Genomic DNA, 56,425 nt, shown 5'->3' with positions numbered 1-56,425 from the left:
CTTGTCCGAGGCGCGGTTCAGTGCCTCCAGGCGCTGGCGCGGCGTGACCTGCGTGGCCAGGTAGTCCAGCACCAGCATGTCCTGCGCCTTTGCGGCCGGGCCGTGCGTCTTCACCATGTCCTGCAGCCAGAAGATGGCCAGCGAGGTCGGAATGGAGGTCAGCGTATAGCGCATGTCCCAGTCGCGCAGCAGCGTAATCTGCTCGGTGAGGCTGGCCTTCACCAGGTCGCTCGCAGGCGCCTCGTCGTAGGCGCGCACCAGCAGCGGCAGCAAGGGTTCGAAGGCCGTCATCTGGCTGTCGTAGGCGGCGGCGATCAGGGACTCGATGGTGAAGTCCTTCCTGTTCTGCAGCACCCGCACCGCATGGATGCCGCGCGCGTTCTCGGGATTCATCGACATATAGGCCGGATAGTCCTGCGGGCGCGGGCTGTAGGCGCCGGCGGCGGAGAACGGCCAGTTGTTGGTATTCTGGATCCAGCCGTTCTTCGGGTTGAACAGCTGGATGGTGTCCTTCACCGCGTGAAGGCCTTTCCAGTCGGTGGCCGGGTTGCTGCCGTCAACCGGCTTGGTGAAATTGAAGGACGGATCGCGCACCGGAATGAAGTTCCCGTGGAAGTAAGCGATATTCCCGTCCGCATCCGCATACACCGTATTGTTCGAGGAATTGGTACGCAGCTCCATCGCCTTGTAGAACTGCGCGTAATTGCGCGCCTTGGTGCGGATGAAGGACTGGGTGAGCGCCTTCAGCGGCTCATTCATCAGCGCCACCGACACCCACTTGCCATCCTGCTCGCGCACCACGGGGCCGCGATGGGTGAAGTAAGCCGTCACGCGCTTCTCTGCCATGCCGCCGGCGGTCTTGTACGGCAAGCGGATTTCGCGCACCGTCAGCGGACGCTCCCCGGCGCCGTATTTATAGAAGAACTTGCCGTCCTTCTCGCTCACGGTTTCCAGGTATTCGTCGATCACATCGCCGCCGCCGGAAGTGTGCATCCAGCCCAGGCGGTCGTTGAAGCCCTGGTACACGAAGAACTGGCCCCAGGTCACGGCGCCATAGGCATTCAGGCCCTCATTGCTGCTGACGTGGATCTCTGGCCGGAAATAGAAGGAGGTATGCGGATTGATCATCAGCAGCGCATGGCCGGACTTCGTCAGCGCCGGCGCAATGGCAAAGCCGTTCGACCCTGCGGGCTCCAGATCGAGGTCGCTGCCTTTGAATGCCAGCGTGGGTTTCGGCTGCTTGCCGTAGAAGGCCTCCAGCTGGCGCACATCGATCGTTTCGATATCGCCGCCGATGCTGCCCTCGCTGAAGCTGAGCGCCATCCAGGGCTCGAAACGGGTGAGCAGGCGCGGTTTCACCTCCGGATGCTTGTGCAGGTAGAAGTTCAGGCCATCGGCCCAGGCCACCATCAGCTTCTTCAGCCAAGGCGGGCTCTCCTTGTACTGCGCCTGCAGCTGTTCCGGCGTGATGAAAAGCTTCATGCGCAGGTCCTGGTACAGCGCTTTCTCGCCCTCCACTTCGGCCAGGCGGCCCATCGCATTGATGAAATTCAGCTCGATGCGCTTGAAATCATCTTCCGCCTGGGCATACAGCATGCCGAACACGGCATCCGCATCCGTTTTGCCGTAGACGTGTGCAATCCCCCATTTATCGCGCATGATGGTCACGCGCTTCGCGGTGCGCTCCAGCCGCATGGACTCCAGCGGCGACAGGTGGCTGGAAGGCGCAGGCGCCGCCATCACGGCAAGCGGCAGGGCGTACAGCGCCGCCGCCAGGGGATTCAGTCTTGGCATAAACTTACTCCGTCAGGAAATCAGGATGCATCCACCAGCGCCGCGATCCGTTCACGCAATTCGGCATTTTCAGCGCGCAGCGCGGCATTCTTTTCTTTAAGCTGGGCCACTTCCAGGCGCAGCCGCTCCACTTCGCTCAGCGGCTCGCCGGATTCGCTCACGGCCTGCTTGGGCAAGCGCGGCGGGCGCGAAGCGGCGCGCTGTTCGCGGATCTCCTTGGCCGCCTTGCGCAGCAGTTCCTTGCCGCCCGCCACCGCCGCCACCTGTTCGGATTCCGGCAGCGAAGCCACGGTAGCTGCGGCATTGATCGAAATGGTGCCCTGGCGGATAGCCTCCACCAGCTCCGGCGTTGCCGTTTTCTGGATCTTTTCGATCTGGCTGATGGTATTGCTGCTCAGGCGCGCGGCGCGGGCAATATCCTCGCGCGAGGTGCGCGCCTTGGGCGGCGGCGCAAGCTCCTTCTCCGGATCGGGCGGCGCAATGGCCGCATCTTCGGCCCTGGCGCGCTCTGCCTCCTGCAAGGCGCGCTTGGCCAGGATGTCCTTCTGGCGCAGCGCCAGCACGCCGCGCTGGAAGTCGGACACGCTGCGGCGGCCCAGGTGGTTATCAATCATCCACAGCATCACGTCTTCCATCGACTGGAAGCTGGTGTTTTGGGTGACTTTGAAGGGAATGCCGTGCTTCTGGCAGATGTCGTAGCGGTTATGGCCGTCCACCAGCACATCGTCCCACAGCACGAGGGCATCGCGGCAGCCTTCGGCCAGCAGGCTGCGCTCCAGCGTCGCCCGCTCCGCCTCGGTCAGCGGATCGATATATTTGCGCAGTTCGTCGTTAATTCTGATTTGCATGCTTGGTTCATTTCCCGGATGAGGCGCAGGCCCAGCCCAGCGCCGTCCAGCATGCTACACCATCCGCGCCACCCGCCCAAGCCGCCGGGCAAGACTGGAAGTTATCGAACAGGCATGTCATAATAGCGGGCTAGGCCCTGATGGTGAAATTGGTAGACACACCGGACTTAAAATCCGTTGGCCGCAAGGCCGTGCCGGTTCGATTCCGGCTCGGGGCACCAGGATACGAAGCGCCCGGCAGCGGCGCGGCTCAAGGGGACGGCGGCAGTTCCTGCTGAATGGCGGCAAGCGCCGCCTGCAAATCATACGGTTTCGCCAGCAGCGTCACTCCCTGCAGGGCAATCGGCATCTTGCGGTAGCCGCTGGCTACGATGATGCGGACCTGCGGAAACTCGCGCTGCACAATCTGGGCAAGCGACACGCCATCGATGCTGCCCGGCATCACAATATCGGTAAATAATACCTCCACCTGCCCGTTCTGGCGCAGGAAGGCCAGCGCTTCGTCGCCGTTCTCCGCCGTGCTTACCGCCAGGCCGGCACCGCGCAGGCCGGCGACCACGGTTTCGCGCACCAGTTCATCGTCTTCTACAAAGAGCACGCTGTTCGGCTCCCGCGCCAGCGCGGTGAAGGCCTGGCCGGCGGGCCCCACATTACCGGCCTCCTCCACGCGCGGCAGATAAAGCGACACGCTGGTTCCGCGCCCAAGGGTACTGTCCAGCACCAGGTGGCCGCCGGCCTGGGTAGCGAAGCCGAATGCCTGCGACAGGCCCAGCCCGCCGCCCCGGTCCGGCGGCTTGGTGCTGAAAAATGGCTCAACGGCTCTTGCGAGCGTGGCGGCGTCCATGCCCCGTCCGTTATCGCGCACTTCGAGCTGAACCCAGTCACGGCGCTCGGCGCCCTCCACCGGCACCGCCTGCGCCAGGTCGCCCGCCGACAAGTGGATGATCCCCGCGGCTCCAATTGCGTCGCGCGCATTGATCACCAGATTGAGAATCGCCATGTCGAGCTGCGTGGTATCGACCCGTACCTGCCATGCGGAACTGTCCAGGTCGGCCTGCAACGCGATTTCGCGCGGCAGGGAGCTGTAGAGCAATGGCAGCAGCGCCGCCAAGGTATCCCGGGCCACCACCAGCTGCGCATTCACTTCCTGCGCCCGGCCGAAGGACCGCATTTGTCCGATCAGCGCGGCGGCGCGCTCGATTGCCTGCTGACAAGTCACCAGCAACTGGGCCCGGCGTGCATCGTCCCTGGTCAGTTGCGCAAGCTGAACGCCGGAAGACAGCGTCTGCAGCACATTATTGAAGTCGTGCGCAATGCCCGCCGTAAGCCGGCCCAGCGCTTCCAGCTTCTGGCTATGCATAAGCGTTACCATGGCGCGCTCCGAGGCCGCAACGGCTTCGCTGACCTGGCGCTGCAAGTCCTCCTGGTGGCGGGCGATCTGGCCGCTTGCCCCGGCCAGGGCACGGCTGACGAGGTCGGCTTCTACAAAACCGCTGTCCATCGGCGTAACAGCGGTGCCCGCTCCCAGCGCATCGGCCTGTTGGCGCAAACGGGAGATGGGCCCGGTAATCGACAGCGAATATTTACGGGCAAGCAGCATGCCCACACCCAGCACCGCCAGCATGACGGCAACCGCCATCGCGGTGGCCCGGTAAGCCGGCAGGCGCAGTTCGCTGCGCGGCACACTGAGCAGCACCGTCCAGCCGGAGCGGCAGCGGCTGTAAAACGTCACCACGCGCTGGCCGTCCAGCGTTACGCCGTAATACAGGCCGGCCGGCGGCGCATTCGCGATGTGGCTGCGCAGTCCCTGGCGTATCGGTTTTCCCGTATAGAGAGCGCTATCGGCGGAGCGCGCGATGATAATGCCATTGCGATCGGCCACCGTGCCCCGCCAGCTTTTGCGCAGATGGGTTTTCTGCACGAGCCGCGACAGGCTGGCCGCGGGCAGGCCCATGGCCAGGTAATAGACGGCTTTGCCTCCGCGCATCACCGGAACTTGTACCGCAAAGTCAAAACTGCGCCCAACCGGCGCGTAAAACAGGTCGGTCACAACCGGCCCTTCAGGCCCCGCCGCCGTGCGGTAGCGGTGTACGGCGGACACCGCCTTCGGCAGTGGCGCACCAAAGGGAACGCGGGTGTTCAGCAGGCGGTAGCCTTCCAGATCGCTCAATACGATGGTGGCATTGTCTTCTACCGGCACCTGGCTGGCCTGGGCATGGAAGGCAGCCAGGTCAGCTCGGTCGAGGGCGGGCGAAGTGGCCAGCGCGGCCAGGCTGGCCTCCACGTTTTCCAGTTCGTTATCGACCAGCACCGACAGCATTTGCGCCGCCTCGCTCAGTTGCCGTTCCTGCGCGTTGCGCGCTGTGGTGTAAATCTGCCAGGCGACCAGAGCCATACCGAGCAGCGCGGGCAGGAGTACCGCAAGGATAAGGAAAGACAGCTTCCGGCGGATGGTCATAAGATGGACAACGTGAGGTAGGCCGCAATCCGGCGCGTGATGTTACGGAACAGTGCCCCGAACTTGCAAGGCAAATTGTAACATCACGCAACAAGAACGACACATACGCACAACCATGGCCCTACCGGACATGCCGCCGCTCCGGTATCATCCCGGTATGAAACAAAATTCCTCACTTCCGTTTGTCATTGGCGTAGCGGGCGGGAGCGGCAGCGGCAAATCCACTGTAACGCAGCAGGTGCTCGCCTCGTTCGGCACCGAGATGGTGTCGGTCGTCATGCAGGACGACTACTATCTCGACCAGTCCCACCTCAGTCCCGAAGTACGGCGCAAGACCAATTACGATCATCCCAACGCTTTCGACTGGCCGCTGCTGGTGCAGCATGTGCGGGCCTTGCGCAGCGGCGAGACGATCCAGATGCCAGAATACGACTTCACGATCGACAACCGCTCCACCCGGACCATCCCCGTCAAACCCGCGCCGGTGATCCTGATCGAAGGCCTGTTTGCTCTGTACGACGAGGATTTGCGCAAGATGATGTCGCTGAAGATCTTCGTGGACACGGCGCCGGACGTGCGCTTCATCCGCCGCCTGCAGCGGGATATCGCGGAACGCGGCCGCACCGTGGACAGCGTGACAAACCAGTACCTGGAAACCGTGCGCCCCATGCACAAGCAGTTCATCGAGCCGACCAAGCGCCACGCCGACGTGATCCTGCCGCATGGGGCCAATGGGCCTGCGGTCGACGTGATCACGGCCAAGGTGGCCAGCGTTATCGCCCGACAACTGTAACGCTAGCGGCTCACCTCACCAATGAGCACCATCAGCTTGGAGTTTTGCTGAGCAACGCTTTCCGAGCAGTGCTTTGCTAGCTCCATGGGTGGAAAAAGTACAACAGGGAAAAATCGACGGTGTCGCTAAAGGGCGTGCCGACGGTGAGCGCGTTGTAGTGCCAAACCCAATTGTCGAGAATCACCTCGCCATGGTCTCCATAGTGACCCCAAGCCTCACGGTGTGCTTGCCCATGTGTCGAGTCTCCGTCATTAAACAAGGATTCCGAATGCCACGCCCCTCCCGGCATGGCGATGCCCTCAAACGTGATGTCCTGGTTCGTTTCTTCATAGCTGAAAATGGCATGGATATCGAAGACATAGTCGACATCGACATAGCCGCTCGACCAGCTCTCCGTCATAAACTGACCTGGCGCATAGCGCATGATGTCAACCCACTGTCCGGTCCCGTTCGGTGATTCGGTCGTAACGAGATCGCGATTCGGTTCATGGTATTCAGTGTGGTATGTGCCGTCCAGGGCCCTTGCGATATGGTAGGTTGACAGGCCGTCGAAGCTGGTTTGATCATAAATCGATCGGCCGTCGGAATACGTCAGGTCATGGCTATCATAGCCATACCACACATTGTGCTGAGTTGTTTCCGTCAAGCGCACACCGTCAACATCGGGCGCGTAATTGGTTTCGTAATACGTCCCGCCATTGGCGCCATCCCAAGTTGTGCCGTGGTCGCCATTCGCGTGCTGCCACGCCGATGTCACCGAACCGTCCGGGTCGCTCCAGATTTTCTTATAGTTTCCGGCGCTGTCGCTTTCGATCTCCGTAAAAGTACCATCGCCCGGCTGAAGGTAACTATGGAAGTAACCGTTCGTGCTACTTGTTGTGCTTAGGTGATAAGCGCCATTACTAACATCGGTGAGGACCGTACCATGACCATCGTTATCGCTTATTGTTACCGTCCCGTCAGCACTATGCTCCTCTTCATGACTGCTGCCATCCTGGTAACGGTCTGCGTGCCGCGTGTAGCCCCCGCCGCCCACCTGGTCCTCGATCCGATGGCCTGATGCATCTTCGCTCCACTTATCGTAGGTGCCATCGGCATTGAAGCTATAGTTGAAGCCCGAACCGTCAGCGTTCAATGCACTGCTACCATAAGACCCATCTGGATTGCGATACTCACGGACAAAAGTACCATCTGCAAAATTCGTATAAATCGAAAAGGATCCGTCGGCCTGATGAGAATCCACGTGTAGCGTGCCGTGATCGTAGAATCCACTGTCGTAAGCGCCATTCGTGTGCGTGTTCGTCCAGAATTGCGTACCGTCTGCATCCTTCCAGCCAGCGCTATAGTTGCCGTCCTTGTCAGTTTTACTGCTGCCGCTCCCGCCGTCAGCATCGGTCCAACGGTACTCTAGCGAGTCAAAACTTCCGTCTTCAGAGTAGTTGTGAATCTCAGTTTTCTCACCTTCTGGGTACGGTATGGGTTTCGACTGACTACGCGTGACCCCGGTATCCGTACCCTTGAAATCATAGGTCGTCAGTGAAATCGGATCGTAAATGGTTCGCACAACACCGGACGTCAAACCCATACTGTTAAAACTCTGCAGCTTAGCCGGATCCAGATGCAGCGTATCAAAGTCTAATGCGACCTTCCCCTCAGGGGCTTGACTGAGAATGAATTTAAGATCGGACTTCGAGTAATACTCCGGATAGGTCAGCCCAAATTGGAATCGCGTACTGGGGTTAAAGAAAAAGGTCGCACCAACCGCTGCGATATTCTCGGCGTTCAACGAGATGGTGTAACCAGCATTGATAGTGAGGCCGGTGACAGGAGCGCCGTTGCTGTCAACAAAATATGAGCGGTACCCGCCAGCTTGATCTAGCAGATCACGGAATGCAAACTGGGGATTGGTCCCCCGCATGTATGAGACCAGGTCGTTCCAACCGGTGATGTGCGCGACGGCTTCATCGTAGGCGCTGACGGATTGACTGGTAAGCAGCAGCTGGGTGTACTCCTGCATACCAGTCTTTTGCGCCAGCTCGGTGACTCCATTGGTGAACGACTGTCTTGCTTCGGCTACCGTTTCGCGGTGATTGGCATGTTTCACCTCATGGCCCAACAGGATCACAAAGGTGCCAATCGTCTGGTTATTCAAGAGATTGCCAGATGCATCTACAGCGAGCCGGATCTCAGGCAGCTTCTGGGTATCTCCGGGAAAATACGCTGCGGCCGCTCCACTTGAACCATCCATTGGCACAATTTTGGTGAAGCGATTGAGCGCCGCAAGTTCTGTCTCCTCCTGCAACCATTCAGAGTTATTCAATGCGTCCAGTAAGCTCGTGTAAGCATTCGAAGCAGTGCCGTTCGGGAGCAACAAGGCGAATTTATCAATATACGAGGTCAAGAGTGTCGACAACGGCATGCGAGCCCTCAAAGTGGTTGGTCGTCATTGCGGGAATAGCTGGTGAATTCAACTACACAGCCATCCGCATCGGTTGCAAGGGAGATGGCGACCCGAGGACGAACATGCCGTTCGTAGCGAAGTCCACGCAGCTCCATGGTGCTCCTTGCAGTCCACCCCGTGAAGGCGCCATTGATCAGGGGGCGCTGCAAGCATGACGCCGTGCTCCGATCCCCCGAAAGTCGATGAATACTAAGATACCGGCTTTGCTCTCCGCTGGACCAATACGCCATGAAAAGAGTGCCTGGGATCTGCATTTCGAAATCGAGCGCTGGCTGGCCGGACTTTTTAATGATCGGTTGAAACCGAGCGCCAAAGAGCTTCTCAATGCTATCCCTATCGAACTCTGCCCCCGCAGCGATCACTCCAAGCGTCATCCGCTGAATTGCAATCACTTCCGGCTCCAATACGCCCCTCGCCCAGCTACATACAGGCAGCAGAGCAAACGACGCGCAGAACGCGGTGCATAAAATTCTTTTGATAGGAATTAAACTCATGCGGGAAGCTTAGCGCGTCAGGATCCGGCCAAATCTATCCAAATGTATAAATTGCCGAAAAACAACAAGCGTATACGATAATCCAGCAAGAAAAATCGCGAGCTGCACTTTGAACACATGTATTGATACATTACTGTCGCCAAGGTGTAATACTGGTTCAGATCCAGGCATCGGCAACCCGGGTACGCTCGCCTCCTTCGCTGCCGGTATTCACCACGCCACGCGGCTCGATCAGCAGCAGCCTGGTCTCGGCTTGCGCGAAGGGCTTGTGTTCCACGCCCTTCGGCACCACGAACATTTCGCCCTGCCGGAGAATGACATGGCCATCGCGGAAATCGATGCGCAACTCCCCTTCCATGACGATGAACGCCTCATCGGTATCCGCATGGGTGTGCCAGATGAAATCGCCTTCTACCTTGGAGAGCTTGAACTGGTAGTCGTTCAGCTCGGCGATCACCTTGGGAGACCATTGTTCGGCGACCAGGTCGAATTTTGCAGAAAAGTTAATACTCCGGTGTATGGTCGCAGCCATGTGTAGCCTTTCCTCAGGAATGAATGTGGCACAAGGCTAAGCAAATTGCGCCCGGCAATCTTGTACGATTGTGCGTGCGCTTCTGCAGTAGAATTTCCACACGATGAACAAAACCACGACCGACTGGATTCAGCGCGCACCGGGCTCGGACGGCGTGGAGCGCATAGAGGCCTTCTTCGCCGGCGCCGCCTATGGCTTGCACCGCCACGATACCTATGCGGTCGGCCGCACGCTGTCCGGGGTCCAGAGTTTCGTCTATCGCGGCGGCGAGCGCCACAGCCTGCCGGGCGGCACCATGGTGCTGCATCCGGATGAGGCGCATGACGGGCAGGCGGGAACGGAGGACGGCTTTCGTTACCGGATGGTCTATATCGAACCTGCGCTGATCCAGAATATCCTTGGCGGCAAGCCCCTGCCCTTCATCAAGGACGGCATATCGCGCGACCCGCGGCTGTACGCGGCCTCCGAAGCGCTGTTGCAAAGCATGGACCTGGCGATCGATGCGCTGGAGCAGGACGACGCCCTGTTCGACCTGGCCCATGCGCTGGATGCCGCTGCCGGGGCTGCCCGGCGCCGGCAGAACTTCGACTACCGGGCGGCGGAACGGGCGCGCGAATATATCCACGGCGCCCTGCACCGCACGGTGACGCTGGAGGAGCTGGCCGCACAGAGCGGCCGGGACCGCTGGAGCCTGTCGCGCGATTTCCGCCTGCTGTTCGGCACCAGTCCCTACCGCTACCTGGTCATGCGCAGGCTGGACCTGGTCAGGACCCTGCTTGCGCAAGGCGAGTCCCTGGTCAACGCCGCCCTGCTCGCCGGATTCGCCGACCAGAGCCATATGACGCGCCACTTTATCAAGACCTTCGGCTTATCGCCCGCGCGCTGGCTGAAGATGCGCAGCATGCATGCGCTAGCGGTTGGTTAGCGTAACGCCTGCAATCACCAGCAGGCCGCCGGTAATCATCGATGGCAGGATGGGTTCTCCCAGCATGAGCGCTCCGAAAGTCACGCCGAATACGGGCACCAGGTTGTTGAATACGGCCGTACGCGCCGCGCCCAGCGTCTGCACGCCTTCGTAATACCAGACGAAACCCACCGCCGTGCCGAAGGCGCCGAGATAGACGATGGATGCCCATACCTGCCAGTTGAGCACACTCCAGTCCATGTCCGCAATTTCCGTGCTGGCGCCGATCAGGAGCAGCAGCAGGCCCCACAGCGTTGCATAGGTGGTCGCGGCGATCGGCGTCAGCCCTTTCAGCGCATGCCGCCCGATGATGGTGTAAGCCGCCCAGGCACATACCGCGCAGAACATGATGAGTTCCCCTGTGCCGAGCGACTGAGAGATATCGTGCAGCGCACCTTGCAGGTCGCCGCGGCTGATGATGACGGCGGCGCCGGCGAACGCAATGAGAATACCGAGCCACTTGCGCGGCGCCAGGCGCTCGCGGAAGAACAGCGCCTGGGCCAGCGCGGTGACAATAGGGTTGAGCGCGATCAGCAAGGCCGTGCGGCTGGCGGGCATCAGCGACAGCGCCTTGAAAAAGCAGATGTTGTACAGGAAGATGCCGGTCGCGCCCAGCGCGAAGGTCGCCATCGCCTGCTTCAGGGTGAGCCGGGGCAGCCCGCCCTCCAGCTTCCACGCCAGCGGCACCAGCAAGGCGCAGGCCACCAGAAAGCGGCCGCCCGCCGCCATCATGTGCGGCATGAGGTTGGCTATCAGGCGCCCGGCGATGAAGGTTCCGCCCCAGAACATGGTGACGGCGACGAGTTTCAGGTATATCCCGGCTGATGTTGGTTTCATGTTTTAGCTTATTCGGTTCGCCCGTTTCCGCTGGCCGGCGCGAGCAGGTTAATGGGACATGATACTTGTTTCGGCTGAAAAATTTTGGACCGGTCCGATACCTGCGTATTGAACGATCGTGCAGCGGCCTCCCACTGCGCAGGATTTGAGCCGCTTCAGCTTCTGTCCTCGTTTGCATTGCCATCAACGGACCGGTTTTCTACACTGCGCTGTCGCCATCCGCTCGACCACCCCATGCTCAACAATCCCTATCTCGTAGCGCTCGGCATTCCGCTACTCTTGCTGCTGTGCGGCGCAGTTGCAAAGAAGCTTGCACGCCGCGACGACTGGAGGAGGTCCGATTTCTTCCTGGGGCTCGAACTTGCCTTGGCGGATATAGGCGCGGGCCTGGTTTACCTCTACGACCTGCAGAGAATGAATATGAATCATGCCCTCGACACCGCCACACTCGGTATTAAAATCGGGACAACGGCGACATTCCTCGTTATCGCGTTTGGTGGCCTGCTCTGGGTGCTGTCTATTCACCAGGACTGGGAACAGCATGCAGCTAGTGCAAAGGGCCTGATTTGGCTTGGTGTTGTCAGCAATGCCGTGGGCATAATCTTGTTTGCGGTCTTCGTACTGTTTGTGAAGGGTGTTTAAATGAGCCAGGAATCCAGAATCCGAATCATTAGCCTCCTCTTCCTCATCACATCCTTTGTGGCAATGGCGATGTCGACCAGGATCTCCGGTTTTTTGGGGGCGCATACTCTCTTTAGCTACTTCGCTATTGCAACTGCGCTTGTTGGTGCAGGGCTATCAATTTACGTATCACGCCGCTCGCAGCAACTTCGGCAAGGCCGGGTCTACATTATGTACAGCCATGCCGACCGGGCTGCCGCCAGCAACCTCGTTCAAAAACTCAAAGCGGAAGGCTACAATCCCTGGTTCGACGAAGACGAGATTGCTCCCGGCCAGAAAATTCACGAGAGCATACAGAACGGGCTGAGCCAAAGTGCCGTAGCGCTGCTCCTTGTATCGCAGCAGCTTAATCTGGACAATGCGCTGATCGACAAGGAACTGAGCTATGCCTTGCAGAGCGTGAAACCCGCAGACACATCGTTTAGTCCGGTCATACCGGTCCGGCTGGATGATGCCGACATTCCTGCTGCATTAGCGGGGATAAGCTGGATCGACCTGCGTGAGCCCAATGCGTTCGAACGCCTTAATCAAAGTCTCCGGCGGATTCTGGCGCATCCAAGGCTTGCATGACCGAAATCGATTGTCCGATGAGGTTCAATTATTCTCAGCGGCATACTTGCGATAGCGCAGGAAGGCATTCACGGTCAGCCTGCCCTTGGCCGGGTCGGGGTTGAGCAGTTCGGGCGCGTCGATCTGGCCGCTGTGGAAGATGGTGGCGTCGTAGAAGATGGCGCGGTTCCAGGCGGCGGGGATGGTGGCGGTACGCTCGAAGTAGCGGTTGGCGCTGTTGAAGTATTCGGGCGGCACGCCGAGCACCTTCGTGAAGGCGGCGCCGTCCAGCAGCTTCACCTGGTGCAGCAGGAAGTCGATTTCGTCGGGCGATACGAGCGGCCGGTAGAAACTGGTTCCGCCCAGGCGCGCGTCGCCGAACAGGTACAGCACCGCCGCGCAGGCGCCCTCGCCTTCCGGGCAATTGTGCGCGTCGCGATGGCAGATGCGCTGCTGCGGGTTGAGTTCTTCGGGGCGCAGCGTCACGATGGACATGCGCGTGTTCACGCCCGCAGTACTGCGCGCATCGAAGGGCTGCTTCAGGTGCCGGGCAAAATACTCTTCGAAGCACTGGTCGAATTCCGGCGTCATTTTTTTCTCGATGCCGGGATAAGCGTAGGCGGGGTTCGCACTGAACGCGGCACGCCCGGCCACTGCTTCGGCGACCATCTGCTGCGGATCGCTCAGGAAGTTGTCGATGACGAGGCATTCGGCGCCGCCGCCAATCGGCACGCGCTGGATAAGCGGATTCGGATTGAACATCATCAGACCATGACAAAGCCGCGGAAACCGCGCGCCGCGTAATAGGACTCGGCGCCGTTGTGGTAGACGAAAACCTGGCCGTAGCGGCGGTCGCAGAACAGCGCGCCGCCCAGCTTTCGCACGCTGGCGGGCGTCTGCACCCAGCTCGATGTTTTGCGGTCGAATTCACCGAGCGCCTGCAGCGCGCGGTACTGTTCTTCGGACAGCATGGTGATGCCGATGGCGACCGCCATGGCCACCGCGCTGCCGCCCGGCTTGTTCTCCTTGCGCGCCGCCAGCGCTTCACCGTCGAAGCAGAGGCTGCGCCGCCCGGCGGGAGTCTCGGCCGAACAGTCGCAGAAGGTCAGCTCACCATTGGCCTGGTCGTGGCCGATGACATCGGGCTCGCCGCCCGTATTCTCCATTTCCTGCAGTACCTTGAGCTTGTCCTTGCGGGCCTCCAGCCTGGCCTGCACCACGCTCCAGTCCAGGTCCGGGTGGCGGTTCATATGCTTTTCGAAGCGTCCCCTCAGCACGGCGATCAGTTCATCCACCTTCCAATGCTCCTATGTCTCTTGCTGTTCTTCCTGGTGAATCGGCAGCAGCACGCGGAAGGTGGTGCCGCGGCCGACTTCACTGTCTACCTCGATAACGCCGCCATGATTCTGCACGATGCCGTAGGAGACGGATAGTCCCAGGCCGGTGCCCTTCCCCACCGGCTTGGTGGTGAAGAAGGGATCAAAGATGCGCGCCAGGTTTTCCGGCGCAATGCCGCAGCCGGTGTCGGTCACGGAGAACCAGGCCCGGTCACCTTCGGTGCCGGTGCGGATGGTGATTGTGCCACGTCCCTGGCCTATTGCGTGCGCCGCATTGATAATGAGGTTCATGGCTACCTGGTTGATCTGCGAAGACAGGCACTGGATATCCGGCACATCCCCATACTCTCGCACTACATCGGCGCAGTATTTTATTTCGTTGGACACGATGTTCAGCGTGGAATCCAGGCCCGTGTGCATGTTGAACCAATGCCAGGTCTGCTGCGCGTCCACGTGCGAGAAGTCCTTCAGGTTCTGCACGATGGTGCGCACGCGTTCCAGGCCGTCCTTGGACTGCGTCATCAGCAGCGGTATGTCTTCCTGCAGGAACTCAATCTCCGTCTCGCGGCGCAGCTTGGCCAGGGAGCCCGCAACGGCGGGATCAGTGATGCTTTCCTCCGCGTTCTTGTAGGCGTGCAGCATCCGGAACAAGGCCTCCACATAGCTTTGCAGCGTACTGAAATTGGAATAGATATAGCCGATCGGATTGTTGATCTCATGCGCCACGCCCGCCGCCAGCTGGCCGATGGAGGCCATCTTGTCGGCCTGCAGCAGCTGGCTCTTGGTGAGGTCGAGCTGGCGGTTCAGCTCCAGCAGCTCGGAATGGCTGGCCACCATCTTGTCCATGATCTGCTGCTTGCCGGCCAGCTGGTCGGCAAGCTGGCTGTTGCGCCGCCCCAGTTCGCGCGACATCACTTCCAGCGAATTCTCGATCAGCAGCCGGTCATTTTCGAAAGCCGCATAGGCATCGTCGATGGCCCGCACAAAACCGTCCAGATCGACGACCTGATTGTCCTTGCAAAATTTACGCACCTGGCGTGCGAGCAGTGAATGCATGCTAGGCCTCGCTGAACGTAGTCACCGTCATGGTCTGGTTGTGCAGCTCGCAGCGCGCCAGCGCGCTGTGCGGGGCAATTTCGCCGTAGGAATAGAAACCGGCCAGGCGCGCGCCGGCCCCCAGCACTTCGGCTACGCCCTCGGTCTCTTCTTCAATGCGTTGCTGCAGCACCAGCTTGCGGCCGATGCAGCTGATCAGGATGGCCAGCTCGGGAGGCCTGCCATGCAGCTGCAGCAGATTGTCTTCGGCCGCTGCAATGGCGCCGTCCACCAGGCGGTTGAAATTAGCCTTCATCAGCTGCACCCTGGCGCCCTGCGGCAGGTCGCCTGCAAACGTCATGCTCTGGTCTTCCTCGCTGACGCCGAGAATCGTGCGCACCACATAGGTATCGGCGCCGGGCAGGTGCAGGGCCAGCGGGAACAGCAGCGCGGACGATGGCAGCTTCTCGGCCTGCGGGCCGAGGTAGGTCTTGTACAGGCCGAGCGCCGATTCGCCGTCGAGGTCGAACAGCACATTGCCTGCCGAACGGGTAATCACGCGTTCCGGCCCGAAGGCATCCCAGCCTCCGATGGAGCCGAAGCCCACGCGCAGCTGTTCGCTGTAGAAACCGATGGCGGCGATCACGCCTTCGGCCGCGGGCGCATTGGCGATAACCACGGTGCTGCCGAAATCGGCGCCGTCGCCCGCCAGGCCGCCGGTAACGTTCACACCGCGCGGCAGCGCTTCGCGCAGCCCCTGCACCAGTTCACTGCCATTGACCTGGATGCCGTCGGACAGCACCAGCACGTGCCGCAGCTGGGCATCGTGCAGCTGCGCCAGCAAGGCGCTGCCCACGGTGCGGCTGTCGGCCGCGGAATCGCTCTGCGCCATCACCATGCGCACCCGCGTCTGGCTGAAGCGCACGGCGGTCAGCACGAGTTGGCCGTCCAGCACTTCGGTGCCGTAGATCTCGCCCGCCGTACTGCAGCCGGTGATCAGGGCCTGCGGACATGCTTGCCTCAGCGCGGGGAACAGCGCGGGCTCCTGCAGCAACTTCCTGTTACCAAACACGAGCAACCAGTGCACATCTTGCGGCAGTGCCAGCTGCGCAATATCGGAAACGCGTTCAGCCTGAAATTGAAAGGTTTGCATGGTTTCCTTTCGCATTATCAACGATTCCATTGTATTGAAAACGCTGCGGCATGTCGCAACAGTGGTGACGCACGCCAACAACACCGGAGCAGGCCCGAAAATAAAAGAGCCCGGCATTGCCGGGCTCCTTGCTGGAGGCATTTATTTTGAAAGCCGGTAGCGCTGCTCGCGGTATAGCAGCGATGGCAGGATCACGTGCGCCATGGCCTGGTCCACCTGCGCCTGGCTCGGCTGGCGCTCCGTCAGTTGCAGCTCGCCTTTTGCAGCATCGTAGTTGCCGATGATGGGCGGCTGGCTCGGCCGCAGGATGGTGGCCGTGCTGCCTTCCAGCCAGGTGAAGTAGTTATCGAACTGCAGCAGCGCGCGGCCCGGGGTGGTGCTGTCCTTCGCCAGGTCGCGGCCTATCATCGGATGGGTGCTCGAAATACCGATCAGCGACAGCAGCGTTGGTCCCAGGTCGATCTGGCTGGCCAGCGTGCTCACGCGTTTCGGCTCAATATCGGCGCCCAGTATCAGGCCCGGAATATGGAACTTCTTGATCGGCACCAGGCTGTTGCCATAGACGCGGTTGTCGTGGTCGGCCACGATCAGGAACACCGTGTCCTTCCAGTAGTCCTGCTTCTTCGCTTCGGCGATAAAGCGGCCCAGCGCGTAGTCCGCGTACTTCACCGCGTTGTTGACGGTCTGCTTGTTCGGGTCGTGCAGCGTGATTTTCCCGTCCGGGAATTCGAAAGGCTCGTGGTTCGAAGAACTGAAGATCAGGCTGAAGAAAGGCTTCTTCTGCGCGTGCAGCAGCTTCAGGCGCTCCAGCGACTTGTCGAACAGGTCTTCATCGGATGCACCCCAGCTGCCTTCGAACTTCGGCTTCATGTCGCTGCGGTCCACCACGTTCTGGAAGCCGTTGCCGGTAAAGAAGCCGCGCATATTGTCGAAGTGGGCTTCACCGCCGTACACGAACTCCGTGTGGTAGCCCTGCTTGCCCAGGCCCAGGGCCAGCGTGTAGAAGTTGTGCTGGGCCAGCGAGAGCTTGACCACGCTGCGCGCCGGCGTTGGCGCATAGCCCGCCACCACGGCCTCGATGCCGCGCACGGAACGGGTGCCGGTGGCATACAGGTTCTCGAACCACCAGCCTTCGCCTTTCAGCTTCTCCAGCTCCGGCGTTACCGGCAGGCCGCCCAGCGATTCCACGAAGGTGGCGCCCAGGCTTTCTTCCAGGATGATGACGAGGTTCAGCGGCCGCTCGCGCTGCACGGCCGCCTGCTGCGCGTGCAGGGTGGGCAGCTCGGCGTTGGGGAACTGGTAGCCGCGCAGCCATGGCGCCGCCTGCACGGTGCTCAGCACTTTCTCGCGCGGGAATTTGCCGTAGATCTCGGAGGAATTGGCCTCCTTGCTCATCGAGTTGATGGCGTCGAGCACCGACCAGGGCGAATTGATGATGAGCGAATTGACCATGGCATCGCCGCTCAGCGCGAAGGTGGCCGGGTTGGCCGGGCGGTGGTCGGTGGTGGAACGGATCTGCACCGCCACCAGCAGCACCAGCACCGGCCAGCTGATAAGCACCACCTTCGACGGCCACATCACGGTGTGGGCCGAGGCCGAGTTCAGCACGCGGAATACCGTTACGCCGAGCAGGATGGTGCCCAGCACGCCCAGGATCAGCGCAAGGCGGAAGCCGTTCCACAGCGTGGCGGCCACCTCCTTGGGATAGGACAGGTATTCGATGAACAGGCGGTTCGGCCGCAGGTCGAACTGCATGAGGAACTGCGGCGTGGACAATTCCAGGAAGATGATGAACAGCAGGCCGAGCCCGGCCCAGGCGACGGTGAGCAGTTTCCAGGGGCGCATGGCAAAGCGGTGCGCCAGGAAAGGCGCCAGCAGCAGCGGCGGCACCAGCAGATAGCCGAGCAGGATCAGGTCGGCGCGCACGCCCTGCACCAGCATTTCGCCCAGCAGGCCGGTGGCCTGCACCCGCTGCCATTGCCATGCAATGAGGCAGATGCGCGAAAGCGACAGTACGGCAAGGCCTGCAAACAGCATCTGGACCAGCGTAGCGTAGGGTCCAGCCCAGCGGGTGAGTCCGGCCACCCGTGCCGCGAAGCGCTTCAGCATCTTAGTCAGCTCCGCCTGGTGCGCCCATCATTGCGCCGGCGCCGGCACTCAGCAGCCAGGCGCACAGCAGCAGGAATACCATCAGCACGGCGAACAGCTTCGATACACGGCGTGCTTCGGCGCCATTTTCGAATAGGGCAGGCTGGCCGTAGCCCAGGCCCACGAAGTAGGCGGCAAAAATGGTGGCCATGTAGTGCACCGCGCCGAACATTTCACCCAGCTCCCCCTTGCGCTCGTGGGAGATCAGCAGGTGCGACAGGATCACCAGCACCAGGTAGACCACCGCTGCCGGCAGCGGCGGCAGGTAGACGCCCATCTTCTCCACCCAGTTGCGCACGGCGGGACGCCAGCGCGCCACCAGCGGCAGGATCAGGTTGTGCGTGAGGCCAACCAGCACGATCAGCTTGAGCAGGATGGTCTTGTGGATGCTGCCCTTGCTGCCGATGGCAATATTGTGCAGGTTGGTTTCGGCCTGGCGGTTATTCTGCTGGAAGAATTCCGGCGTCTGCACGTGCAGGATGCGCTGGAACCAGCTGATCTCTTCCAGTGCCGCCAGCGCCACCACGGCGCTCATGCCCAGCAGCGCGAATACCACGAAATCGAACTTCGAACGCTGCCAGCGCTCGATGGCGGCGAAGGCCAGCAGGCCCGCGGTCATGGCGAAGCAGAGGAACTGCATCCATTCCACGATGCCGTCTTCCACCAGCAGGCGCTGCAGCTGCGCCGCGTCGTTCGGGCCGGACCACGCCACCGCCAGCAGGAGGATGAAGAGATTGATGGCGATGCCGGTAACAATGACCGGATGAGAGAACCATTTGCGGATTACCACTGACCTGCTCCTTTATTAACAATATTCGCTGCCACAGCGCCCTGCGGGGCCGCTACGGCAGGTTCAGCTTCCAGGATACGGCGCGAGCGGCGCCAGGCCAGCGCCGCCAGCGAGACCACGGCCCAGCCCCACAGCAAGGGGTCCAGCAGCGCGTCCCACAGGTTCCCGCTCGGCAGGCGCAAAGCCGAAAACAGCACCACGGCAGCCAGCACGGCGCCGGCTTGCGCGCGCGGCTGGCCGCGCACGATGGCCAGCACGCACAGCGCGGCAAGCATCAGCGCAGCGAGCGGCGCCCCCAGCGGACCGAAGCCCACATAATAAAGCCCCAGCGAGGTCAGGCCCATGGTGTCCACATACAGCAGCAGGCCGGCCGCCGCGATCACGGCTGCCAGGCGCGGCTGCATCACTTTCTGCGGCTGCCCTGCCTGCACCAGGCGCAGCAGGCAACAGGCCAGCAGCAGGCCGCTGGGCCAATGGAAGGCCAGGGCCAGCCAGTAGGCGGGCGACAGGGAGCCCGGCAGCAGCGTCAGCGCGCACAGGCCGGCCAGCAGCCCCCACACCAGGCGCGGCGAGCGCCGCAGGCCCAGGGGCAGCAGGCTCACCAGCAGCGCCGCCAGCACAGCGGCCCAGGCCAGCCGGCCGTAAATGATTTGCAGGGCCAGGTCAGGAAGGGTCATCGGGCTGCGTCTCCAAATTCCAGGTCATACACATGGTGTGCGATCGCCTGCCGGCGCGAAGTATAAGTGATGTGCAGCTCCTTGCCGACCTGGTGCAGGTCGGGATAGGAAAATTCTTCGCCCGCCTTGCCCTGTTCGATATCGGTCACGCGCTTCCAGCTGCGGCCGTCCTCGGAGATGGAAAGGCGCAGCGTGCTGCGGTCCGAACCGCCGGGCACCACGTGGTTATGCAGCAGCACCACGCTGCCATTGCTCAGGCGCAGGGCGCTGAGCGAGGTGCCCTGGTTCGGCAGGTCCAGCGCCGGCAGGTCGTCCCAGTTTTCCCCGGCATCGGTGCTGCGCGCGTGCTGGATGCGCTGCTCGTCGCTGGCATCGCGCATCCATGCATGCACTTCCGACGGCGACACCGGCACGATGGTCGGCTGCAGCGTGGTGATGCGGGCGCCGATGCGCGACATCCAGCGCGGGTCGCCACGCTGGTCGAAGGCCATCATCATCGGGTACTTGATGCCGATTTCAAAATACATGGGCAGCAGCCAGCCGCCATCGGCCAGGCTGACTGCGGAATTGCGCACCAGCACGCTGGTGTTGAACAGCGGCGACATCGGCAGCAGGCGCTTGACCTTGAAGGTCTTGCCCAGGTCCTGCGACGCCAGCTGCACCAGGCGCGAGGTAGCCCAGCCGCCCATGCCGGTGGTGACGACGAAGAGATCGACGCGGCCATCGGCCGAGGTCCAGGCCACCGGGTTGCCGATGCGGCGCACGCCGTAGCCCAGGCCGGCGCCCAGCGATTCGCGGCTGGCCACCACCCAGGGAGTGCTCCACTTGCCGTCCTTCCAGTGCGCGGCATAGACCTTCACGTCCGGCCCGCCTTCGCGGCTGCCGGCCCACCAGAATGCGGCAATGCGCCCGTCGGGCAGCGGCGTGAGCGCGCTGGCATGGGCCGAAGGCGCATTCGGCGGCGCGGGCAGCAGGGAGTGCAAGCGGGGGGTGAAACTGACCTTGCCGGGCTGGGCCGGGGCAAGCGTCATCCGGGCCGGCGCTTCATGCGCCAGGCGCGACCAGCGCAGGTATTCGGAGCCAAAAATCGCCAGGACGGCGGCAACACACAAGAGTTTCCCGAGTACTGACAGGCTGCCGGCTCTGGCGCTGCTGCGCTCCGGGCTGGCAGGGGCGCTTGCGCGCAACCAGAATTCCATTATTGTGTCCTATGGCGGAAGATCGGTTTGCCTGTGGCAAGCCCAACAAGCAAAGGGGCTATCCTACAGTAAACACCGGTCCGGAGGAAAGATTCTCATCGGCTTTAATTTCATAATGACAACGCTGCATCGCTTGATCTGCGTCATGGAAGCGACACATTGACCGGGTAGCATGACGTTCATGCATCGCTCCCCGGAGTTCCCATGTCCCGACTCGTTCCCAGCCTTGCCCTGATTGCAGTTCTGGCGCTGGCTAGCTTCGGCGCCCGTGCCCTGATGCCCGCAAGCGACGCCGGCGCGCGGCAGCTGACGGATGCCGAGGCGTTCGCCCGGCGCCACTACAGCCGCTGCCTGCAGTCGGGCGCCCTGCCCGCCCCGGAAAGCTGCGCCCTGCGCACCATCCAGCTGGCCTCCCAGCTGCACGGCTTGCGCTACGGCGACGAGGTGGCGGCCGCACTGCGCTGACCCCAGGCGTTAAAAATACGTTAATGTCCCTCCGGTACGGTACGCTTACCGATATCCTGGAGAGCCCGAATAATGCATGTGCTGTTAGTGGAAGACGATGAAATGCTGGCGGAGGCGATCTGCGCCCGCGCCCGGCAACAGGGCTGGGACATCGCCCACGCCTCCAGCGCCGAGCAGGCGCGGCTGGCACTGGTGGACGCCGTCTATTCGGTGGTGCTGCTGGACCTGGGCCTGCCGGGCGAATCCGGCATTGCCATGCTGCGCCATATGCGCGCCAGCTACAACGCCACCCCGGTCGTCATCGCCACCGCGCGCGGCCAGATGACGGAACGCATTGCCGGCCTTGATGCGGGCGCCGACGACTATCTGGTCAAACCCTTTGAATTCGACGAGCTGTGGGCGCGGCTGCGCGCCGTGGTGCGGCGCAGCGAAGGCAAGACCGTGCCGCTGCTGCGCTGCCGCGACATCGAACTCGATGCCGCACGCCAGACCGTGAGCCGGGCCGGCCAGAACGTCACGTTGAGCGCCTACGAATACCGCACCTTGCTGGCTTTGATGGAACGCCTCGGCCATGTGGTCAGCCGCAGCCACCTCGAAGCCCTCGTGTATGGCAATGCCGGCGATATCGAGAGCAATACCATTGCCGTGTTTATCCACCAGCTGCGGCGCAAGCTGGGCGATGACCTGATCCGCACCTCGCACGGCCAGGGCTACATCATGGGCGGCTGGGCGGAATGAAGTCGCTGCGCGGACGCCTGCGCGCCGTGCTCGCGCTGGCTTTGCTGAGCTGCTGGGTAGGTGGTGTCGGCCTGCTGGTGACCTACACCGCCAACAGTGAACGCAGCCTGTGGGATTCCAAGCTGCAGGCCTTTGGTACCAAGATACTGCTTGTCATCCCCGCCAAAAAGATCGAAAGCAAAACGATCGGGCCGCGCCGTCAACTGCCGGATGGCATCGACGCGCAGGCCGACAACTTCACCTTCCAGGTGTGGTATGGCCGCGAATCCATGCTGATACGCACGCCCGGCGCCCCCGACCAGCCCTTCGTTCCCCAGTTCACCGACGGCTTCCACAGCAATAGCATCAATGGCGTGAAGTGGCGTATCTACGCCCTGTCCGACCGCACGGGACAGATTTCGGTTCAGGTCGCAAACCTGCAATCGGCGCTGGATGCGGAGATGCAGCGCGAAGCGCTGCTCGCACTGCTGATGCTGAGCGCCGTGCTGCTCCTGCTCGGCGTGCTGCTCGACCGCGCACTGATTCTCTCCCTGCGGCCGATTGCCAGCCTGGAGTCGGCCATGGCGCAGCGCCAGCGCTTCGACCTCGCTCCCCTGCCCGCCTCGCAGCTGCCGCAGGAACTGCAGCCGCTGGTGCTGGGCTTTAACCGTTTGCTGAAAGAGCTGGATGGCGCCATCGATGCCGAACGGCGCTTTATCGACGATGCGGCCCATGAGCTGCGCACGCCGCTGTCCGCGCTGCAGGTGCAGGCGGAGGTGGCGCTGCACGCCACCAATTCGCAGGACAAGGACGCGGCCCTGCGCCAGCTGCTCGAAGTGGCGCGGCGCAGCAGCCGCCTGGCGGACCAGATGCTTGACCTCGCACGGGTGGACGCAGGCACGAAGCGCGACCGCAGCGGCATCGTGCGGCTGGACCGGCTGGTGGCGCATGTCGCCAGCGAATATGCGGTGCACGCGGACCTCCAGCAGCGGCTGCTGGTAACGGATTGCCGGCCCTGCAGCATTGCCGGGGATATCGATGAAATCGCGATCCTGCTGCGCAACCTGGCTGACAATGCGCTGCGCTTTGCACCACAAGGCGGCGAAGTGCGCATCTCCTGCACTCCCGGCCCGGTGGTTGAACTGCGGGTCGCCGACAACGGCCCGGGCGTTCCGGAAAGCGAACACCTGGCCATCTTCCAGCGCTTCCACCGCGCCCCAGGCAACCGGGGGCGGGGAAGCGGCATCGGCCTGTCGATGGTGGCCGCAATAGCACGGCTCCACAACGCGGCCATCGCCACCGGGGCCGGGCTGGATGGCCGCGGCTTCGGCGTCAGCATCCGCTTCCCCGCCGCAGACTCAGAAACGATAGAGGTAGCCGAGGCGGACGGCGCTGCCGGTCGCGCCATCCACGAGCGGGCTGTCTTTGATGGCGCTGCTGTAGCGGGTGGCGCTGAGGTCAAGGAAAACGTCGTGGTGGGCGCCTAGCGCGTAGGCCGCGCGCAGGCCCAGTTCTACGCTGCTGCCGGAACCCGGCGTGTACAGGGCGCGGCCCGCACGCACTTCCGAAGCGCGCACGCCATAGTAGTAGTTCACATAATCGCCGTCATACCAGTTCGCGGCGATGCGCGGCGTGAAGCGCAGCTTGCCGCTGCTGAAGCTATGGCTGCCCTCCATGCGGAAGCGCCTGCCCTCCGCATCGCCGGTTGCCGATGTACCTTCCGCCGACACATTCCACGCGCCGCGCTGCCACACGGCGGCGCCGCCGAGCCACATGCCTTCCTTGCGTTCGGCCATGCCGGCCAGCCACGGCGAATCGCCGGCTTCGTAGCCATCATTGGAATAGCGTGCACGCAGGCGGAAGGAAAGCGAGCTGCCGGCCGGGATCTTCAGGTCGATGCGGCCACCCGCCACGCTGACCCACTGGCCCTCGTAAAACAGCACCGGCAACGCCCTGTTTTCGTTCTCTATATCGCGGTACACCTTGCGTTCAACACTGGCGCCGATGCCAAGCCCCCATTGCGGTCCAGCCTGCACGTCCTGCGCAAAGGCCCGGCCGGTGAATGAGGCAGCTGCAAGCAGCACCGCATAAAGCGAAATTCTTTTCATGGATTTTTTTCCTCTGATGTAAACGACGAAGCGCCCGCATGGCAGAGGAATGCCATTCAACCGCCATGCATGACAGCGGTATCCTGACCGGTACGGATTAATATGGTTTTAGCTGGGTTCAGGTCCAGCCGGCGTCCACGACGAACTCCTGCGCTGTCACCATGCGGCTTTCCGCCGATGCGAGGAAGAGCGCCATATTGGCGATGTCGGAACCCAGGATGCGGCCCGGCAGGCACTGGCTGCGGTCCATTTCCGCTTCGCCTTCGGCATCCACCCATTGCGCCAGCTGTTTGGGCGTCATCACCCAGCCCGGAGTCAGCGTGTTGACGCGCACATTGTGCTTGCCGTATTCGCGCGCCAGGCTGCGCGTGAGGCCGTTGACGGCGGACTTGCAGGCCGCGTAGACCGGGTAGCCCGCGACCTTGTTCTTCCAGCCGGTGGAACCGAGGTTGATGATGGCTCCGCCGCCACGGCGCAGCATGCCCGGCATCACCGCCTGCGCGGCGAAGAATGCCGTCTTCATATTGATGGCCATCAGCTCGTCGAAACGCTCGCTGCTGATGTCGAGGAAACTGTGGCGGGCGTCGTTGGCGGTGTTGTTGACCAGGATGTCGATGTCGCCAATGCGTTCGGCCGCCGCCTGCACGGCGCCGCGCAGCGCTTCCATATCGGCCAGGTCGGCTTCGATGAACAGGGCCTGGCTATCATCGCCCATGCCCGCAAGCAGGGCCTGCGACGCCGCCGCATCGCGGTCGGCAAATGCCACGTAGGCGCCCTGCTGCGCGAAGGCCCGCACAATGTCGGCGCCGATGCCGGAACCGCCGCCGGTAACAAACACGCGCTTGCAGCGCAGGCTCGGATAGCGCGCCGGCTCAAGCGCCGCGGCGCCCGACATCAGCTGCTGGCTATGTTCTCCCATCTGAACTTCTCCTTGTTCTTATTCGATGACCACGCGGATTGGCGAGGCGAGCCGCGCCTTGAAGGCGGCCACATAGGCCTGCCATGCTTCCGCATTCGGGAATTCGCCGCTCCAGCTGGCGGCGGCACCCAGATAGTAACGCAGCGGCCTGCCGCTTTCGGCGGGCGCGAGTATCAGTTCGTTGTCCGCGTCGGCCGCATAGCCGTTCGCACCGGGCAGGATGATGGCGGTGCCGAAGTCGCCCGCGCTGCGCTGGCGCACCCATTGCATCAGCACATCCGGCGCCGCGCGGTAAGGCCTTACGGCCGGCGTTTGCTCGGGATAGGCCGGCGTCCGGTTCAGGCCCAGCGCCACCGTCAGGGGCCGGCCGCCCGTGAAGGTAAAGGTGCTTTCCACCGTATCGAAGTAATGGCCGGCGTCCACCGTGAAGCGTTTCACCTCGCTGACCTGCACCCCGCCCGCATCCCATTTGTCGTAACTGAGCTCGAAGATGGCGCGCAGCGGACCGTTGGCGATGACACGCCAGCCTGAGTAGTTACGGCTGGTGAACAGCTCGCGGCCGTTCCAGATGCCGGTGCCGCCCGCACCGCGCGTGCGACCCACGCCGTACATATCGAGGCCGTCGCCTTCATCCTTGTGATAGTGGTCGTGTCCCTTGTTGTACCAGCGGTCGATGATGGGATAGCCGGCGCGCTTGAACCATATATCCACGCCGCTGGTGACAAGCACCTCCTTGCCGCTGCCCGGCGGTGCGTGCGCGGCCAGGGCCTGGCCGTAGGTGCGATGCGCAACCTTGTCGTTCTCCCAGGCGAAGTCGTCGAGGCGCTCCGGCACGTAGCGCGCGCCAACCTTCGCGGGGAACGGCGGCGACACTGTGCCGGTTTTCTCGACGGTGAAGCGGGCGGACTGCTCGCCTGGGGCGAAATCGTGCTGGAAGATCAGCTCACCGTAGGCAATACCCTCGCCTTTGGGGTCCCTGGCCTGCGGCGCCACATTCGTTACCTGGTAAGGCAGCAAACGCCCACCGGCATCGCGCACGGCGATCTGCTGCAGCAAGGCGCCGGGAAGGCGGCGGTTGACCTCAAGCCATGGAACAGTGATGGTCTCGGCCGGACGCGCTGCGTTCAGCTCATGCTGCACGGTGATCACCATGCGTTCCGCCGCCGCTGCGCCAAGCGCCATGGCAGCGAAACCGGCGGCGGCAAGGCAGCGCTTCATCAATAGTTCACCGGATAGTCTTTGGGGAACTTGCGGCTGGAGAAGGCCTTCTTCTGGGTCCAGTCCTGCGCTGGCGAAGTCCAGTAGGAATCGCCGGCCGGCAGCCCGAGCGCCAGCAGGCCTGCGGCAGCGATGTACATGCTGCCGTTGTTCGAATACCAGTCGCCCAGCTCCGGCTGATGGCCGCGGAAGCCGATGGTGAGGAAGCCGTCTTTGGTGAAGTTTCCCGGAGCGTCCCAGATGGCGCGGTGGGCCGCATGCAGGGCCGCACGCACCTGGCCTTCAGGCAGCGATTGCGGCAGCTGCTTGCGCCAGGCGAGCAGCGCGAGCGGCTGGAACACGGCGGTGCGGTAGGTCAGCGAACGGCCGATCGGCGGGTAGCTGCCTTCGGGGCCGACGAAGCGTTCCAGGTGCTCGCAGTAGCGCTGGGCGCGTTTGGTGGCCTGCGCCAGCAGCTCTTCGGGTTTGGCGTTCCAGAACGGCCCTTTCTTCTCCACCAGCACTTCCAGGATCTCCAGCAGCATCGGATACATCACGTAGGAGCTGTAGTAGTCGAAGTGGAAGTCGGCGCCGTCCTTGATCCAGCCGTCCCCGATATACCATTCATTGATCTTGCGGATTGCGCCGTTCATGCGCATCGGGTCCGATTCCTCGCCGATGGAGAGCAGCCAGGCTTCATTCATGGCCGCGAACAGCAGCCAGTTGATGTAAGGGACTTCGATGCGGCGCAGGCCCTTGATCTCGCTGATGATGCGCGCCTTGGTGACGGCATCCAGCGGCTCCCACAGCACCTTTGGCGCGCGCATCAGCGCGTTGGTGAAATAGGCCGAATCGACCAGGGCCTGGCCGTGGCCGCGCCAGGCCAGGTAGTCCGGGCTTCTGGGATCGACCGAACTGGTATAGCTTTGCAGCGCGAGCTGCTGCATGCGCTGGCGCAGCCTGCCCTCTTCCGTGCCGTCCACAGGCAGGGCAAGCCACGGCGAAATGCCCGAAACCAGGCGGCCGAAACATTCGAGGTAGGCGACGGCAGGGTCGCGGCCGTCCCAGGTGGGGCTCAGTTCAAGGCTGAACTTCTTTTTCAGTTCGCCCTTTGCCATCAGCGTGAGCACCGGCTCGGACATCTGCTGCAGCAGGCGCAGCATGTAGGCGCGCTCGCCGCCTGCGGCGGCGGCAGCGGCGGTTGTGGCCCCTACGGCCTGGGTTGCAGCCAGCATGCCGGTGGCTGCGGGGCCGGCGGCAAGGGCCCGCATGAAGTTGCGACGTTCCATATTGTCTCCTGATGTCTTTCTAGTGATCGAGCAGGCGCACCATCTCCGCTGCCGCCAGCAGGAAAGCGCCTACGCCGAAGTGCGCCGTCGAACTCTTGTCCACTACCTGGCCCGGAATCGCACGGTCGCCGATAGGCTGGATGTAGCCGATCTTGCCGTCCGGCTGAACCGCGAAGGTGGACAGGTAGTGCCAGCCGCGCTGTGCGGCCGGCAGGTAGTCGGCGCGCGACAGCAGGCCGTTATTGATCCCCCACAGCAGGCCATAGGTGAAGAAGGCCGTGCCGCTGGTTTCCGGGCCGGGCGCATGCGCCGGGTCGAGCAGGCTGCGGGTCCAGTAGCCTTCCGGCTGCTGGCTGTTCTTCAGCGCCGCCGCCATGGCCTGGAAGCGGGCCACGTATTCGGCGCGGTAAGGATCATCCTTCGGCAGTTCGGCCAGCACCTTGGCCAGTCCGGCGAACACCCAGCCGTCGCCACGCGCCCAGAAGTCCTTCTTGCCGTTCACGCTCTTGTGCTTTGGATACGTGTAGCGTGCATCCCGGTAGTACAGCTTCGCGTCCGCATCGTACATGATGCTGTTGGCGTACTCATAGTATTCGTGCAGCTTCTCAAGGTACTGGCGGTTGCCCGTGATGTTGTACATCTTCGTCATCACCGGCATCACCATGTAGAGGCCATCGGCCCACCACCAGTAATCCTTGTTGGGAGTGCTCATCTGGTATTCCATGACCTCGCGCGCGCGGGCGATCTTGCGCGGATCCTTTTCCAGCTGGTACAGGTCGGCGTAGGTCTGGAAGCAGATCTGCCAGTCGCCGAACATCACGTGTTCGTCGGTTTCGCCGTACTGGTACTGCCACTTCGCCTTGTCCTTCGACTTGGCTCCCATCCACTCGTTATGCTCGGCCCATTCCTCCGAATAGCGGCGATAGCGCTCGTTGCCGGTGATGCGGTAAGCCTCCATATTCCCGGTGTGGTAGGCCGCCACGTTCCAGAACGACCATTCCTTTGCCGGCGTATGCATTTGCCAGTAGGTGTTGACCTTGTCGATCACGGCCACGACATCATCGCGCTTGGTGCGGACATCGGGCGTCGTGCCTGCGCAGCCGGCCAGCGCGAAGCTGAGCGTCAGCAGGAGGCCGGTCAGGTATTTGTTTGGATTCATCTTGTGCATATTGGTGTCCATTCGAGTACGCCTACCCTTGTGGGGCCGGCGCTGGTGATGCCTTCGGCATCGGCCTGGCGTACAGGTTGAAGGTAAAGATTGAGTTGGCCCTGCTGCTGCCACAATCCGCTGTCAAAGCTGGGCTCCCACGCTCCAAGGCCGCCTTCCGCCAGGTCGCGCAGCTGCCATGGGCCTTGCCGCAGGTCCGTGGTGCAGGCCACGGAAGGCTTGCTGCCGCGTTCCGCATCGCGGAACAGCAGCCATACCGAGGCTCCGCGCACGAGGATTTGCGGGCGCGATACCGGAATCGCCTTGGTGCCCTGCCCCGACAGCGAGAAGGGCGTCTTGCGGAAAGCGAGATCATGGCTGCTCCAGGCCTTGCCGTCGTGCGCCACCACGCGGTATTGCGGCACCAGCGAACCCGCGTCGCGCCAGTAGCTCGCGATGACGGGATTGCCTCTGCCATCGGCGGACATGGAAGTCTGGTTAATCAGTTCGCTCCGCTGCGGGATGCGCGCCGCGTATTCGGCGCTGGCGGCGGTGATGGGCAGGGCATAGCGCTCGCCGCTGCTGCGCTCCCAGGTCTTGCCGCCGTCCCGCGAACGGGCATAGGCAAGATCGTGGTTGCTGGCTACGTCGGGCGATGCGCGCCACACCCAGGAAACGTGCAGGGTGCCGGATGCATCGAGGAAGGCCTGCCAGTAGGCGTTGCGCTGCCCTTCCCCGCTGATCAGATTATCCTGCAGCCTTTGCCAGGTTCCCGCGGCGGGATCGTAGCGGTTGACAACGAGATTGCCGCGCCCCGAACCGCCGTCGCGGTACAGGAACAGCAGGCTGCCGTCCGGCCTGCGGTAGAACTCGGGGTAGGACACGGAAGCTTCATCGCGCCCGGTCATCGCTTCTTCCGCGCCCAGCGTGAGCGCACCGGGCGCGGTGCCACGGGCATAGTGCAGGCGGTTGTTGTGGTGGTCCCACGCCATATGCAGGATGCCTGCGCCGTCCACGATGATGCTGATGCTGTTGTGTGCATCGCGCGCATTGCCCCGGTACTGCGTGGGATGCAGCTGCCACGCCCCAGCCCCCTGCATCCGCTTGCCCAGCACTACCCGCGCATCACCGTCATAGAAGGCGATGTACTGCATGCCGTCGTGGCTGGCCAGCGAGTTCCGTCGGAAGACCACGGCGTTTACCGAATTGTCCGCCCAGCCGTCGGCCACATCGATGATGCGGACGGCGTCATGCTGCCGCATCGCGCCCGAACAGGCGCACAGTGCGGCGGCAAGGGCCAGGCAGGAAATCCGGCGCGGCGCCATGCTTACAGCTTGCCCCGGATGCCGATCTTGATGGTACGGCCGTCATACTTCGCGTAGTCCATACGGGTTTTCTTGCCGCTGCCGTATTTGCCGGTGGCGTCTTCGAAGTAGTCGTAGGCCAGCGTGTTGGACAGGTTCAGCGCGTCGATACGCAGTTCCAGGCTGTCGTTGATGCGGTAGCTGATATTGCCATCGAGGTAGCCGCGCGCCGCACGCCAGCGGATCAGGTCATCGCCGTTGTTTCTTGGAGTGTCGCCATGCAGCGAGCGGCCCTTGTAGTTCCATGAGAAGCGCACTGCCAGCGGACCATTCTCGTAATACGCAGTAGTGCTGTACGCGTATTTCGGCACCGAGTTAACCTTGATCTCCTTGCCCGCATTGGTGATCCATTTCTGGCTGTTGAACGGATCGATATGGGTGAAACTGGCCAGCGCGCCGAATCCTTTGAACGGGTCGGGCAGGAAGTTGAAGGACTGCTGGTAGGCCAGCTCATAGCCTTTCAGCGTCTGCTCGCCTGCGTTGGTGTAGCTGCGCAGCGTCATCGGCAGGCTTGGATCCACACGGCCGTTGGCATCCTGGAAGATCGGACCCAGGGCGGTATCCGGCAGGCCCAGGGCGCCGAAGGTGGTCTGCGTGGTGTTGGCCACGGTGGCATCGGTCAGCACCTTGCGGAAGGCGGCGACGGACAGCAGGCCGCCCTGCTGGAAGTACCATTCCAGGCTGGTGTCCAGGTTCTTCGACTGCTGCGGCTTAAGGTTCGGGTTGCCGGCGGTTGCCGTGTTGTCGAACTGGTTGGGAATGACCGTCTGCGCGGCGATGATGCCCAGCGATGCGCGGCTGATGGTTTTACCCCAGGAAGCGCGCCACATCAGGGTATCCGTTACGTCGAAGGCAGCGCTCATCGCAGGCAGCAGGTTGCTGTAGGAGCCCTTCTCCGTGTTCGGGCCATAGGCCAGGCTGGCGCCCTGCTGCTTGTAGTTGTCGATGTCGGTTTCGGTGCGGGAATAGCGCACGCCGGCGTTGAAGCGCAATTCCTTCTCGAATACCTGGCCCTTGAAGTCGGACTGCACGAAGGCCGTGGTGATGGTTTCCTTGGCCTTGAAGCTCTGCGCCGGCGTGAAGGCGGACAGCGGGTTGTATGCCACAGGATCGAAGGTGGAGTAGGTGAAGTCGCGCGTGAAGGTGCCCCAGGCGTGCGGCCAGCCATCGCCCATGTCCAGGTTATCGATCGGCAGTTGCGAGGTCATGCCGGCGCGCAGGCCTGCATTGCCCAGGGCGTTGAGGCGGGCCGTGGCCAGCGAGGTGCCGTTGCGCTTGTGGATGTCCTTGCTGGTTTCAACCCAGACGGCGCCTGCCTTCAGGTGGCCGGTCCAGTCGCCCGCCAGCGCGTAATCCCAGTCCGCCACCACGCGCGCCTGCTTGCCGCGGTCGATTTCGCGGGTGAAATCGGTGCCGATGCCGAAGCCCTGGAAGTTGTTCGGGTCCGTGTAGCTGACCGGCGAGGACATCGATGGATAAACGTGGTCCGTACCGTAATCGATGGTGGAATCGATGCCGAATATCTGGCCGGACAGCGTGTCCTGGTAGCGCTCCGCCTTGCTGCGGTTGGTGCTGACCTGGCTGGTGATCCTGAAGTCTTTCGATACCTTCCAGTTGGCGTTCAGGGCTGCGTAACCGAATTCGGTCTCGTCGTCGCTGTAGGTCACGCCGCTGCTGTAGGAGGTATTGCCGAAGGTACCGGTCAGCAGGTTGGACGAAGGGTCGATGTGCACATTCAGCGGAATGAAACCGCTGTTGCCTGCCTGGCCGGCCGGCGCATTGCGGTTGGTGGTGCGGCTGTTGCGCACCAGGATGCCGAAATACGCTTCGTCGCGCTGGTTCTTCAGCTTCGAATACATGGTATCGAGGCTGATATCCAGGTCGCCCTTCTTGTACTGCAGCGAAGACACGAGGCCGTCGCGGGTGCGGTCGTTGGCCGAGCCGTAATAACGGTAGATACGCGGCAGGAAGGCGTTGTCGATCTGGGCCCGTGTGTAGCCGCCCAGGTTTGCGCGCGGCGAGTCATAGTCCAGCGCCACGGCGAAGTTGCCCTTCACCGGCGACTGGCTGCCATTGGCGGAGCTGTTATAGCCGCCGGTCGCTTCGAAGCCGGAACGGGTATTCACGCTGGAGGAATGCGAACCGCCGATCAGGAAGCCCACAGGCCCCCAGGTGTTCGAGTACAGCGCAAAGCCGGTCGGGTCGGTGTGCTCCGATGCGGTGTTGTAGGACGCCGATACGGAATAGCGCACCGTGCGCTTCGGATTGTCGAAGGGGCGCGGCGACTGCAGGTCCACCACGCCACCCAGGCCGCCTTCGGTCAGTTCCGCCAGCGGCGATTTATAGAAGTCCACCCGGCCGAACAGTTCGGAGGCAAACACGTCGTAGTTGAAACCACGGGCCGCGCTGCCGATGGTCGCGGTGGAGGTGGTGTTGACCGGTGCGCCGTTCAGCGTCGTCACCGAATACTCGGTCGGCAGGCCGCGGATCGAGATACGCTGGCCTTCGCCGGAGCTTTCATCACGGTTCAGGATCACGCCGGGCACGCGCTGCAGCGATTCCGCCACGTTCGCTTCCGGGAATTTGCCGATGTCTTCCGCCACGATGGAGTCCCGCACGCCAATGGCCTGCTGTTTCAGGTTCAGCGCCTTCTGCAGGCTGGAACGGAAGCCTGTCACCACCACGGTCTGGGAGGCGTCGGCTGGCGCCGCATCATTCTGGGCGGGCGCGATTTCTTGTGCGAGGGCTGGGTTCGAATACGCCGCCGACAGGGCTATCGGCAGCAGGGTTGCTAAAAGTTTCTTTTTCATTATGTCTCCACGTTAAGCGCAGGCTCTGTTCTCCGGTGGCTTGGCCTCTTCCGAAATCGCCGCCGGCTTTTTTTGTATTCGCGAATGTGGTCACGTTACCATACGAGTCATCGTACAACCAAGCACGCAGCTATAACATTTGACAAGGTTTCTATGTGACTGATTTATATCGGGGATTTTCACTGGGCAGCGGCCGGGACGATGTGGTATCGTAACCACATTGCAGCCGCCGCAAACCCGACTTTTTTACAACAACATCACATGCGCAAAGCCAGCAAGCTCAGTGAAGTGGCAGAAATTGCCGGTGTTTCCCCCATCACCGCCTCCCGCGCGATCCGCGGCGTCGGCTACGTTTCCGAGGCGGCCCGCGCCCGGATCATGGCGGCCGCGGCCCAGCTGAACTACACGCCGGACATGCTGGCGCGCCGCATGCGGGGCGACAAGAGCAAGCTGATTGGCCTGTTCGTCAATAACTACGGCTCGCTGGTGCTGCACGAAATTACAAAGCTGATCAGCGCCGAGGCGCGGGCGCGCGGCTACGATATCCTGCTGTTCAATGCCGAGCGCTTCGACGGCCCCGGCCGCGCCGCGACCTGCGATATGCTCAGCAAGCTGTGCGACGGCCTGATGCTGCTGATGCCGAATGGTGAGGACGGCTATCTGGACGTCGTGGAGAAGCAGCACCTGCCCTGCGTCTTCATCAACTTCGACGCGCGCACGATGAAGCTGCCCATCGTGGCAGTGGAAAACCGTATCGGCGCGCGCACCGCCGTGGAGCACCTGCTGTCGCTGGGCCATCGCCGCATAGCCTTCATCGCGGGCACCAATGGCACGGGGCAGAGCGCGGAACGGCAGGCCGGCTACCTCGAAGCGCTGCACGCCGCGGGCATAGCGCCCGACCCGGCGCTGATTGTGGTGGGCAGCTTTATCCAGACCGGCGGCTATGCGGCGGCGGAGCGGCTGCTTGCGCTGCCGGAACCGCCCACCGCCATCTTTGCTGCCAATGACGATATGGCCTTCGGCGCCATCGATGCCATTCACAGCAAGGGCATGCATGTGCCGGAACACCTGTCGGTCATTGGCTTCGACGACATCCCGACATCGAGCTACGTCTTCCCTCCCCTGAGCACCATGCGGCAGCCGCTCGCTGAAATGAGCGCCTGCGCGGTCGCCGAACTGGTGTCCCTGATCGGCGGCGGTGAAATCCAGGCGAAGAAGATCGCCTTCCCGATGGAACTGGTGCTGCGCGGCTCGACCGGTCCGGCCCCGCAACGCGGCTGAGCGATGGCCGCCGTCCACACAGCAGCCGCCCGTGCCGTGGTCCTGCCGCTGTCGATGGCGGGGTTGGGTGCGGTGCTGTTCTGGCTCCTGCTCGGCGACCTTGGCATCCAGATGCGCGACCGCGCCGCACTGCCCAGTGCCCTGGAACTGCTGCGCCACCATGCAGCATCGGACACTGTAACCTCCCTGCTGCTGTCGACGGTGCCCGCGGCCCTCAGCATGCTGCTGGTGCCGCTGGTGGGCTATCACTCGGACCGCTGCCGCAGCCCCATGGGCCGCCGCAAGCCTTTCCTGCTGGTGGCGGCGCCGGTGGGCTGCCTTGCCCTGGCCGGCCTGGCGCTGTCGCCGGCGCTGGCGGCGGGCGCCGATGCCCTGCTCGGCGCCTGGTCGCCCGGCCTTCGCGGCTGCCGCCTGGCCTTCTTCTGCCTGTTCTGGACTGTATTCGAATGCGCTGCCATCAGTGCCCTCTCGCTGTTTACGGGACTGGTGAACGACATCGTGCCGCAAGGGCTGCTGGGACGCTTCTTCGCAGGTTTCCGCATCGTCGGCCTCACGGTGGGGATCGCCTTCAATACCTGGATCTTTGCGCTTACCGACCACTACCTGACGGAGATCCTGCTCGGCGTGAGCCTCGTGTTCTGCCTGCCGATGCTGGCCATGTGCCTGATGATCAGGGAAACGCCGCTGGCGCCGGGAACGGCGCCGGCATCCGGGGCGTCGCGCAGGCTGCGCTTTCCGCTGGCGCATGTGCTGGAGTGCTTCAGCTACCGCCCTTACGCGTGGGCCGTGGCGGTCTTCATGCTGGCCAGCGTCACCTTCAGCCCCTTCAACACCTTCTACCAGTATTACGCGCATGTAATCGGCATTCCGAAAGCGACGCTGGGCGCGCTGACGGCTGCCGGCTATACGGTATCCATCCTGTCCGCCTTCGCCATCGGCTGGCTGGCCGACCGCTTTGGCGCGGTGCGCGTGTCCTCGATCATCATGTCAGTGTACTGCGTGGTGGCGGCGGTGGGCTATCTTGGCGTCTCCGACGCGGCCAGCTTCCGCGCCTTCTATCTCGCGCATGTGACCATCTCCGGCGCCTGGTGGACTGCCGCGGCATCGATGCCGATGGCCCTGCTGCCTCGCTCGAAATTCGTACAGTACAACTCAACCAAGGATCTGATGGTTGTTCTCGGCAGCATCCTGGTGAGCAGCGTGCAAGGGCCGGTGCTGGACCTGTCAGGCCACGATTACCGGCTCACGATGCTGGCCGGCGCTTCGTTCTCCCTGCTGTGCATCTGCTGCCTCGTGCGCCTGCAATCCGGTGCGCTGGCAGGTGAAATAGCGCGGCGCCAGCGCCGCGATCCATAACGGGCAGCCTGTTAACTATGCTAATTGAGCATAGTTGGCGGACGGAGCTTGCCACTATTATTGGCCACTGCTGCAACCACAATAACGAGACACCCATGACCCAGAACATCCAACGCCGCCGCCTGCTGCTCGGCGCTGCAGGCGCCGCCATCGCAATGAATGCGCCGCTGGCCGGCGCGGCCCAGCCACGCTTTGCCATCGGCGAAAACGACTTCCTTCTCGACGGTAAACCTTTCCAGGTCCGCTGCGGCGAAATGCACTTTGCCCGCGTGCCGCGCGAATACTGGAGCCACCGCCTCAAAGCCATCAAGGCCATGGGCCTGAATACCGTGTGCGCCTACCTGTTCTGGAATTACCATGAGTGGCGCGAAGGGAAATACCGCTGGGAAGGCCAGCGCGACGCCGTTGAATTCTGCAGGCTGGCGCAGGCCGAAGGCCTGTGGGTCATCCTGCGTCCCGGTCCTTACGCCTGCGCCGAGTGGGAAATGGGCGGCCTGCCATGGTGGCTGCTGAAGGCGCCGGGCGACAAGTTCCTGCGCTCGCGTGCTCCGGAATACGTGCAGCCTGCGCGGCGCTGGATGGCCGAAGTGGGCCGTGTGCTCGGTCCAATGCAGATTACGCACGGCGGTCCTATCCTGATGGTGCAGGTCGAGAACGAATACGGCTTCTTCGGCGAAGATCTGGAATACATGCGCGTGATGCGCAAGGCGCTGCTGGATGGCGGCTTCGACGTGCCCCTGTTCCAGTGCAACCCGACCAATGCTGTGGCCAAAACGCATATTCCGGAACTGTTCTCGGTGGCGAACTTCGGCAGCGATCCGGCCGCCGGCTTCAAGGCGCTGCAAAGCGTGCAGAAAGGGCCGCTGATGTGCGGCGAGTACTACTCCGGCTGGTTCGATACCTGGGGCGCCCCGCACCGCCGCGGCGACAATGCACGCGCCATCCAGGATATCGACGCCATGCTGAATGCGAACGGCTCCTTCAGCCTGTATATGGCGCACGGCGGCACCACCTTCGGCCTGTGGGGCGGCTGCGACCGCCCGTTCCGGCCCGATACCACCAGCTACGACTACGACGCACCGATCAGCGAGGCGGGCTGGCTGGGCGAGAAGTTCCGCACCTACCGCGAGTGCCTGCTCAGACACCTGCAGCCGGGCGAGAGCCCCTCCCCGGCGCCTGGCAAGATGCCGGTGATGGCCATTCCCGCGTTCGCACTGAGCGAAACAGCGCCGGTGTTCGCCAACCTTCCGCAGCAGGCGATTCAGGAGGCATCGCCGCGGCCCATTGAGGAATACGATATCAGCCGGGGCCTCATATCCTACACGGTGACGGTGCCCGCAGGTCCGGCAGGCCTGCTGCAGGCGGCCAAGGTGCGCGACTTGGCCTGGGTGTATGCGGACGGCCGCATGGTGGGCACCATGGACACGCGCTACCGCCGGTTCAGCGTCGAGCTGCCGGCGCGCACCAAAGATACCGTGGTTGAGATCCTGCTGTACACCATCGCCCGCGTGAACTTCGGCGTGGAAGTGCACGACCGTAAAGGCCTGCACGGCCCGGTGACTTTCCGCAGCAAGGGCGGCGCGCCGCAAGAGCTGAAGGACTGGCAGATCCGCGCCATCGACTTCGATGCGGATGCCGAACTGCCGCCGCTGCGCTGGCAGGCAGCGCGCGCCAAAGGCCCCGCGTTCTGGCGCGGCAGCTTCAACGCCGCGAAGAGCGCCGATACCTTCCTCGACATGTCGAGCTGGGGCCAGGGCATCGTGTGGATCAATGGCCGCTGTCTGGGCCGCTACTGGAGCATCGGTCCCACCCAAACCATGTACCTGCCCGGTCCATGGATCAAGGTTGGCCGCAATGAAGTGGTGGTGCTGGACCTGACGGGGCCGCGCGCCAGCCGCATTGCCGGTCTCACCGCGCCGGTCCTCGACGAGCTGCATCCCGAACGCGACCTGGTACGTCCGCCGAGCACCGTCCGGCCACGCCTTGCCGGACTGCAGCCGGTGCACGCAGGCCAATTCGCGGATGGTCCCGCCACCCAGGACGTGAAGTTCAGCGAGGCGGCGCGCGGCCGCCAGCTCTGCCTGGAAGTAGTCGATACCTTCGACGGCAAGCCCAATGCCGCCATCGCGGAGCTGGCCCTGCTGGACGCGAACGGCCAGCCGCTCAACCAGTCCGCATGGACGATCGCTTATGCCAGCAGCGAGGAAGCACGCAAGGAAGACGGTTCTGCGCTGAATGCCATCAACGGCCAGGCCACGGACTACTGGCACACGGCTTACAGCAATGGCGCCCGAACATCGGGTCCGGCGCGCCTGGTGCTGGACCTGGGCGCACCGGCCGATGTGGCAGGCTTGCGCTACACCCCGCGCCAGGGGCCGGCCGGCGTTACCGGCCGGATCAAACGCTATCGCGTGTACGTCGGCGACAAGCTGGTGTCGGAAGACTGATTACTCTTCCAGCGCCACCACCATCACTGCCTTCGCAGGCAGTTGCAGGGAAAGGCGGCCGGCATTCGCGGCCGCCTTGTAGTTTGCGGGACGCACGGCATCCGGCGCGGCAAAGGTGTTATGCGCATCCATTGCCGCAGCTGTCAGCACTTGGCCGGAAGCTGCGCGGAAGCTGCCGCCGGAAACGTCCACCGTCGCCGCATTGCGCGGATCCGTGTTCACCAGTGCCAGGTACAGCTTGCCGTCCTTGGCACGAGCGGCCGAGGCGCTGAGCGAAGGAATGGTGGTTTGCTGGTATTTGTACTGCGTGTCTCCCGACACCGTCAGCGGAACCACCGTCGCGCCCTGGAACGGCACGTAAAGACGGTAGGCGTGATAGGTCGGCGTGCGCAGCATCCTGCTGCCGTCGGTCAGGATCATGGCCTGCAGCACGTTCACCATCTGCGCGATATTCGTCATCTGCACGCGCTGTGCGTGCTTGTGGAAGACATTGAAGTTCAGCGCCGCCACAATCGCATCGCGCAGGGTGTTCTGCTGGTACAGGAAGCCCGCATTGGTGCCCGGCTCCACGTCATACCAGGTGCCCCATTCGTCCACGTAGAAACCGATCTTGCCTTCGGGGTCGTTCTTCGCCAGCACCTTGAGGTTGTCCTCGATCTGCTGGTCGATCTTCAGCGTGTTTGCCAGCGTCGCAATCCACTGCCCTTCATCGAAGCCGGTGGCGGCGCCCTTCACGTCCCATTTGCCGGTGGGGATGGTGTAGTAGTGGTAGGAGATGCCTGCCATTTTCTCCTTCACGGCGCTGCTGAGCGCATCGGTCCACCTGGTATCCTGGCTGTGGCCGCCGCTGGCGATGAACTGCACATTGGCTTCAGGCCGCGCCTTGAGGAAGGTCGTCACCTGCTTGTACTGCGCCACGTAGGTAGCCGGTTCCATATTGCCGCCGCAGCCCCAGGCCTCGTTGCCGACGGCGAAGAACTGCAGCTTGAACGGCTCCTTGCGGCCGTTCGCGCGGCGCAGTTCCGCCAGCGACGATTTGCTGGTGCCGGTCATGTATTCCAGCCACTCCGACATTTCCTGCGCCGAACCGGTGCCGAGGTTGCCGTTCACGTAGGTATCCGCGCCAATCTGCTCGGCAAGGTCGAAGAATTCGTGCGTGCCCACGGCGTTGTTCTCGTCCACGCCGCCCCAGTTGGTGTTGACCCGCACCGGGCGCTTGCCGCGCGGGCCGATGCCGTCGCGCCAGTGATATTCGTCGGCGAAGCAGCCGCCGGGCCAGCGCACCAGAGGCACATGCAGCTCCTTGAGCGCGCCGACAACGTCCTTGCGCCAGCCACGCACGTTCGGAATCGGCGAGTTCGGGCCTACCCATATGCCGCCATAGATACCGCTGCCAAGGTGCTCGGCGAACTGGCCATACACATTCTTGTTGATTACCGGCCCCCTGGCGGCGGTGTCGATCACGATACGAACGTCGGCCGCGTACGCGGCCGAGCCGAGCGCCAGCAGGCACCCGGCTGCGAAACTCCACTTCTTCATGCTGTCTCCCTTTTTATCTACTCAACAAAAGCAGGTGCAGGCAGCAGGGTTCCTATCATGAAGGCATCGGCGACGATACGCATCGGCCCAAAGTCTGCGTCGGAACGCCCGCTGCGAATCAGTTCGTGAAAATGGGCGTAAAGTCCGTCGTATTCCGCGTCCACGCCATCGAGCACCACTTTACCATTCAGCTCCAGCAGGGTACCGCCTTTGTGCAGGGCCAGCCTCTCTCCTTCGAGAGTCTCGGCAAAGATGCTCCAGGTCTGGTTTTCGGTTTCGAGGAAGTCGTATTCGGCCCGGATCGGCAGGCCGTGGTCCGTCACCATTTCCAGCTCGGCGCGGATGGGCGCCGCGCAGTTCTCCGGCACGTGCAGGTCGGCCTTGCGCACGATGACGGTATGCTGCAGCAGGTGCGTGAGGATGGACAGGGAGTTGATGCCGGGATCGAACACCCCGCTGCCGCCGGCCGAGAAGATCCAGCTCTGGCCGGGGTGCCATTCGCGCACGTTCTCCTTCCATGCGATGCGCACCGAGGACAGCTCGCGGTCGGCGATCCACGCGCGGGCCGCTTCCACCGCGGGTGCGAAGCGCGAATGCCAGCTGGCCAGCAGCGACACCCCGTGCAGTTGCGCCAGTTCGCGGATGGCTTCGGCCGCGCCCAGCGTGGCTGCCGGCGGCTTTTCGAGGAACACATGCTTGCCCGCGATGATGGCCTGCTTCGCCAGCGCCTGCCGGATCTGCGGCGGCGTGCACAGCGAAATGGCGTCGATATCGGGATGTTCTGCCAGCATCGCTTCCATCGAGGTATAGCAGCGCAGGCCGTCGATGCGGCTGCTCGGCGAGCAGCCGGCCACCAGCTCCCAGTTACGGTTGGCGCGAATCGCCGGGATATGCTGGTCGACGGCGATCTTGCCCAGGCCGACCAGACCGATCTTCAAAGGCTGGCGGCGCCGCTCGGGACGCGCCATCTTCATGCGGCGTCCTGCCAGGCCGCCACGAATCCGCGCGCGCGGCGCTCCAGCTCAGCTTCCGTCACGCCCGGCGTATAGAGCGCGGAGCCGATGCCGAATCCGGTGGCGCCCGCCGCACGCCATGCGGCCATGGAGGAAGGCGTAACGCCGCCAACCGGCCACATTGGCGTCCCTGCAGGCAGCACGGTGGCCATGGCCTTCAGGCCGGCGCTGCCGACCATCTCGGCCGGGAACAGTTTCAGCGCATGCGCGCCCGCATCCAGCGCGGCGAAGGCCTCGGTTGGCGTGGCAACGCCGGGAGCGCACAGCATGCCGGCATTGCGGGCATGGGTAATCACGGCAGGCTTGCAGTCGGGCGCCACGAACAGGCGGCCGCCGGCGGCGGCAACCTGGTCGACATGGGCGATACTGAGCATGGTGCCGCCGCCGACCAGCGCATCGGCCGGCGCCTGCGCCACCAGCGTGGCAATGGCGTCCAGCGCGCCAGGGCGGTTCAGCGGCACTTCAAGCATGCGGAAACCGGCATCCAGCAATATCTTGCCCACCATCGGGGCTTCCGCAGCAGTGAGGCCGCGCAGGATCGCCACCAGCGGCAGGCGTTTCCGGTCATCGTACATAAGCTGCTCCTTCGGCTGCAAAGCGCGCCAGTGCAGCGCAGTAGGTCTGGTGTGGATCGAGCGTGGTGGCCTGCAGGCCGAAATGCGCGGCGGCGCGCAGGTAGCGCGGCGCCAGTCCCGCGGATGCCAGCACCCTCACCGCTGAAGGACGGCTTTCCGTGCCTCCGATGGCGGCGAACTCGCTGCCGATCAGCAGCCCGCTGACATAGCCGCGCGCACGTTCGGCGCCCATCGCTTCGCTGACGACGGCGGCGCGCACCGTGAACAGCGCATGGCTGAGGGGCAGGCCCTGCTGCGCAAGCGCCAGGCCGGCTTCGAAATCCGCCTCGTCTTCCGGCGCGGACTGCTGCAGCAGCGCGGACAGCGTGCCGTCACGCGACAGCATCGCATACAGCTCGCCTGTCATGAAGGTGGACCAGTAAGCCATGCGGCCGTTCTCGATGCGCACCCATTTGCTGTGCGTGCCGGGCAGCAGATACCAGCCGTCGCCATGGCCCAGGCAAAGGGCGCCCAGCATCTGCGTCTCTTCGCCGCGCATCACGTCGGACACCTGGCCGCGCCGCATATAGCCCGGCACGATGAAACAGCCGGCCATTTCGCGCACCGGCGCCAGATGGTGCGGCAAGGCTTCCAGCGCCACCGCGTCCGCAAGATACGGCACTTCCTGCCAGCCCTGCGCGCTGCCCACCATGCCGGACAGGATCACCGGCACTTCGGCGGGAGCGCCGATGGCCGAGCGCAAGGCCGCCAGCGACCAGGCAAAGCGGCCGCGTTCGGCCAGCATGCCCTTCTCGTCCTCGTGCCGGCGCACGCAGTTGCCCTGCTCGTCCAGCAGGTAGGCGCGGCGGTTGGTCGTCCCCCAGTCGACACCCAGCAAAGCCATGGTGCTCACCATTCCGCCACGCTGCCATCGGCATGGCGCCACAGCGGATTGCGCCAGTCGGGGGCATTGCGGCTTGCTTCGATCACCGCGTCCTCGTTGATTTCAACGCCGAGGCCCGGCTTCATCAGCGGGGCGAAGTAGCCGTCGCGCAGGCGGAAGTCATCCTTGTTCACCACGTAGTCCAGCAATTCGGCGCCCTTGTTATAGTGGATGCCCATGCTCTGTTCCTGCAGCACGGCGTTGTGCGATACGAAGTCCACATGCAGGCAGGCCGCCAGCGCCACGGGCCCAAGCGGGCAATGCGGCGCCAGCGCGATATCGTAGGCTTCGGCCATGGCAGCGATCTTCACGCACTCGGTAATGCCGCCGGCGTGCGACAGGTCGGGCTGCGCAATCGATATACCGCCATCCGCGAACACGCGCTTGAATTCGAAACGGGAGTACATGCGCTCCCCGGCCGCCAGCGGAATGGCCGTGGTTTCGGCCAGGCGGCGGTAGTATTCGTCCTGCTCGGCCAGCACCGGCTCTTCCACGAACAGCGGGCGGTATGGCTCCAGCTCGCGCAGCAGGGTCTTCGCCATCGGCGCCGCCACGCGGCCATGGAAGTCGATGCCGAACTCGATGCGGTTGCCGAAGATGGAGCGGATTTCAGCGATGCGCTCCACGGCGGCGTCGATCTTGGTGCTGGTATCGATGATGCCCAGTTCCTCGGTGCCGTTCATCTTGAACGTGGTGAAGCCGATGTCCATCAGGGTGCGGATGCCGGCCACCACATCGGACGGGCGGTCGCCGCCCACCCAGCTGTAGGCCTGCATGCGGTCCCGCACCAGGCCGCCAAGCAGCTGCCATACGGGCTGGCCGAGGGTCTTGCCCTTGATGTCCCATAGCGCCTGGTCGATACCCGCGATGGCGCTCATGAGGATGGCGCCGCCACGGTAAAAGCCGCCGCGGTACATGGCCTGCCACAAATCGTTGATGCGGGAAGGATCCTGCCCGATCAGCAGGTCCGAGAGTTCATGCACGGCCGCTTCCACCGTGCGCGCCTTGCCCTCGATGACTGGCTCCCCCCAGCCCGTGATGCCTTCATCCGTTTCGATCTTCAACAGCATCCAGCGCGGAGGCACACGGTAGGTCGTCAGCTTCGTAATTTTCATGTCATAACACCTATAGCAAACAGTAGGCAGAGCTTACCGTCGCCATAGGCAAATGACTTATGAATAAAAACCGGGGAGCTATACCGACTTGTATGCGGCGGCTTCACGGCCTGCCACAGGCAGCTCCACCGAGAACAGCGAACCGGCCAGCGGCTGCTGCTTGCGGGCGTCTTCCGAAAGGCCCTGCCAGGCAGACGTGATGTAAAGCGTGCGCAGGCCCGGTCCGGCGAAGGTGCAGGACGAAGGCTGCGCCACGGGTACGCGCACCGTCATGTCCAGCGTGCCGTCCGGCAGGTAGCGGCAAACGCGCCCGCCGCCCCACTGCGCCACCCACAGGCCGCCTTCGGCGTCCACCGTCATGCCGTCCGGCCAGCCTTCCCGGTCGCCGTCGAACTTGCGGAACAGGCGCTTTTCGCCGCTGATGCCCCCCTGATCGACGGGATATGCAAACAGTTCGCCGCGCAGGCTGTCCGCGTGATACATGGTGCGGCCGTCCAGGCTGAAAGCCGGACCATTGCAGATATGGATGCCACGATCCTGCAGCGCGAGGCTGCCGTCCGGCGCCAGGCGCCACAGCTGCCCCTCGGGGCGCTCCGGCTCGATATTGTTCATCGACCCAAGCCAGATATGGCCATGCATGTCAGCCTTGGCGTCGTTCAGGCGGCCGTTCGGCAGCAGCGAAGGCTGGGCAGGAATGGGCTCCATGCGCAGCTCCGGCTCCAGCCAGAGGCGCACGATGCGGTCGCGCAGGCCCACCATGAAGCCGTCGCCGTCGCTGCGCGGCACGATCCAGCACACGAAATCGGGTAAGGGCCAGCTGAGATTGCGGCCGGATGAAGGCTCATGCGCCAGCAGGCGGCGGCCCTTGATATCGACAAAATAGAGGCGCTTTTGCGAAGGCACCCACAGTGGGCCCTCGCCAAGTTCCGCGCCGGCCTGCCACACAAGGGTGGCCTGGAATTCTTTACTCATGGGAGAACGGTTCTGAAGTGGAAACGACCATGCTACCGGAGCCGCGAAGGCGGCCGCCATGCAAAGTCGGCGTCGAGTTATATTCATTCGTTATGCATTGCGCGGCCCCTGCCGCACACTTTCACGTAATGCCTGGACCATGGCTTCCGCTGCCGGCGCGAGATGGTGCTGGCGGCGGGTGACGATGCCATAGCAGTCAAGGCGGATATCAAGGCCCACCGGCAGCACCGCCAGCGTGCCGAATTCCAGGTAGGGCAGCACCAGTTCTTCCGGCAGCGCCACCACGCGGTCGCTGCCCATCAGCAGCAGCGGAATCACGGACAGCGCCATGGTTTCGATGCTGTCCACCGGTTCGCGCACGCCATGCGAGATGAACATCGCCGTAAGGCGGTCGCGCAGCATGCCGGGCGGCGGCAGGATCCATGGCGCCGCAGCCAGTTCTTCCACCGCCAGTTCGGTGCGGCCTAGCCAGGGATGGCCGGCCCGCACCACGAGGCGGTGCACCTCCTCCGCCAGCGGTTCGAAATTCAGTTCCTGCGCCAGCGCCGGATCCAGGATACGCCCGATGACGATATCGATGTCGCCGCTGCGCAGCTTTTCGACCAGCACCTTGCTGGTGTCCACACTGATGGAAACCTGCACCTGCGCGTGGCGCTCCTTGAGCAGCTGTACGGCAGCGGGCACGAGGCCGGTGGATGGCGTCATCACGGTGCCGAGCGTTACCCGGCCGCCGACGCCTGCCGCGCCCAGCACCACTTCCTGGTGCGCCGCCTCCATCTCCGCCAGCGCCGCCCCGGCGCGCCTGATCATCACTTCCCCGTACCATGTGGGTGCAACGCCGCGCGGCAAACGCTCGAACAGGGTAACGCCCAGCGTGTCTTCCAGTTCGCTGAGCAGCTTGGAGGCGCCGGGCTGGGTAAGCCCCGCGGCTTCGGCGGCATGCAGGATGGAGCCGTGCCGGCCAAGTTCCACCAGCAGGATCAAATGGCGGGTTTTGAGGCGGGAACGCAGGAATCGGTGTGACGATAAGTTCATGAACTGATCTTATGGCAAGGCTGCTGAAGCGTCAATCTATGCCTCAACGATATACCTGCGGCGCAAAGGCACATACCCGCGAAGATGGATCAGCCCTTAACATTGTGAAAAACATAGCGTGCGGCAGCGCGCAAACAGGAGATCGAAAATTTTATGAGTCCCATCACATCGCTGGATACGCTGGTCTTTTTCGTTTATTTCATCGCCGTCTCCGCCTACGGCCTGTGGATCTACCGCAAACGCAAGGCCGCCACCAGTTCCTCCACCCACGATTACTTCCTGGCCGAAGGCTCGCTGACCTGGTGGGCCATCGGCGCTTCCCTGATTGCGTCCAATATCTCGGCCGAACAGTTCATCGGCATGAGCGGCGCCGGCTTCAAGATCGGCATGGCGATTGCGGCCTATGAATTCATGGCGGCGGCCACGCTGATCGTGGTAGCCGTGTTCTTCATGCCGGTCTATATCAGGCAGCGCATCTATACGATGCCGCAATACCTTGAGCAGCGCTACAACCGCACCGTGGCCACCATCATGGCGGTGTTCTGGCTTGCGCTCTACATCGTGGTCAACCTGACTTCCATCCTCTATCTGGGCGCGATCGCCATCAGCAGCGTATCCGGCCTGGGCTTGGTGCCCTGCATGATCTTCCTCGCGCTGTTCGCCATTGTGATTACGCTGGGCGGCATGAAGGTGATCGGCTACACCGACGTGATCCAGGTGCTGGTGCTCGTGATCGGCGGCCTGGTGACGACCTGGCTGGCCCTGAACCTGGTTGCCGCCAGCGACGGCGGCAGCGGCGTGGTGCACGGCTTCTCCCTGCTGACACAGAAAGCCGGCGGCCATTTCGATATGGTGCTGGCGCGCGACAACCCGAACTACCTGGACCTGCCGGGCCTGAGCGTGCTGATTGGCGGCCTGTGGATCGCAAACCTGAGCTACTTCGGCTGCAACCAGTACATTACCCAGCGCGCACTGGGCGCTAACCTTGAAACCGCGCGCAAAGGCCTGCTGTTCGCCGGTTTCCTCAAGCTGCTGATGCCCGTGATCGTTGTACTGCCGGGGATTGCCGCCTTCGTGCTGCACCAGAACGGCAGCCTTGGCGCCGGCATGCTGGTGGGCGGCGAACTGAATACCGACCGCGCCTATCCTGTGCTGCTTGCCCTGTTGCCGACCGGTCTCAAAGGCCTGGCCTTCGCCGCGCTGACGGCCGCCGTGGTGGCTTCGCTGGCGGGCAAGGCGAACAGCATCGCCACCATCTTCACGCTGGACATCTACAAGAAGCGCGTGAACCCAGCTGCCAGCGAACAGAAAATGGTGTGGATCGGCCGCGTTACCGTACTGGTGTCGATGATTGCGGCCTTCCTGATCGCCCCCTTCATGGGCATCGACAAGAAAGGCGGCTTCCAGTACATACAGGAATACACGGGCTTCGTTTCGCCGGGCATCCTGGCCATGTTCGTGATGGGCTTCTTCTGGCAGCGCACCACGTCTGCCGCGGCGATGTTCGCCACCATCGGCGGCTTCCTGCTGTCGGTGCTGCTCAAGTTCCTGCCGGCCTTCATGGACCTCTCCGGCCTGGCGCCGATTGGTTTCGCGGTGCCGAATGCCGAAGGCGTGTATGAGATGCCCTTCATGGACCGCATGATGGTGGTGTTCGTTGCCGTCCTGCTGGGCATGGCCGTTATCAGCCTGCTATGGCCGCGCCGCGAAGCACATCCTGAGGAAAAAGTTGACCCGGCCATGTTCCGCGTCAGCCCGGGCTTCATGGCCGGTTCCGCCGTGATCCTCGTGATCCTGACCGCGATTTACTGGGTCTGGTTCTGATTGGGCATCAGGCTTAGCACGAGTTTATCCAGCCCGATCTCCGTGCCGCGAATACGTTCCTCGCGGTCGCTGTAGCCGTCGAGGAAGGCGATCTGCTCGGTAAAGATCATCTTCGTGCCGCTGCCCTGCGCTTCGAAAACCACCGTCGCCAGCGAAGCCGAAATACGCTTCGCACCGACGTGCATGTCGAAGGCGTAGATAATGCGGCGGCCGGGCACGATGTCCAGGTAGTAGCCGTCGAAGCGGTGCATCTCGCCGCCCGGGAAGGCCACGCTGTTGGTCTCGCGCCCGCCCGGGCGGAAGTCCATTTCAAAACTCTGCGTTACCGCCGCATCGTCGCAGGACATCCATATCCGCTTGGCTTCCACGCTGGCCCAGGATGCAAACACCTTCGCCGGCGGCACCTTGAAATCGCGTTCGATGACGAAAGTGGAATGAATGGTGGAGCTGCCAGTCATGAGGATTCCCCGTCGAGATATTGTTCCAGTTTGTCGAAACGCCGGTTCCACATGCGTTTGCGCTCGTCCATCCAGCGCTCAAGGTCCGCAAAGGCATTTGGCGCCACGCGGAAGGTGCGCACCCTGCCCTGCTTTTCCGAGATGACGATGGATCCGGCCTCCAGGATGGCCAGGTGCTTGAGCACCGTTGGCAGCGACACCGCCATGGGCTCGGCGAGCTCCGTTACCGACGTGGGTCCATGGCTCAGCCGCTCAACCAGCGCACGCCGGGTAGCGTCCGACAGTGCGTGAAACTGCAGGTCCAGGTTGGGCGCTTTCATAGCTCGGGCAGCGCTTCAGCGAAGGGATAGAAGTGGAAGTAAGGCCTGGCTTCTTCCAGCACGCGGCGCACCGAAGGCCGCGCCATCAGGCGCTTGTAGTAGGCGGCCAGGTGCGGCGCATCAGGCGGAATCGCCTCCAGCGTAGCGGCGTAAAACAGCGATGGCGTGGCGGAGCAGTCGGCCATGGTGAATGTATCGCCGGCCAGCCATTCGCGGCTGCCGATACGCTCGTTCAGCAGGCGGTACGCCGTGTGCAGCGTTGCGCGGTCCTTGCCAGTATCTCCTTTGCTGCCCATCAGCCGGTCCAGCACGATGGCCTGCATCGGGGTATGCACATAGCCGTCACAGATACGGTCCCACAGGCGCACCTCATGCGCCTGTTCCCAACCGGCCGGGACCAGCTTTTGTGTGCCGCCGTAGAGCTGGTCCACGTACTCAATGATGGAGCTGGACTCTGGAATATCGCGTTCCCGGCCGTGGTCGCGCAGCACCGGGAAGCGCGTGAAAGGCCACACTGCTTCCAGTTCCGCGCGGTCCTCCGCGCTGCCCAGATCGATATTGCGCCCTTCGAAAGCGATGCCATGCTCGTAAAGCGCGATGAGCACTTTGTGGCAGTACGATGCCAGCGGGTGGTAATACAGTGTGAGCCGCATAATGAGCCTCCTTGTTGAAGGCTCAATAGTTTCACGAATTGGAAAGTATTGCAAGCGTGTTCAAAAAATCTTCAACACCATGTCGATCCGGCGGCACGCCGTTCGTCGTCAATAAAACACTGCCGGGAGAACACGATGAATATCACCATTACAGCTTTTGAACGGTCGCCGGACGGCGGCATGGGCCTTGCGCGCGACACGCGCGTGCGCTGGGCGCTGGAGGAAGCCGGCCTGGCCTACCAGGTTCGCCCGGTATCGTTCGAGGCCATGAAGCAGCCCGCCCACCTGGCCCTTCATCCCTTCGGCCAGATCCCAACCTATGAGGAAGACGGGCTTGTGCTGTTCGAGTCGGGCGCGATCATTTTCCACATCGCTTCGCACCATGCCGGCCTGCTGCCGGAGGAGCCCAACAGCCGGGCGCGCGCCATCACCTGGATGTTCGCCGCACTGAATACTGTGGAGCCGCCCATCCTGGAGATTGGCACCGCAAAATTCCAGGAGGGCGACAAGGCCTGGACCAGGGAACGCATGCCGCTGATTGCAGACCGCATCCGCAATCGCCTGAACCAGCTGGCAGCGCGGCTGGGCGATGCCGAATGGCTGGACGGCGCCTTCAGCGCGGGCGACCTGGTGATGGTGTCCGTGCTGCTCAGGCTCAGGCCATCCGGCATCCTGAACGAATTCCCCAGCCTCGCGGCCTACGTTGCGCGCGGCGAAGCGCGGCCGGCGTATCAGCGGGCCTTTGCCGACCAGCTGGCGTTCAATACGGCGCAGGCGCCAGCCGGATAGCCTGGCCGCCACCGGGCGCCAGCCTGAGTTTCAGCGTATCCGACGCCCGCACCTGCTTCTTCTCGATGACGATGTCGAAGCGGTGCGCATTACGGTAGTCGGCCTTGTCGCCATCGCGATAGATTTCCGCGGTGTAGCTGCGCTGCGGGTCGAGGAAGCTGAGCGGCAGGTCCAGCGTGCGCGCCGAGCCGTCGGTAACAGCGCCCACATACCAGTTCTCCGAGTTGCGGTCCTTGCGCGCGATGGTCGCGAACTCGCCCATCTCTCCGTTAATCACCAGCGTGTCCGCCCAGTCGGTCGGCACGTCCTTGATGAACTGGAAGGGGCCGGGATACTTCTCGTAGTTTTCGATCAGGTCCGCCGCCATCACGATGGGCGAATAGATGACGACGAAGCTCGCCAGCTGCTTGGCCTGCGTGGAATTAATCGGCCGCCCCTTTACGCCTTCCAGGCTCAGGATGCCGGGTGTGTAGTCCATCGGGCCGCTCAGCATTCGCGTAAAGATGAGGTTCGCCTCGTGGTCCACGCTGTTGATCGGATTGCCCCAGGCGTTATATTCCATGCCGCGCGCCCCCTCTCGGGTGAGCCAGTTCGGGTAGGTGCGGCGCAGACCGGTGTCCTTCACCGGTTCATGGGTATCGATGGCGATCTTGTAGCGCGCCGCTTCCGTCACCGCTTTCTGGAAGTGGCGCACGCCTTCCTGCGAGTCGGTATAGCCGAAGTGCGTGCTGCCGTCAGGGCCCGTGTACACGGCTGCACCAGCGTCCGTCACGTAGCCGGACTTGATGCTGTCCACGCCCAGCCGCGCATACAGCTGGTAGCCCGCGTCCATCTCCTTTTCGTAGCGCGCCACATTTCCGCCCGTTTCATGGTGGCCGATCAGGCGCACGCCCTTCTTCGCCGCATAGGCGGCCAGTCCTTCAAGGTCGAAATCCGGGTAAGCCTTCGTGAAGCTGAATTCCGAACCGCTGCCGGACCAGTTGCCGTCCCAGCCCAGGTTCCAGCCTTCCACCAGTACCCCGCGGAAGCCGTGCTTCGCAGCGAAATCGATATAGCGCCTGGTGTTCTTCGTGGTGGCGCCATGGCGCTCGCCGGAACCCCAGCTGCTCTTCTCCAGGTGCATCTCCCACCACACGCCGACGAACTTGGACGGCTTGACCCACGACACGTCGCCCAGCCTATTGGGCTCGTTCAGGTTCAGGATCAGGTCCGACATGTAAAGTCCCGGCGCGCTGTCGGCGATCTGCATGGTGCGCCACGGCGTGGTGAATGGCGCCTGCCGCTGCACCGGGGGGCCGAATGCCGATGGCGCCAGGTTCGCGCGCAGCTTCTGCCCTTCCACCTTGCGCAGCCACATGGAGGCATAATCCACCAGCGCCGCCTCATGGAAGGCGATGTGCGTGCCGTCGTTGGTGCGGATCGTCATCGGGGTATTCGCCATGCCCACTTCATCAAGGCGGCTTTTCTGGACAGGGTATTCGAGCGCCCACACTTCCCCGGCCTGCTGCCACCACGCTGTCGCGGGCGGCGCGACGACGAACTCCGTCAGCTCGTCGGTGATCTTCACCTCGGCCAGCTGCGGCTGCGCCGGGAATTCGTAGCGGAAGCCGATGCCGTCATCGAACACGCGGAACACGATGGCAAGGCGGCGGCTCAGCTTGTCCTTCTGGACCACGTCCACCCGCAGCTCGCGGTAGCGGCTACGCACGTAGCGGCGCTCGCCCCACGGCTGTTCCCAGGTGTCATCGTGGCTCGTCACCTTCTGGCTATCGAGGCTGAAGCCGCTGTCCAGCGGCGGCGCATTACTGAGCAGGAATCCGAGCCGCGACGGCGCGATCAGCTGCTTGCCCTTGCGCTGCACTTCATAGGCCAGGCGGCCGTCGCTGGCGCGCTGCACGGTCACGCTCAGCACCTTGCCGGGCGAGGTAACGGTCGCCAGGATCTCGTTGGCCCAGGCCCCGCTGCTGGCGTACAGGCCGACCATCATGCAGCAGCTGGACAGCCAGCGGATATTCGTTGGAGTGATATTCACTTGCTCTTTCTTTCGTGGCTGGCGCGCATATTGGCGACGAAGTCGGCATGCTTGGGCATGACGCTCACGCACTGCGCGATAACATGTTCGATGTCCTGCAGGTATTGGCCAATGTCCTCCTCGCTCTGCAGGTCCACCAGCGGGTGGTAGCCCCGCGGGCGGATGCGCTGCCCGTGCAGGACCTGCAGCCAGCCGACTTCGGCGAACAGTTCATCCGCAAGGCGGACGATGCGGCCACGGTTGCGCCACAGGTCCATTTTGGCGCGCAGCGTGTCAGGGATATCCATCGTGCGGCAGTAGTCCCAGAACGGCGTGTCGTTGCGCTCGGTGGCGTGATAGTGCAGGATCAGGAAGTCGCGGATGCGCTCCACTTCGAAATCGCACTGGCGGTTGAATTCGTCGATATCGGCCTGGCAGAACTCCTGGTCCGGGAAGAAGCTGATGAGGCGCGCGATGGTGGACTGGATCAGGTGGATACTGGTCGATTCCAGCGGCTCCAGGAAGCCGGAGGACAGGCCGATCGCCACCACATTCCTGTTCCACACCTTGCGCCGCTTGCCCGCCGTGAAGCGCAGCATTTTCGGCTCGGCCAGCGGCTTGCCGTCAAGGCTGCCCATCAAAATGCCCGCCGCCTCGTCATCGCTCATATAGCGGCTGCTGAATACGTGGCCATTGCCGGTGCGGTGCTGCAGGCCGATACGCCATTGCCAGCCCGCAGGCCGTGCGGATGCCCGCGTGTAGGGCGGCAGGTCAGCCGCCAGCTCGCAAGGGACGGCCCAGGCGCGGTCGCAGGGCAGCCAGTGCGTCCAGTCTTCGAAACCGGTTTTCAAGGTCTGTTCAATCAGCAGGCCACGGAAGCCGGAACAGTCGATGAACAGTTCAGCTCCAATGACGGCGCCATTTTCCATGCGCACGGATTCCACATGGCCGTCCGCCCTCAGCTGCGCATCCAGCACCTTGCCTTCCGTGCGCACCACGCCACGCGCTTCGGCATAGCGGCGCAGGTAGGCGGCATACAGACCTGCATCCAGGTGGAAGGCATGCGTAATCTCGGCCAGCGGCGAATTGCCTGCGGAGGGATCGGCGCGCATGAAGCGGTTCTGCTGCGAGGCCATGCGGTTGATGGAGTAGCGCTCGATATCCGGCGCCTTGCCTGCCAGGTGCATGCGCAGCCAGTACTGGTAGAAGTTCAGTGTTTCCAGGTCCTGGCCGAACTTGCCGAAACCGTGCATATAGCTGTCGCCCAGCCTGCCCCAGTCGCGGAACTCGATGCCGAGCTTGAAGGTGGCCTTGGTGGCGAGCATGAACTCATCTTCATCGATGCCCAGCACCTTGTTGAACAGGCGGATCATCGGGATCGTGGATTCGCCCACGCCGACTGTGGAGATGTCATCCGACTCGATGAGCCGCAGCGAGATCTTGGGTCCAAGCAGCTGCGACAAGGCCGCCGCCGTCATCCAGCCGGCCGTGCCGCCGCCAACGATCACCACATTACGAATGTTCTGCTGCATCATGGCCTCACTGCACGAAGATACGGTAGCTCCACGGCGCCATGTCCAGCTGGCTTTCCGCGCCGATGCTCACCGCTTCGCCCGAACTGAAGTCGCGGTAGCGGCCGTAATGACGCACGCCCTTGAAGCAGGCCTGCACCGGCTTGGCTGACAGGTTGAACACGGCGAATACCTTGTCCTTGCTGTTCTGGCGCACAAAGCTGAACACCTGCTTCGGCTGGGCGTTCTGCACCTGCTGCATGGAAGCGCCCCACTGGCCGTTCCACAGCGCCGTGTTCTGCTTCTTCAGGGCCAGCAGCTTTCTGTATAGCGCTTCGTAAGGCGAAGGCTGCCAGGCGATGGGATCGCGCTCGAAGAATTCCAGGCGCTTGCGGTTGCCCGCTTCCTGCCCGTTGTACATCATGGGAATGCCTTCGCTGATGAAGGAGAACACGATGGCGCTGTCCACAGCAGGACCGAAGATCTCGAACTCGGTGCCCTCCCACGCATTCTTGTCGTGGTTGGTGGTGTAGAGCATGCGGTAGGCCTGATTCGGATAGAACTTCTCGTTCCACGCATAGTAGGTGTTAAGAGAGCTGGCATCCGCCTTGCCCTCAGCGATGGCTTTCAGGCCATCCCACCAGGTCCAGGCATAGCTCGCATCGAAGGCGTTGGCATGCAGGTCGCGGCTTTCCCATTCGGCGAGCATGAAGACCGGCTTTACCTTGCGCAGTTCACGGCTTACGTGCTCCCAGAAATCCAGCGGCGTGAGGCCGGCCGCATCCACGCGGTAGCCGTCCACGCCTACGTCGCGCACCCAGTACAGCATGGATTCGGCCATATAGCGGCGCAGCGCCGGCTTGCTGTAATCGAGGTCGATGATGTCGTCCCAGTCATACCACGGCGTGGGATGCGGTTTGCCGTCTGCATCGCGCTCGTACCATTCCGGATGCTGTTTGAACAGCACACTGTCCCACGCCGTGTGGTTGCCCACCCAGTCGAGAATGACTTGCAGGCCAAGCTTGTGCGCGGCAGCCACGAAATGGCGGAAGTCTTCCAGCGTGCCGAATTCGGGATTCACGGCGCGGTAGTCGCTCACCGCGTAAGGACTGCCCAGCGTGCCCTTGCGGTTCTGCTGGCCGATGGGATGGATGGGCATCAGCCACAGGATATCGACACCAAGTTCCTTCAGCCTTGGCAGCTGCTTTTCCGCCGCCCGGAAGGTGCCTTCGGGCGTGAACTGGCGCGTGTTGATCTGGTAGATGCTGGCATTGCGCGACCATTCGGCATGCTCGAAACGCACATAGGGCTGCGGCTGATACGGGTCGGGAGCGGCATTGGCGGCGGCGCCCAGCAGCATGAGGGACGCCAGGGCAAGGCGTCGCAGGATTGCTTTCATAAACTCGCGGGTGAAATGGTCGGAAAGGGGCCACCGCCTGCGCGGCGGCCCTGTGCAGCATAACTCAGAACTTTACGGACAGACCAGCCGAATATGTGCGTCCATAGGTGACGGTATTGGTGATCTGGTTCGGGTCGTTCGTGTACTCGCGGAACGGCTCGTTCGTCATATTGTGGCCCTGGATGAAGACCGACCAGCCCTTCAGCCAGCCGCTCTGGAATTCATAGGCGGCCTGCAGGTCCACGATGGTTTCACCCTTGATGAAGGTGAACTGCGAGTCGCTGCGGTAGTCCAGGATCTGGCCGATGAAGTCCGAACGCTTGTAGGCCGCCCAGGCCAGCTGGAAGCCATGCTTTTCGTAGTAGAGACGCAGGCTGCTGACGTTTTTCGACAGGCCTGGCAGGCCGATCTCGGACACCTGGTCCCTGAATACCGGGGCATTGTTCTTCGTCACAAAGGCGCTGGTCGGCAGCCGCACCGAGCTGCTGGTGTAGGAATGGTTGGCCGATACGCCAAAACCGTCCAGCCACGAAGTAAGCATCGAGAACGGCATGTTCACCGCCAGTTCGAAGCCGTGCATATTGCCGCCCTGCCCGTTCTCCGGCTTGGTGAGGAAGCCAACGGTGGAACCCGCGAAGGGGCCGGTCTGCGGCAGCGGCGTGGTGGCGCTGGCGTAGGGGCCGAAGTCGAACTCGCGGGGCGCGTTGATCACGTAGTTATCCAGCTTCTTGTAGAAGGCCGCCAGCGATACGTAGGCACGCTTGCCGAAGTATTTCTCATACGAGAGGTCGACCGAGCGTGCGGAGTATGGCTTGAGCTCCGGATTGCCTGCGAAGCCGGTCAGCGCGGGCGCCGTGGAGGTGGCGCTCTGCAGGCCGAAGTCCATGCTGGCCTTCATATTGTCCAGGTTCGCACGGGAGATCTGCTTGCCCGCGCCGAAACGCAGGTACTGTTCCTTGCCCAGGTCGAAGGCGATGTTCACGCTCGGCAGCACGTTCGTGTAGTCGGTGCCGCCCTCCTTCACGGCATAGGGGCAGGTATCGACGGTGATGCCGGTGCATTTGGCCAGATCCACCTGGTTGCCGGTGGCGTGCTGTTTCGTGTTCACGACCTGCAGGCCGATATTGCCGGTATAGGGCAGCGAGAACAGCTTGCCATCCAGGTCGCCCATCACGTAGGCGGTGGCCACTTTCTCGTCGACCGTCCAGTTACGCGACAGGACGGTGGCGTCCACCCAGCGGTTCAGGCCATAGATGGTGCCCAGCGAGCCGGTAGGATCGAAGGACACCACCGGAATGCCGGTAGGCCCTGCGATGGCGATATCGCTGCCCGGCACCGGCTTGCTCGCGAAGCCGTCGCCGTTGAGGATGGAAAGGCGGCCCTCCTCGCCCGAACGCGCCTTGTCGCGCTTGGTGAAGTTGGCTCCCACATGCAGGTTGATGACCGGCCCCCACTCCAGTTCGCGGTGTGCGGACAAGCGCGCGGCCTGCACCTTGTCGTCGATGCGCGGCAGGGCTACATAGCCCGCCTGCGGCGTATTGGGACCGCCGCCCCAGCCGGCAACGTCGGTCAGCACCGCCACGTTGCGGTCGCTGTAGTTCAGGCTCGGCTTATACTGCACTTCGGAGAAGTTGGTGCCATTGAAGCCGGTATAGGTGATGGAACCGAGCTGGCTCTCCGGAACATTGCCCGGCTGGCCCGCCGTGGTCTCGTAGTTGCTGATGTTCTTCACGCCCTTCGAATGCGACAGGTCGGCTTCCAGGCGCCATTCGTCCAGCTTCAGTTCATTGTTCCAGCCCAGCGAAAGCAGCTTGTCCTTGTTGCTGAAAACGTGGTTGCGCACGTCGGCCTTGTAGTTGCTGAAGGTGCCGCTGGTGACGATGCCGTTGCTGATGGTGGCGTTGGTAAGCGTGGCGTTTGGATCATAAGGCCCGGTGCCGAAGGCGATGGCGCCTTCGATGCCGGTCTTCTTCGTGCTTTCCTCGCCACGCGAATAGAACACGTCCAGCGTGGAACGGAATTTCTGGTTCGGCTTGTATTGCAGCGTGAGCGAAGCGCCGTCGCGGTCCTGCCTGCGGCGCGAAGTCTCGGCCATAAAACCGCCGATGGCCTTTACCGTCTGGCCGTTGTACTGCATCTCCGGCAGGTAGGCGCCCCAGCTGTCGAATTTCAGTTCGCCGCCGTTGTCCTGCTTCATGGAAGTGATGCCGAGGGAGATACCGATGGTGCGGTTGGCAAACTGGTCGACGTAGGTCAGCGTCTTGCGGTGGCCCTTGCCCAGCTCCGCGCCGGACTCGAAGCCGATGCGCTCCTTGCGTGCACTTGCGGCCAGCACGCGCTTGCCGAAGTCGAGCGGGCGCAGGGTGCGCAGGTCGATGGTGGACGCCAGCCCCTGCCCCATCAGGCTTGCATCCGGCGTCTTGTAGATCAGCACGGAAC

47 protein-coding genes, 1 tRNA gene and 1 pseudogene (1 of these 49 cut by a window edge) are annotated in these 56,425 nt (G+C 63.0%); 13 read left to right on the top strand and 36 right to left on the bottom strand.

Features of this window, described 5'->3' with window-relative positions:
- A protein-coding gene (locus ACJRPG_RS07490) for an acylase (RefSeq protein ID WP_407999438.1) crosses the window boundary here: on the bottom strand, window positions 1-1,794 show its 5' portion. 402 nt of this gene lie to the left of the window's left edge; 1,794 of the gene's 2,196 nt are visible here — the first part of the coding sequence; its start codon is at window positions 1,792-1,794; its stop codon lies beyond the left edge, outside the window.
- 20 nt (window positions 1,795-1,814) lie between these two features.
- Complete coding sequence (locus ACJRPG_RS07485; protein ID WP_407999437.1) at window positions 1,815-2,642, bottom strand: hypothetical protein; 828 nt, start codon at window positions 2,640-2,642, stop codon at window positions 1,815-1,817.
- A 134-nt stretch (window positions 2,643-2,776) separates the two neighbouring features.
- Between ACJRPG_RS07485 and ACJRPG_RS07480 the strand changes: the two genes are divergently transcribed.
- Window positions 2,777-2,863 (top strand) — tRNA-Leu (locus ACJRPG_RS07480).
- 29 nt (window positions 2,864-2,892) lie between these two features.
- Here the strand turns inward: ACJRPG_RS07480 and ACJRPG_RS07475 are convergent.
- The gene (locus ACJRPG_RS07475; RefSeq protein WP_407999436.1) at window positions 2,893-5,037 is read right to left on the bottom strand and encodes a hybrid sensor histidine kinase/response regulator; all 2,145 of its coding nucleotides are present in this window, start codon (window positions 5,035-5,037) and stop codon (window positions 2,893-2,895) included.
- A gap of 220 nt (window positions 5,038-5,257) precedes the next feature.
- On the opposite strand from ACJRPG_RS07475, the gene udk reads away from it, so the two are divergent.
- Complete coding sequence (gene udk, locus ACJRPG_RS07470; protein WP_407999435.1) at window positions 5,258-5,893, top strand: uridine kinase; 636 nt, start codon at window positions 5,258-5,260, stop codon at window positions 5,891-5,893.
- 76 nt (window positions 5,894-5,969) lie between these two features.
- Here udk and ACJRPG_RS07465 read toward each other — a convergent pair whose 3' ends face one another.
- From ACJRPG_RS07465 to ACJRPG_RS07455, 3 genes are all read right to left on the bottom strand, one after another.
- Window positions 5,970-8,312: a hypothetical protein gene (locus ACJRPG_RS07465; protein ID WP_407999434.1), complete on the bottom strand. Its 2,343-nt coding sequence runs from the start codon at window positions 8,310-8,312 to the stop codon at window positions 5,970-5,972.
- 8 nt (window positions 8,313-8,320) lie between these two features.
- Window positions 8,321-8,848 carry a hypothetical protein gene (locus tag ACJRPG_RS07460; protein ID WP_407999433.1) on the bottom strand — a complete coding sequence of 176 codons (528 nt, stop codon included), beginning with the start codon at window positions 8,846-8,848 and terminating at the stop codon, window positions 8,321-8,323.
- 157 nt (window positions 8,849-9,005) lie between these two features.
- A complete protein-coding gene (locus tag ACJRPG_RS07455; protein WP_407999432.1) occupies window positions 9,006-9,380 on the bottom strand; it encodes a cupin domain-containing protein in 375 nt (124 codons plus the stop codon).
- Window positions 9,381-9,483: 103 nt separating this feature from the next.
- Between ACJRPG_RS07455 and ACJRPG_RS07450 the strand changes: the two genes are divergently transcribed.
- Complete coding sequence (locus tag ACJRPG_RS07450) at window positions 9,484-10,305, top strand: AraC family transcriptional regulator (protein ID WP_407999431.1); 822 nt, start codon at window positions 9,484-9,486, stop codon at window positions 10,303-10,305.
- On the opposite strand, the gene ACJRPG_RS07445 is transcribed toward ACJRPG_RS07450, so the two are convergent.
- Window positions 10,291-11,181 (bottom strand): DMT family transporter, encoded by an 891-nt coding sequence (locus ACJRPG_RS07445; RefSeq protein WP_407999430.1) that lies wholly within the window; start codon window positions 11,179-11,181, stop codon window positions 10,291-10,293. The two genes, ACJRPG_RS07450 and ACJRPG_RS07445, sit on opposite strands and share 15 nt — an antisense overlap.
- A 108-nt stretch (window positions 11,182-11,289) precedes the next feature.
- Here ACJRPG_RS07445 and ACJRPG_RS07440 point away from each other — a divergent pair, with 108 nt between their 5' ends.
- Entirely contained in the window at window positions 11,290-11,823 is a 534-nt protein-coding gene (locus tag ACJRPG_RS07440; RefSeq protein WP_407999429.1) for a hypothetical protein, read from the top strand.
- The gene (locus tag ACJRPG_RS07435) at window positions 11,824-12,432 is read left to right on the top strand and encodes a toll/interleukin-1 receptor domain-containing protein (protein WP_407999428.1); all 609 of its coding nucleotides are present in this window, start codon (window positions 11,824-11,826) and stop codon (window positions 12,430-12,432) included. It abuts the gene before it with no gap.
- A 24-nt stretch (window positions 12,433-12,456) separates the two neighbouring features.
- Here ACJRPG_RS07435 and ACJRPG_RS07430 read toward each other — a convergent pair whose 3' ends face one another.
- The 8 genes from ACJRPG_RS07430 to ACJRPG_RS07395 form a co-directional block, all read right to left on the bottom strand.
- Complete coding sequence (locus ACJRPG_RS07430) at window positions 12,457-13,176, bottom strand: DUF6445 family protein (protein ID WP_407999427.1); 720 nt, start codon at window positions 13,174-13,176, stop codon at window positions 12,457-12,459.
- Window positions 13,176-13,706 carry a DUF4256 domain-containing protein gene (locus ACJRPG_RS07425; RefSeq protein ID WP_407999426.1) on the bottom strand — a complete coding sequence of 177 codons (531 nt, stop codon included), beginning with the start codon at window positions 13,704-13,706 and terminating at the stop codon, window positions 13,176-13,178. Before ACJRPG_RS07425 ends, ACJRPG_RS07430 begins: the two co-directional genes overlap by 1 nt.
- Window positions 13,707-13,718: 12 nt before the next feature.
- Complete coding sequence (locus ACJRPG_RS07420; protein WP_407999425.1) at window positions 13,719-14,804, bottom strand: ATP-binding protein; 1,086 nt, start codon at window positions 14,802-14,804, stop codon at window positions 13,719-13,721.
- A gap of 1 nt (window position 14,805) precedes the next feature.
- Window positions 14,806-15,936, bottom strand: a complete 1,131-nt coding sequence (locus ACJRPG_RS07415) for an FIST signal transduction protein (protein ID WP_407999424.1) — start codon at window positions 15,934-15,936, stop codon at window positions 14,806-14,808.
- Window positions 15,937-16,077: 141 nt separating this feature from the next.
- Window positions 16,078-18,045 (bottom strand): LTA synthase family protein, encoded by a 1,968-nt coding sequence (locus ACJRPG_RS07410; RefSeq protein WP_407999423.1) that lies wholly within the window; start codon window positions 18,043-18,045, stop codon window positions 16,078-16,080.
- Window position 18,046: 1 nt separating this feature from the next.
- A complete protein-coding gene (locus ACJRPG_RS07405) occupies window positions 18,047-18,874 on the bottom strand; it encodes a hypothetical protein (RefSeq protein ID WP_407999422.1) in 828 nt (275 codons plus the stop codon).
- Entirely contained in the window at window positions 18,868-19,551 is a 684-nt protein-coding gene (locus ACJRPG_RS07400; RefSeq protein WP_407999421.1) for a hypothetical protein, read from the bottom strand. Before ACJRPG_RS07400 ends, ACJRPG_RS07405 begins: the two co-directional genes overlap by 7 nt.
- Window positions 19,548-20,750: a sialidase family protein gene (locus ACJRPG_RS07395; RefSeq protein ID WP_407999420.1), complete on the bottom strand. Its 1,203-nt coding sequence runs from the start codon at window positions 20,748-20,750 to the stop codon at window positions 19,548-19,550. The genes ACJRPG_RS07400 and ACJRPG_RS07395 overlap by 4 nt, the downstream gene beginning before the upstream one ends.
- Window positions 20,751-20,954: 204 nt before the next feature.
- Here ACJRPG_RS07395 and ACJRPG_RS07390 point away from each other — a divergent pair, with 204 nt between their 5' ends.
- The 3 genes from ACJRPG_RS07390 to ACJRPG_RS07380 all read left to right on the top strand — a co-directional run bounded on the left by ACJRPG_RS07390 (window position 20,955) and on the right by ACJRPG_RS07380 (window position 23,419).
- Window positions 20,955-21,215: a hypothetical protein gene (locus tag ACJRPG_RS07390; RefSeq protein WP_407999419.1), complete on the top strand. Its 261-nt coding sequence runs from the start codon at window positions 20,955-20,957 to the stop codon at window positions 21,213-21,215.
- Between the two features lie 72 nt (window positions 21,216-21,287).
- Window positions 21,288-21,953, top strand: a complete 666-nt coding sequence (locus ACJRPG_RS07385; RefSeq protein ID WP_407999418.1) for a response regulator transcription factor — start codon at window positions 21,288-21,290, stop codon at window positions 21,951-21,953.
- Window positions 21,950-23,419 (top strand): ATP-binding protein, encoded by a 1,470-nt coding sequence (locus tag ACJRPG_RS07380; protein WP_407999417.1) that lies wholly within the window; start codon window positions 21,950-21,952, stop codon window positions 23,417-23,419. The genes ACJRPG_RS07385 and ACJRPG_RS07380 overlap by 4 nt, the downstream gene beginning before the upstream one ends.
- Here ACJRPG_RS07380 and ACJRPG_RS07375 read toward each other — a convergent pair.
- The 7 genes and pseudogenes from ACJRPG_RS07375 to ACJRPG_RS07345 form a co-directional block, all read right to left on the bottom strand.
- A pseudogene (locus ACJRPG_RS07375) lies at window positions 23,354-24,040 on the bottom strand (MipA/OmpV family protein); the annotation flags it as partial. The gene ACJRPG_RS07380 and the pseudogene ACJRPG_RS07375 sit on opposite strands and share 66 nt — an antisense overlap.
- Window positions 24,041-24,158: 118 nt before the next feature.
- A complete protein-coding gene (locus tag ACJRPG_RS07370; protein ID WP_407999416.1) occupies window positions 24,159-24,959 on the bottom strand; it encodes an SDR family NAD(P)-dependent oxidoreductase in 801 nt (266 codons plus the stop codon).
- 18 nt (window positions 24,960-24,977) lie between these two features.
- Window positions 24,978-26,177: a DUF4861 family protein gene (locus ACJRPG_RS07365; RefSeq protein ID WP_407999415.1), complete on the bottom strand. Its 1,200-nt coding sequence runs from the start codon at window positions 26,175-26,177 to the stop codon at window positions 24,978-24,980.
- Complete coding sequence (locus tag ACJRPG_RS07360) at window positions 26,177-27,445, bottom strand: DUF2264 domain-containing protein (protein WP_407999414.1); 1,269 nt, start codon at window positions 27,443-27,445, stop codon at window positions 26,177-26,179. Before ACJRPG_RS07360 ends, ACJRPG_RS07365 begins: the two co-directional genes overlap by 1 nt.
- A 19-nt stretch (window positions 27,446-27,464) precedes the next feature.
- On the bottom strand, window positions 27,465-28,625 hold the full coding sequence (locus ACJRPG_RS07355) for a glycoside hydrolase family 88/105 protein (RefSeq protein ID WP_407999413.1): 1,161 nt from the start codon (window positions 28,623-28,625) through the stop codon (window positions 27,465-27,467).
- Complete coding sequence (locus ACJRPG_RS07350; RefSeq protein WP_407999412.1) at window positions 28,601-29,917, bottom strand: BNR repeat-containing protein; 1,317 nt, start codon at window positions 29,915-29,917, stop codon at window positions 28,601-28,603. Before ACJRPG_RS07350 ends, ACJRPG_RS07355 begins: the two co-directional genes overlap by 25 nt.
- Before the next feature lie 2 nt (window positions 29,918-29,919).
- Window positions 29,920-32,766 (bottom strand): TonB-dependent receptor, encoded by a 2,847-nt coding sequence (locus tag ACJRPG_RS07345; RefSeq protein ID WP_407999411.1) that lies wholly within the window; start codon window positions 32,764-32,766, stop codon window positions 29,920-29,922.
- 261 nt (window positions 32,767-33,027) lie between these two features.
- On the opposite strand from ACJRPG_RS07345, the gene ACJRPG_RS07340 reads away from it, so the two are divergent.
- From ACJRPG_RS07340 to ACJRPG_RS07330, 3 genes are all read left to right on the top strand, one after another.
- On the top strand, window positions 33,028-34,047 hold the full coding sequence (locus tag ACJRPG_RS07340; RefSeq protein ID WP_407999410.1) for a LacI family DNA-binding transcriptional regulator: 1,020 nt from the start codon (window positions 33,028-33,030) through the stop codon (window positions 34,045-34,047).
- A 3-nt stretch (window positions 34,048-34,050) separates the two neighbouring features.
- On the top strand, window positions 34,051-35,403 hold the full coding sequence (locus ACJRPG_RS07335; protein ID WP_407999409.1) for an MFS transporter: 1,353 nt from the start codon (window positions 34,051-34,053) through the stop codon (window positions 35,401-35,403).
- A gap of 95 nt (window positions 35,404-35,498) precedes the next feature.
- Window positions 35,499-37,850 carry a beta-galactosidase gene (locus tag ACJRPG_RS07330; RefSeq protein WP_407999408.1) on the top strand — a complete coding sequence of 784 codons (2,352 nt, stop codon included), beginning with the start codon at window positions 35,499-35,501 and terminating at the stop codon, window positions 37,848-37,850.
- Here ACJRPG_RS07330 and ACJRPG_RS07325 read toward each other — a convergent pair whose 3' ends face one another.
- The 7 genes from ACJRPG_RS07325 to ACJRPG_RS07295 form a co-directional block, all read right to left on the bottom strand.
- Window positions 37,851-39,389, bottom strand: coding sequence for an alpha-N-arabinofuranosidase (locus tag ACJRPG_RS07325; protein WP_407999407.1), 1,539 nt, complete (start codon window positions 39,387-39,389; stop codon window positions 37,851-37,853).
- A 17-nt stretch (window positions 39,390-39,406) separates the two neighbouring features.
- Window positions 39,407-40,363, bottom strand: a complete 957-nt coding sequence (locus ACJRPG_RS07320) for a Gfo/Idh/MocA family protein (RefSeq protein ID WP_407999406.1) — start codon at window positions 40,361-40,363, stop codon at window positions 39,407-39,409.
- Window positions 40,360-40,977, bottom strand: a complete 618-nt coding sequence (locus ACJRPG_RS07315) for a 2-dehydro-3-deoxy-6-phosphogalactonate aldolase (protein WP_407999405.1) — start codon at window positions 40,975-40,977, stop codon at window positions 40,360-40,362. Before ACJRPG_RS07315 ends, ACJRPG_RS07320 begins: the two co-directional genes overlap by 4 nt.
- Window positions 40,967-41,860 (bottom strand): 2-dehydro-3-deoxygalactonokinase, encoded by an 894-nt coding sequence (locus ACJRPG_RS07310; RefSeq protein WP_407999404.1) that lies wholly within the window; start codon window positions 41,858-41,860, stop codon window positions 40,967-40,969. The genes ACJRPG_RS07315 and ACJRPG_RS07310 overlap by 11 nt, the downstream gene beginning before the upstream one ends.
- Window positions 41,861-41,865: 5 nt before the next feature.
- Window positions 41,866-43,014 (bottom strand): galactonate dehydratase, encoded by a 1,149-nt coding sequence (gene dgoD / locus ACJRPG_RS07305; RefSeq protein ID WP_407999403.1) that lies wholly within the window; start codon window positions 43,012-43,014, stop codon window positions 41,866-41,868.
- Window positions 43,015-43,092: 78 nt separating this feature from the next.
- Window positions 43,093-43,986: an SMP-30/gluconolactonase/LRE family protein gene (locus tag ACJRPG_RS07300; protein ID WP_407999402.1), complete on the bottom strand. Its 894-nt coding sequence runs from the start codon at window positions 43,984-43,986 to the stop codon at window positions 43,093-43,095.
- 90 nt (window positions 43,987-44,076) lie between these two features.
- Window positions 44,077-45,021 (bottom strand): LysR substrate-binding domain-containing protein, encoded by a 945-nt coding sequence (locus tag ACJRPG_RS07295; RefSeq protein ID WP_407999401.1) that lies wholly within the window; start codon window positions 45,019-45,021, stop codon window positions 44,077-44,079.
- Window positions 45,022-45,174: 153 nt separating this feature from the next.
- On the opposite strand from ACJRPG_RS07295, the gene ACJRPG_RS07290 reads away from it, so the two are divergent.
- Window positions 45,175-46,845, top strand: a complete 1,671-nt coding sequence (locus tag ACJRPG_RS07290; RefSeq protein ID WP_407999400.1) for a sodium:solute symporter family transporter — start codon at window positions 45,175-45,177, stop codon at window positions 46,843-46,845.
- Here ACJRPG_RS07290 and ACJRPG_RS07285 read toward each other — a convergent pair.
- The 3 genes from ACJRPG_RS07285 to ACJRPG_RS07275 are packed head-to-tail and all read right to left on the bottom strand — an operon-like array spanning window position 46,827 to window position 48,276.
- Window positions 46,827-47,303, bottom strand: a complete 477-nt coding sequence (locus ACJRPG_RS07285) for an SRPBCC family protein (RefSeq protein WP_407999399.1) — start codon at window positions 47,301-47,303, stop codon at window positions 46,827-46,829. The genes ACJRPG_RS07290 and ACJRPG_RS07285 overlap by 19 nt on opposite strands.
- Window positions 47,300-47,623 carry an ArsR/SmtB family transcription factor gene (locus ACJRPG_RS07280; protein WP_407999398.1) on the bottom strand — a complete coding sequence of 108 codons (324 nt, stop codon included), beginning with the start codon at window positions 47,621-47,623 and terminating at the stop codon, window positions 47,300-47,302. Before ACJRPG_RS07280 ends, ACJRPG_RS07285 begins: the two co-directional genes overlap by 4 nt.
- On the bottom strand, window positions 47,620-48,276 hold the full coding sequence (locus ACJRPG_RS07275) for a glutathione S-transferase family protein (protein ID WP_407999397.1): 657 nt from the start codon (window positions 48,274-48,276) through the stop codon (window positions 47,620-47,622). Before ACJRPG_RS07275 ends, ACJRPG_RS07280 begins: the two co-directional genes overlap by 4 nt.
- Before the next feature lie 135 nt (window positions 48,277-48,411).
- Between ACJRPG_RS07275 and ACJRPG_RS07270 the strand changes: the two genes are divergently transcribed.
- Window positions 48,412-49,065, top strand: coding sequence for a glutathione S-transferase family protein (locus tag ACJRPG_RS07270; RefSeq protein WP_407999396.1), 654 nt, complete (start codon window positions 48,412-48,414; stop codon window positions 49,063-49,065).
- On the opposite strand, the gene ACJRPG_RS07265 is transcribed toward ACJRPG_RS07270, so the two are convergent.
- From ACJRPG_RS07265 to ACJRPG_RS07250, 4 genes are all read right to left on the bottom strand, one after another.
- Window positions 49,037-51,097 (bottom strand): glycoside hydrolase family 97 protein, encoded by a 2,061-nt coding sequence (locus ACJRPG_RS07265; RefSeq protein ID WP_407999395.1) that lies wholly within the window; start codon window positions 51,095-51,097, stop codon window positions 49,037-49,039. The genes ACJRPG_RS07270 and ACJRPG_RS07265 overlap by 29 nt on opposite strands.
- The gene (locus ACJRPG_RS07260) at window positions 51,094-52,611 is read right to left on the bottom strand and encodes a tryptophan halogenase family protein (protein ID WP_407999394.1); all 1,518 of its coding nucleotides are present in this window, start codon (window positions 52,609-52,611) and stop codon (window positions 51,094-51,096) included. The genes ACJRPG_RS07265 and ACJRPG_RS07260 overlap by 4 nt, the downstream gene beginning before the upstream one ends.
- Window positions 52,612-52,615: 4 nt before the next feature.
- Window positions 52,616-53,986, bottom strand: coding sequence for an alpha-amylase family glycosyl hydrolase (locus ACJRPG_RS07255; RefSeq protein WP_407999393.1), 1,371 nt, complete (start codon window positions 53,984-53,986; stop codon window positions 52,616-52,618).
- Between the two features lie 64 nt (window positions 53,987-54,050).
- On the bottom strand, window positions 54,051-56,425 hold a 2,375-nt coding region (locus tag ACJRPG_RS07250), incomplete at its 5' end, for a TonB-dependent receptor (RefSeq protein ID WP_407999392.1).

It is taken from the genome of Pseudoduganella rhizocola (genome assembly GCF_045984285.3).
In the GTDB taxonomy this organism is placed as follows: Bacteria; Pseudomonadota; Gammaproteobacteria; order Burkholderiales; family Burkholderiaceae_D; genus Rugamonas.
This window is presented reverse-complemented; position numbering and strand designations above follow the sequence as displayed.

Excerpts from the sequence above, each read along its gene's own strand:
- ACJRPG_RS07350 (WP_407999412.1), bottom strand. The coding sequence starts at position 29,917 with ATGGCGCCGCGCCGGATTTCCTGCCTGGCCCTTGCCGCCGCACTGTGC.
- ACJRPG_RS07295 (WP_407999401.1), bottom strand. The coding sequence starts at position 45,021 with ATGAACTTATCGTCACACCGATTCCTGCGTTCCCGCCTCAAAACCCGC.
- ACJRPG_RS07460 (WP_407999433.1), bottom strand. The coding sequence starts at position 8,848 with ATGAGTTTAATTCCTATCAAAAGAATTTTATGCACCGCGTTCTGCGCG.
- ACJRPG_RS07325 (WP_407999407.1), bottom strand. The coding sequence starts at position 39,389 with ATGAAGAAGTGGAGTTTCGCAGCCGGGTGCCTGCTGGCGCTCGGCTCG.
- dgoD (WP_407999403.1), bottom strand. The coding sequence starts at position 43,014 with ATGAAAATTACGAAGCTGACGACCTACCGTGTGCCTCCGCGCTGGATG.
- ACJRPG_RS07270 (WP_407999396.1), top strand. The coding sequence starts at position 48,412 with ATGAATATCACCATTACAGCTTTTGAACGGTCGCCGGACGGCGGCATG.
- ACJRPG_RS07275 (WP_407999397.1), bottom strand. The coding sequence starts at position 48,276 with ATGCGGCTCACACTGTATTACCACCCGCTGGCATCGTACTGCCACAAA.
- ACJRPG_RS07435 (WP_407999428.1), top strand. The coding sequence starts at position 11,824 with ATGAGCCAGGAATCCAGAATCCGAATCATTAGCCTCCTCTTCCTCATC.
- ACJRPG_RS07475 (WP_407999436.1), bottom strand. The coding sequence starts at position 5,037 with ATGGCTCTGGTCGCCTGGCAGATTTACACCACAGCGCGCAACGCGCAG.
- ACJRPG_RS07365 (WP_407999415.1), bottom strand. The coding sequence starts at position 26,177 with ATGAAGCGCTGCCTTGCCGCCGCCGGTTTCGCTGCCATGGCGCTTGGC.
- ACJRPG_RS07345 (WP_407999411.1), bottom strand. The coding sequence starts at position 32,766 with ATGAAAAAGAAACTTTTAGCAACCCTGCTGCCGATAGCCCTGTCGGCG.
- ACJRPG_RS07355 (WP_407999413.1), bottom strand. The coding sequence starts at position 28,625 with ATGGACACCAATATGCACAAGATGAATCCAAACAAATACCTGACCGGC.
- ACJRPG_RS07415 (WP_407999424.1), bottom strand. The coding sequence starts at position 15,936 with ATGCAAACCTTTCAATTTCAGGCTGAACGCGTTTCCGATATTGCGCAG.
- ACJRPG_RS07285 (WP_407999399.1), bottom strand. The coding sequence starts at position 47,303 with ATGACTGGCAGCTCCACCATTCATTCCACTTTCGTCATCGAACGCGAT.
- ACJRPG_RS07255 (WP_407999393.1), bottom strand. The coding sequence starts at position 53,986 with ATGAAAGCAATCCTGCGACGCCTTGCCCTGGCGTCCCTCATGCTGCTG.
- ACJRPG_RS07315 (WP_407999405.1), bottom strand. The coding sequence starts at position 40,977 with ATGTACGATGACCGGAAACGCCTGCCGCTGGTGGCGATCCTGCGCGGC.
- ACJRPG_RS07330 (WP_407999408.1), top strand. The coding sequence starts at position 35,499 with ATGACCCAGAACATCCAACGCCGCCGCCTGCTGCTCGGCGCTGCAGGC.
- ACJRPG_RS07390 (WP_407999419.1), top strand. The coding sequence starts at position 20,955 with ATGTCCCGACTCGTTCCCAGCCTTGCCCTGATTGCAGTTCTGGCGCTG.
- ACJRPG_RS07430 (WP_407999427.1), bottom strand. The coding sequence starts at position 13,176 with ATGATGTTCAATCCGAATCCGCTTATCCAGCGCGTGCCGATTGGCGGC.
- ACJRPG_RS07410 (WP_407999423.1), bottom strand. The coding sequence starts at position 18,045 with ATGCTGAAGCGCTTCGCGGCACGGGTGGCCGGACTCACCCGCTGGGCT.
- ACJRPG_RS07280 (WP_407999398.1), bottom strand. The coding sequence starts at position 47,623 with ATGAAAGCGCCCAACCTGGACCTGCAGTTTCACGCACTGTCGGACGCT.
- ACJRPG_RS07360 (WP_407999414.1), bottom strand. The coding sequence starts at position 27,445 with ATGGAACGTCGCAACTTCATGCGGGCCCTTGCCGCCGGCCCCGCAGCC.
- ACJRPG_RS07420 (WP_407999425.1), bottom strand. The coding sequence starts at position 14,804 with ATGCATTCACTGCTCGCACGCCAGGTGCGTAAATTTTGCAAGGACAAT.
- ACJRPG_RS07485 (WP_407999437.1), bottom strand. The coding sequence starts at position 2,642 with ATGCAAATCAGAATTAACGACGAACTGCGCAAATATATCGATCCGCTG.
- ACJRPG_RS07380 (WP_407999417.1), top strand. The coding sequence starts at position 21,950 with ATGAAGTCGCTGCGCGGACGCCTGCGCGCCGTGCTCGCGCTGGCTTTG.
- ACJRPG_RS07340 (WP_407999410.1), top strand. The coding sequence starts at position 33,028 with ATGCGCAAAGCCAGCAAGCTCAGTGAAGTGGCAGAAATTGCCGGTGTT.
- ACJRPG_RS07300 (WP_407999402.1), bottom strand. The coding sequence starts at position 43,986 with ATGAGTAAAGAATTCCAGGCCACCCTTGTGTGGCAGGCCGGCGCGGAA.
- ACJRPG_RS07370 (WP_407999416.1), bottom strand. The coding sequence starts at position 24,959 with ATGGGAGAACATAGCCAGCAGCTGATGTCGGGCGCCGCGGCGCTTGAG.
- ACJRPG_RS07445 (WP_407999430.1), bottom strand. The coding sequence starts at position 11,181 with ATGAAACCAACATCAGCCGGGATATACCTGAAACTCGTCGCCGTCACC.
- ACJRPG_RS07260 (WP_407999394.1), bottom strand. The coding sequence starts at position 52,611 with ATGATGCAGCAGAACATTCGTAATGTGGTGATCGTTGGCGGCGGCACG.
- ACJRPG_RS07465 (WP_407999434.1), bottom strand. The coding sequence starts at position 8,312 with ATGCCGTTGTCGACACTCTTGACCTCGTATATTGATAAATTCGCCTTG.
- ACJRPG_RS07335 (WP_407999409.1), top strand. The coding sequence starts at position 34,051 with ATGGCCGCCGTCCACACAGCAGCCGCCCGTGCCGTGGTCCTGCCGCTG.
- ACJRPG_RS07310 (WP_407999404.1), bottom strand. The coding sequence starts at position 41,860 with ATGGCTTTGCTGGGTGTCGACTGGGGGACGACCAACCGCCGCGCCTAC.
- ACJRPG_RS07320 (WP_407999406.1), bottom strand. The coding sequence starts at position 40,363 with ATGAAGATGGCGCGTCCCGAGCGGCGCCGCCAGCCTTTGAAGATCGGT.
- ACJRPG_RS07385 (WP_407999418.1), top strand. The coding sequence starts at position 21,288 with ATGCATGTGCTGTTAGTGGAAGACGATGAAATGCTGGCGGAGGCGATC.
- ACJRPG_RS07400 (WP_407999421.1), bottom strand. The coding sequence starts at position 19,551 with ATGACCCTTCCTGACCTGGCCCTGCAAATCATTTACGGCCGGCTGGCC.
- ACJRPG_RS07450 (WP_407999431.1), top strand. The coding sequence starts at position 9,484 with ATGAACAAAACCACGACCGACTGGATTCAGCGCGCACCGGGCTCGGAC.
- ACJRPG_RS07455 (WP_407999432.1), bottom strand. The coding sequence starts at position 9,380 with ATGGCTGCGACCATACACCGGAGTATTAACTTTTCTGCAAAATTCGAC.
- ACJRPG_RS07290 (WP_407999400.1), top strand. The coding sequence starts at position 45,175 with ATGAGTCCCATCACATCGCTGGATACGCTGGTCTTTTTCGTTTATTTC.
- udk (WP_407999435.1), top strand. The coding sequence starts at position 5,258 with ATGAAACAAAATTCCTCACTTCCGTTTGTCATTGGCGTAGCGGGCGGG.
- ACJRPG_RS07395 (WP_407999420.1), bottom strand. The coding sequence starts at position 20,750 with ATGGAATTCTGGTTGCGCGCAAGCGCCCCTGCCAGCCCGGAGCGCAGC.